At 73.4% G+C, this 57,671-nt stretch carries 45 protein-coding genes (1 of these 45 cut by a window edge); 20 read left to right on the top strand and 25 right to left on the bottom strand.

All coding sequences use genetic code 11. The annotated features are described in order from the left end of the window. The 3 genes in view from AB0881_RS10160 to AB0881_RS10150 are tightly spaced (at most 53 nt apart) and all read left to right on the top strand, a layout consistent with a single transcriptional unit that may run on beyond the window. Positions 1–1,296: the 3' portion of a long-chain-fatty-acid--CoA ligase gene (locus AB0881_RS10160; RefSeq protein ID WP_366615878.1), read on the top strand. The gene continues 240 nt to the left of window position 1, outside the view; only the last 1,296 of its 1,536 coding nucleotides appear in the window; its start codon lies beyond the left edge, outside the window; its stop codon occupies positions 1,294–1,296. Continuing rightward, entirely contained in the window at positions 1,293–1,868 is a 576-nt protein-coding gene (locus AB0881_RS10155) for a VOC family protein (protein ID WP_366615876.1), read from the top strand. The genes AB0881_RS10160 and AB0881_RS10155 overlap by 4 nt, the downstream gene beginning before the upstream one ends. Before the next feature lie 53 nt (positions 1,869–1,921). Beyond that, a complete protein-coding gene (locus tag AB0881_RS10150) occupies positions 1,922–2,560 on the top strand; it encodes a carboxymuconolactone decarboxylase family protein (RefSeq protein WP_366615874.1) in 639 nt (212 codons plus the stop codon). Between the two features lie 59 nt (positions 2,561–2,619). Here the strand turns inward: AB0881_RS10150 and AB0881_RS10145 are convergent, their stop codons facing one another. The 3 genes from AB0881_RS10145 to AB0881_RS10135 form a co-directional block, all read right to left on the bottom strand. After that, a complete protein-coding gene (locus AB0881_RS10145; RefSeq protein ID WP_366615872.1) occupies positions 2,620–3,738 on the bottom strand; it encodes an SMP-30/gluconolactonase/LRE family protein in 1,119 nt (372 codons plus the stop codon). Positions 3,739–3,900: 162 nt separating this feature from the next. Next, positions 3,901–5,118 carry a CoA transferase gene (locus AB0881_RS10140; protein WP_366615870.1) on the bottom strand — a complete coding sequence of 406 codons (1,218 nt, stop codon included), beginning with the start codon at positions 5,116–5,118 and terminating at the stop codon, positions 3,901–3,903. Then, positions 5,115–5,762 carry a GntR family transcriptional regulator gene (locus AB0881_RS10135; protein WP_366615868.1) on the bottom strand — a complete coding sequence of 216 codons (648 nt, stop codon included), beginning with the start codon at positions 5,760–5,762 and terminating at the stop codon, positions 5,115–5,117. Before AB0881_RS10135 ends, AB0881_RS10140 begins: the two co-directional genes overlap by 4 nt. A 22-nt stretch (positions 5,763–5,784) precedes the next feature. On the opposite strand from AB0881_RS10135, the gene AB0881_RS10130 reads away from it, so the two are divergent. Together AB0881_RS10130 and polA are read left to right on the top strand one after the other, a co-directional pair. Further along, the gene (locus AB0881_RS10130; RefSeq protein ID WP_366615866.1) at positions 5,785–6,717 is read left to right on the top strand and encodes a hydroxymethylglutaryl-CoA lyase; all 933 of its coding nucleotides are present in this window, start codon (positions 5,785–5,787) and stop codon (positions 6,715–6,717) included. Between the two features lie 40 nt (positions 6,718–6,757). Next, positions 6,758–9,391 (top strand): DNA polymerase I, encoded by a 2,634-nt coding sequence (gene polA, locus AB0881_RS10125; protein ID WP_366615864.1) that lies wholly within the window; start codon positions 6,758–6,760, stop codon positions 9,389–9,391. Positions 9,392–9,655: 264 nt separating this feature from the next. Here polA and AB0881_RS10120 read toward each other — a convergent pair whose 3' ends face one another. From AB0881_RS10120 to AB0881_RS10105, 4 genes are all read right to left on the bottom strand, one after another. After that, positions 9,656–10,153 (bottom strand): hypothetical protein, encoded by a 498-nt coding sequence (locus tag AB0881_RS10120; RefSeq protein ID WP_366615862.1) that lies wholly within the window; start codon positions 10,151–10,153, stop codon positions 9,656–9,658. Positions 10,154–10,247: 94 nt separating this feature from the next. After that, positions 10,248–10,880, bottom strand: coding sequence for a TIGR04222 domain-containing membrane protein (locus AB0881_RS10115; RefSeq protein ID WP_366615907.1), 633 nt, complete (start codon positions 10,878–10,880; stop codon positions 10,248–10,250). A gap of 28 nt (positions 10,881–10,908) precedes the next feature. Continuing rightward, positions 10,909–11,628: an ABC transporter ATP-binding protein gene (locus tag AB0881_RS10110; RefSeq protein WP_366615861.1), complete on the bottom strand. Its 720-nt coding sequence runs from the start codon at positions 11,626–11,628 to the stop codon at positions 10,909–10,911. After that, positions 11,625–12,713 (bottom strand): ABC transporter permease, encoded by a 1,089-nt coding sequence (locus AB0881_RS10105; protein WP_366615859.1) that lies wholly within the window; start codon positions 12,711–12,713, stop codon positions 11,625–11,627. The genes AB0881_RS10110 and AB0881_RS10105 overlap by 4 nt, the downstream gene beginning before the upstream one ends. Positions 12,714–12,874: 161 nt before the next feature. Here AB0881_RS10105 and AB0881_RS10100 point away from each other — a divergent pair, with 161 nt between their 5' ends. Genes AB0881_RS10100 through AB0881_RS10090 form a run of 3 tightly spaced genes read left to right on the top strand, consistent with a single transcriptional unit; the run spans position 12,875 to position 16,851 of the window. Continuing rightward, positions 12,875–14,551, top strand: coding sequence for a histidine kinase (locus AB0881_RS10100; RefSeq protein WP_366615857.1), 1,677 nt, complete (start codon positions 12,875–12,877; stop codon positions 14,549–14,551). Further along, complete coding sequence (locus tag AB0881_RS10095; protein ID WP_366615906.1) at positions 14,551–15,192, top strand: response regulator transcription factor; 642 nt, start codon at positions 14,551–14,553, stop codon at positions 15,190–15,192. Before AB0881_RS10100 ends, AB0881_RS10095 begins: the two co-directional genes overlap by 1 nt. Positions 15,193–15,234: 42 nt before the next feature. After that, positions 15,235–16,851, top strand: a complete 1,617-nt coding sequence (locus AB0881_RS10090; RefSeq protein ID WP_366615905.1) for a family 20 glycosylhydrolase — start codon at positions 15,235–15,237, stop codon at positions 16,849–16,851. Between the two features lie 12 nt (positions 16,852–16,863). Here the strand turns inward: AB0881_RS10090 and AB0881_RS10085 are convergent, their stop codons facing one another. Genes AB0881_RS10085 through AB0881_RS10070 form a run of 4 tightly spaced genes read right to left on the bottom strand, consistent with a single transcriptional unit; the run spans position 16,864 to position 21,952 of the window. Continuing rightward, positions 16,864–17,715 carry an ATP-binding cassette domain-containing protein gene (locus tag AB0881_RS10085; RefSeq protein ID WP_366615856.1) on the bottom strand — a complete coding sequence of 284 codons (852 nt, stop codon included), beginning with the start codon at positions 17,713–17,715 and terminating at the stop codon, positions 16,864–16,866. Next, positions 17,712–19,466 carry a dipeptide/oligopeptide/nickel ABC transporter permease/ATP-binding protein gene (locus AB0881_RS10080; RefSeq protein ID WP_366615855.1) on the bottom strand — a complete coding sequence of 585 codons (1,755 nt, stop codon included), beginning with the start codon at positions 19,464–19,466 and terminating at the stop codon, positions 17,712–17,714. Before AB0881_RS10080 ends, AB0881_RS10085 begins: the two co-directional genes overlap by 4 nt. After that, positions 19,463–20,404 carry an ABC transporter permease gene (locus tag AB0881_RS10075; protein WP_366615853.1) on the bottom strand — a complete coding sequence of 314 codons (942 nt, stop codon included), beginning with the start codon at positions 20,402–20,404 and terminating at the stop codon, positions 19,463–19,465. Before AB0881_RS10075 ends, AB0881_RS10080 begins: the two co-directional genes overlap by 4 nt. A 12-nt stretch (positions 20,405–20,416) precedes the next feature. Further along, positions 20,417–21,952, bottom strand: coding sequence for an ABC transporter substrate-binding protein (locus AB0881_RS10070; RefSeq protein ID WP_366615852.1), 1,536 nt, complete (start codon positions 21,950–21,952; stop codon positions 20,417–20,419). A gap of 185 nt (positions 21,953–22,137) precedes the next feature. On the opposite strand from AB0881_RS10070, the gene AB0881_RS10065 reads away from it, so the two are divergent. Both AB0881_RS10065 and AB0881_RS10060 read left to right on the top strand, forming a co-directional pair. Further along, positions 22,138–22,812, top strand: a complete 675-nt coding sequence (locus tag AB0881_RS10065; protein ID WP_366615850.1) for a helix-turn-helix domain-containing protein — start codon at positions 22,138–22,140, stop codon at positions 22,810–22,812. 3 nt (positions 22,813–22,815) lie between these two features. Beyond that, positions 22,816–25,086, top strand: a complete 2,271-nt coding sequence (locus tag AB0881_RS10060) for a glycoside hydrolase family 3 C-terminal domain-containing protein (RefSeq protein WP_366615848.1) — start codon at positions 22,816–22,818, stop codon at positions 25,084–25,086. Here AB0881_RS10060 and AB0881_RS10055 read toward each other — a convergent pair. Further along, the gene (locus AB0881_RS10055) at positions 25,083–26,252 is read right to left on the bottom strand and encodes a family 1 glycosylhydrolase (protein ID WP_366615846.1); all 1,170 of its coding nucleotides are present in this window, start codon (positions 26,250–26,252) and stop codon (positions 25,083–25,085) included. The two genes, AB0881_RS10060 and AB0881_RS10055, sit on opposite strands and share 4 nt — an antisense overlap. Before the next feature lie 115 nt (positions 26,253–26,367). Between AB0881_RS10055 and AB0881_RS10050 the strand changes: the two genes are divergently transcribed. The 3 genes from AB0881_RS10050 (at position 26,368) to AB0881_RS10040 (ending at position 29,564) form a co-directional block, all read left to right on the top strand. Then, on the top strand, positions 26,368–28,119 hold the full coding sequence (locus tag AB0881_RS10050; RefSeq protein ID WP_366615844.1) for an alpha/beta fold hydrolase: 1,752 nt from the start codon (positions 26,368–26,370) through the stop codon (positions 28,117–28,119). Positions 28,120–28,194: 75 nt separating this feature from the next. Beyond that, a complete protein-coding gene (locus tag AB0881_RS10045; RefSeq protein ID WP_366615843.1) occupies positions 28,195–29,262 on the top strand; it encodes a trypsin-like peptidase domain-containing protein in 1,068 nt (355 codons plus the stop codon). A 74-nt stretch (positions 29,263–29,336) separates the two neighbouring features. Further along, positions 29,337–29,564: a hypothetical protein gene (locus AB0881_RS10040; RefSeq protein WP_366615842.1), complete on the top strand. Its 228-nt coding sequence runs from the start codon at positions 29,337–29,339 to the stop codon at positions 29,562–29,564. Between the two features lie 21 nt (positions 29,565–29,585). Here AB0881_RS10040 and AB0881_RS10035 read toward each other — a convergent pair whose 3' ends face one another. Continuing rightward, positions 29,586–31,013, bottom strand: coding sequence for an aldehyde dehydrogenase family protein (locus tag AB0881_RS10035; RefSeq protein WP_366615903.1), 1,428 nt, complete (start codon positions 31,011–31,013; stop codon positions 29,586–29,588). A gap of 138 nt (positions 31,014–31,151) precedes the next feature. Next, positions 31,152–31,961, bottom strand: a complete 810-nt coding sequence (locus AB0881_RS10030) for an IclR family transcriptional regulator (protein WP_366615840.1) — start codon at positions 31,959–31,961, stop codon at positions 31,152–31,154. A gap of 238 nt (positions 31,962–32,199) precedes the next feature. Here AB0881_RS10030 and AB0881_RS10025 point away from each other — a divergent pair, with 238 nt between their 5' ends. The 3 genes from AB0881_RS10025 (at position 32,200) to AB0881_RS10015 (ending at position 36,834) form a co-directional block, all read left to right on the top strand. Continuing rightward, the gene (locus tag AB0881_RS10025; protein ID WP_366615839.1) at positions 32,200–33,348 is read left to right on the top strand and encodes an NDMA-dependent alcohol dehydrogenase; all 1,149 of its coding nucleotides are present in this window, start codon (positions 32,200–32,202) and stop codon (positions 33,346–33,348) included. A gap of 229 nt (positions 33,349–33,577) precedes the next feature. After that, the gene (locus AB0881_RS10020) at positions 33,578–36,205 is read left to right on the top strand and encodes a M14 family zinc carboxypeptidase (RefSeq protein ID WP_366615837.1); all 2,628 of its coding nucleotides are present in this window, start codon (positions 33,578–33,580) and stop codon (positions 36,203–36,205) included. Between the two features lie 197 nt (positions 36,206–36,402). After that, positions 36,403–36,834 carry a hypothetical protein gene (locus tag AB0881_RS10015; protein ID WP_366615836.1) on the top strand — a complete coding sequence of 144 codons (432 nt, stop codon included), beginning with the start codon at positions 36,403–36,405 and terminating at the stop codon, positions 36,832–36,834. A 43-nt stretch (positions 36,835–36,877) separates the two neighbouring features. On the opposite strand, the gene AB0881_RS10010 is transcribed toward AB0881_RS10015, so the two are convergent. From AB0881_RS10010 to AB0881_RS09980, 7 genes are all read right to left on the bottom strand, one after another. Beyond that, entirely contained in the window at positions 36,878–38,578 is a 1,701-nt protein-coding gene (locus AB0881_RS10010; protein ID WP_366615834.1) for an ABC transporter ATP-binding protein, read from the bottom strand. Then, positions 38,575–40,365 (bottom strand): ABC transporter ATP-binding protein, encoded by a 1,791-nt coding sequence (locus AB0881_RS10005; protein WP_366615832.1) that lies wholly within the window; start codon positions 40,363–40,365, stop codon positions 38,575–38,577. The genes AB0881_RS10010 and AB0881_RS10005 overlap by 4 nt, the downstream gene beginning before the upstream one ends. A gap of 31 nt (positions 40,366–40,396) precedes the next feature. Beyond that, on the bottom strand, positions 40,397–41,446 hold the full coding sequence (locus tag AB0881_RS10000) for an iron-siderophore ABC transporter substrate-binding protein (protein WP_366615830.1): 1,050 nt from the start codon (positions 41,444–41,446) through the stop codon (positions 40,397–40,399). 175 nt (positions 41,447–41,621) lie between these two features. Next, the gene (locus AB0881_RS09995) at positions 41,622–42,368 is read right to left on the bottom strand and encodes an ABC transporter ATP-binding protein (protein ID WP_366615901.1); all 747 of its coding nucleotides are present in this window, start codon (positions 42,366–42,368) and stop codon (positions 41,622–41,624) included. A 124-nt stretch (positions 42,369–42,492) separates the two neighbouring features. Beyond that, positions 42,493–43,563, bottom strand: coding sequence for an iron ABC transporter permease (locus AB0881_RS09990; protein ID WP_366615828.1), 1,071 nt, complete (start codon positions 43,561–43,563; stop codon positions 42,493–42,495). Then, the gene (locus AB0881_RS09985; protein WP_366615826.1) at positions 43,560–44,615 is read right to left on the bottom strand and encodes an iron ABC transporter permease; all 1,056 of its coding nucleotides are present in this window, start codon (positions 44,613–44,615) and stop codon (positions 43,560–43,562) included. Before AB0881_RS09985 ends, AB0881_RS09990 begins: the two co-directional genes overlap by 4 nt. Before the next feature lie 106 nt (positions 44,616–44,721). Continuing rightward, entirely contained in the window at positions 44,722–45,618 is an 897-nt protein-coding gene (locus AB0881_RS09980) for a hypothetical protein (RefSeq protein WP_366615825.1), read from the bottom strand. Between the two features lie 280 nt (positions 45,619–45,898). Here AB0881_RS09980 and AB0881_RS09975 point away from each other — a divergent pair, with 280 nt between their 5' ends. Together AB0881_RS09975 and AB0881_RS09970 are read left to right on the top strand one after the other, a co-directional pair. Continuing rightward, positions 45,899–46,447, top strand: a complete 549-nt coding sequence (locus AB0881_RS09975; RefSeq protein ID WP_366615823.1) for a G5 domain-containing protein — start codon at positions 45,899–45,901, stop codon at positions 46,445–46,447. 145 nt (positions 46,448–46,592) lie between these two features. After that, positions 46,593–47,381 carry a methyltransferase domain-containing protein gene (locus AB0881_RS09970; protein WP_366615822.1) on the top strand — a complete coding sequence of 263 codons (789 nt, stop codon included), beginning with the start codon at positions 46,593–46,595 and terminating at the stop codon, positions 47,379–47,381. A 12-nt stretch (positions 47,382–47,393) separates the two neighbouring features. Here the strand turns inward: AB0881_RS09970 and AB0881_RS09965 are convergent, their stop codons facing one another. From AB0881_RS09965 to AB0881_RS09950, 4 genes are all read right to left on the bottom strand, one after another. Beyond that, positions 47,394–48,017 carry a TetR/AcrR family transcriptional regulator gene (locus AB0881_RS09965; RefSeq protein ID WP_366615820.1) on the bottom strand — a complete coding sequence of 208 codons (624 nt, stop codon included), beginning with the start codon at positions 48,015–48,017 and terminating at the stop codon, positions 47,394–47,396. 35 nt (positions 48,018–48,052) lie between these two features. Then, positions 48,053–49,411, bottom strand: a complete 1,359-nt coding sequence (locus AB0881_RS09960; protein ID WP_366615818.1) for an MFS transporter — start codon at positions 49,409–49,411, stop codon at positions 48,053–48,055. Positions 49,412–49,490: 79 nt separating this feature from the next. Further along, positions 49,491–49,889, bottom strand: a complete 399-nt coding sequence (locus tag AB0881_RS09955) for a Dabb family protein (protein ID WP_366615816.1) — start codon at positions 49,887–49,889, stop codon at positions 49,491–49,493. Positions 49,890–50,312: 423 nt separating this feature from the next. Continuing rightward, positions 50,313–50,768 carry a TerB family tellurite resistance protein gene (locus tag AB0881_RS09950; protein ID WP_366615815.1) on the bottom strand — a complete coding sequence of 152 codons (456 nt, stop codon included), beginning with the start codon at positions 50,766–50,768 and terminating at the stop codon, positions 50,313–50,315. Between the two features lie 434 nt (positions 50,769–51,202). Between AB0881_RS09950 and AB0881_RS09945 the strand changes: the two genes are divergently transcribed. Together AB0881_RS09945 and AB0881_RS09940 are read left to right on the top strand one after the other, a co-directional pair. Beyond that, on the top strand, positions 51,203–55,576 hold the full coding sequence (locus tag AB0881_RS09945; RefSeq protein ID WP_366615814.1) for an amino acid adenylation domain-containing protein: 4,374 nt from the start codon (positions 51,203–51,205) through the stop codon (positions 55,574–55,576). A gap of 202 nt (positions 55,577–55,778) precedes the next feature. Continuing rightward, positions 55,779–57,644, top strand: a complete 1,866-nt coding sequence (locus tag AB0881_RS09940) for an MFS transporter (protein WP_366615812.1) — start codon at positions 55,779–55,781, stop codon at positions 57,642–57,644. Positions 57,645–57,671 lie beyond the last annotated feature (27 nt).

Raw genomic sequence — 57,671 nt, 5'->3', positions numbered from 1 at the left:
AACCACCGGCTGCACCCCGACGAGATCGCCGCGCTGGCCGACCACGCGCAGGCGAGCGTGCTCGTCGTGAGCGCGGAGTACCTGGAGGCGATGCAGGCGCGGCGCGACGCCATGCCCTGGGTGAAGACCGTCGTCGGACTGGACGGCGGCGGCGACCGCCCGTACGCCGACCTGGTCGCGGGCGTCCCCGCCGACGAGCCGCCCCGCCCGGACGAGGACGCGGTCGCCTGGCTCGTCTACACCAGCGGGACGACCGGCGCCCCCAAGGGCGTCATGCTGTCCCACCGCAACCTGGTCACCGGCGTGATCAACTCGGCGGCGCACTGGGAGATCCCGGACGGCTCGGTCTTCCTGTTCTGCTTCCCGCTGTGCCATGTCGGCGGCTACGCCGTGCTGGTCAACCACCTGCGCTCCTGCACGGTCGGCCTCGTGCGCTCGTACGACAACGAGACGTTCCTGCGCCGGGTCGCCGAGTGGAAGGTCACCCAGACCGGGCTGGCCCCGACGATGATCGCGTTCCTGCTCCGCCATCCCGGCATCGAGGACCACGACCTCGGCACGCTGGAGGCGATCGGGTACGGCGCGTCCGCGATCCCCGCCGAGGTGCTGCGCCGCGGCATGGACGTGCTCGGCTGCGACTTCTACCAGGGCTTCGGGATGAGCGAGACCGGCGGCAACATCCTGTACTTCGGCACCGCCGACCACCGCCGCGCGGCGGCGGGGGAGACGCACCTGCTCGGCGCCGCCGGCCGCCCCATGGACCTGGCCGACATCCGGATCGTGGACGCCGACCTGAACGACGTCCCGCCGGGCGAGCCCGGCGAGATGCTGGTGCGCTGCGACCAGGTGATGCAGGGCTACTGGCGCGAGCCCGAGCTGACCGCGGCCGCCTTCGCCGGCGGCTGGCTCCGCACCGGCGATGTGGTCCGGCGGGACGCCGAGGGAATGGTCTACATCGTGGACCGGATCAAGGACATGATCGTCACCGGTGGCGAGAACGTCGCCTCCCGCGAGGTCGAGGAGGCGATCCACCACCATCCGGACGTCGCCGAGGCCGCCGTGTTCGGCGTTCCCGACCCGCGCTGGGGCGAGTCCGTGTGCGCCGCCGTCGTCCTGCGCGACGGCGCGTCCGCCACCGAGGCCGACATCGTCGCGGTCTGCCGCGAGCGGCTCGGCGGCTACAAGGTGCCGCGGCGGGTGGAGTTCGTCCCCGAACTGCCCCGCAACGTCGCCGGCAAGATCCTCAAGCGCGAGCTGCGCACCCGTCACACCGCCCCCCAGGAGGAGGTCTCATGACCGCCCGGAACACCGAGTTCGAACTCGGCGGCATCAACCATCTGGCGCTGGTGTCGTCCGACATGCAGCGCACCATCGACTTCTACTCCGGCGTGCTCGGCATGCCGCTGATCAAGACGCTGGACCTGCCCGGCGGCATGGGCCAGCACTTCTTCTTCGACTGCGGCGGCGGCGACTGCGTCGCGTTCTTCTGGTTCCCGGACGCGCCCGACGGCGTCCCCGGGATCTCGGCGCCCCGGACCCGCCCCGACGGCGGCGAGCTGCTCAGCGCCGTCGGTTCGATGAACCACGTCGCGTTCCACGTCCCGGTCGAGAGGTTCGAGGAGTACCGGCACCGGCTGCGGGACAAGGGCGTGGAGGTCAGCCCGATCCTCAACCACGACGACAGCCCGCTGGGCATCGCGCGCGACTTCGACGAGGGCGTGTTCGTCCGGTCGTTCTACTTCCAGGACCCGGACGGCATCCTCCTGGAGTTCGCCTGCTGGACGCGGGAGTTCACGGACGCGGACGTCTCGCACGTGCCGAAGACCGCCGCCGACCGGACCGTCCCCGCCCCCGCGCCCTCCCACTGAGCCGTCTTACCGAGCCGTCTTACCGAGCCGCGCCCCATCGAGTAAGGAGCACGATGCCCCGCCTGCGTGAGGTCCCCCGCGCCGAGGTCACCGACGAGCGGATCCTCTTCTTCTACGACCACCTGTTCGCCCCCGACCGGGACCCGGCCGTCGACCACGGCACCGCGACCGGGTCGCCCGGCGACTGGTGGACGGTGTTCGCCCAGGACCCGGACGTCTTCAAGCACGCGGTGCGCGGCTTCGCGCTCTACCGCAACGCCTCGCTCGACCCGGCGCTGCGCGAGCTCGGGCAGTGCCGGGCCGGCTGGGCGCGCGGCAGCCAGTTCGTCTTCTCGCAGCACTGCAAGCAGATGCGGGCGCTCGGCATGCCCGAGGAGAAGATCGAGGCGATCCCGCACTGGCAGACCGCCGACTGCTACACGCCCCTGGAACGCGCCCTGCTGGCCTACACCGACGCGCTCGTCCTGGACGGCGGGCGCGTCCCCGACCGGGTCTTCGGCGTGCTGCGCGAGCACCTCTCCGACAAGGAGATCCTCCAGTTCACCTACATCACCTGCATGTACGAGATGCACGCGACGATGTCGAAGGCGCTGCGGCTGGAGTTCGACGACCGGCCCGAGGCGGTCGAGGAGGTCGCCGCGCCGGAGGGCTACGGCGACCGGGACATCTCCGCCGACCTCACCGGCGGATGAGCTGACCGGGCGGGAACGCCCCGCGCGCCCGTCCGGGCGCGCGGGGCGTTCGCGTTCCGTCAGCCCGCGTTGTTGAGCCGGAGCCCCGGCCGCGGCCAGCCCTGGATCTTCAGCAGCCTCCCGGTGCTGGACGCGGTGACGTACGCGGTGCGCATGTCCTTCCCGCCCCAGCAGATGTTGGTGATCCCCGGATCGTCGTCGACGTCGATCTCGACGAAGTCCACCAGGCGGCCCTTCGGGCTCACCACCGAGATGCCGGCGTGGATCATGGACGCCACGTTGACGTTGCCGTGCGCGTCCACGCCGAGCGAGTCGAAGTTGGTGTAGTCGGGGGCGGTGTAGAGGAAGTTGCCGTTCCCCGAGCCGCCCAGCGACCGGCCGCCCTCGATCTTCCCGGGGCCGGTGACGTCCCACCACCACACCCGGGCGGTGTAGGTCTCGCTGACGTACAGCCGCTTGCCGTCGGGGGACAGGCCGATGCCGTTCGGCCCCTCCATGCCGCCGGCCAGCATCGTGATGCCGGACCCGTCGGCCTTGGCGTAGAAGAGGCGGCCCTTGTCGCCGGTGACGCCGTCGCTCTTGCCGTAGTCGGTGAAGTAGATCCCGCCCTGGTCGTCGAACACCAGGTCGTTCGGGCCGCGCAGCTGCTGGTCGCCGGCCTTTGTATACAACGTCTCGACCGAGCCGTCCGACAGGTCCACGGCCTGGATGCTGCCGGTGGTGTAGTCGTCCGGGATGCCGCCGGCGAACACGAAACCGCCGACCTCGAAGCGGCGCAGGCCGCCGCAGTTGGCGATGTAGACGCGGCCGTCCGGGCCGAGCGCGGCGCCGTTCGGGCCGCCGCCCACCTCCGCGGCCACGGACGCGGTGCCGTCCGGCCGCACCCTGGTCAGCGTGCCGCGGTGGATCTCCACCACCAGCACGTCGCCGCCCGGCAGCGCGACCGGGCCCTCGGGGAACAGCAGCCCCTCCGCCAGTGTCGTGATCTTCATTCTCGTCCTCCCCTTCCGCGGACGCTCGTCCCGCCCGTGCTCGTCGCGCCCGTGCTCGCCCGGGCGGGCGAACGCGGCGGTGGACAGGCCCGCCGCCGCGATCCCCAGCCCCGAGAGCAGCGCCCGGCGCGACGGCCGGCCGCGCGGCCCGTCGCCGGGCGCTGCCGTGTTCTCAGGCGTGCTCAAAGTCCGCCCCTTCGCGTGCGTGAATCCCCGAGGGCATGCCGCGGCACGGCTCGCGCGCCGTGGGGCGGCGGGGACCAAGATCTCCCTCTGGGGTCTAGATTGCACGCAATCTGGGGTTAAATCCAGGGGTTTCGGGCACGAGATCCGAGGATTGTATGCAAGTCAGATCGTTCCGGTGCCCGCCAGCCCGTCCAGCTCCGCCGCGCCGAGCCCGAGCAGCCCGCCGTACACCTCGGCGTTGTGCTCGCCCAGGGACGGGCCGAGGCTGCGGACCTCGCCGGGGGTGTCCGACAGCTTCGGGAAGACGTTGTGCATCGGGAAGTCGCCGAACTCCGGATGCGCCATCCGGATGATCGCCTCGCGCGCCTTGTAGTGCGGATCGGCCAGCATGTCCTTGGCGCGGTACGTGAGCCCCGCCGGGATGCCGTTCTCGTGCAGCAGCTCCAGCAGCGGCCCCGACTCCTGGCCGGCCGTCCAGGCGCCGATCAGGTCGTCCAGCTCCCCGGCGTTGGCGCCGCGCGCGCCGTGCGTGGCGAAGCGCTCGTCGTCCGCCAGTTCGGGACGGCCCATGAGGTCCGACAGCCGCCGCCAGATCGTGTCGCGGTTGGCGGCGATGAGGACGGGGCCGTCCTTGGTCGGGTAGACGTTGCTCGGCGCGACGTTGGGCAGCACCGAGCCGGTCCGCTCGCGCTGGTAGCCGGCGATCTCCCACTCGGGGATCAGCGACTCCATCATCGCCAGCACCGCCTCGTACAGCGCCGAGTCGACGATCTGCCCGCGCCCCGTGCGGTGGCGCGCGTGCAGCGCCACCAGCGTGCCGAGCGCGGCGAACGTGCCGGCCAGCTCGTCGCCCAGCGAGATCCCGGCCCGCGACGGCGGCTGGCCCGGGTCGCCGGTCACGTACCGGATGCCGCCCATCGCCTCGCCGATCGACCCGAAGCCCGCGCGGGGCGCGTACGGGCCGTCCTGGCCGTACCCGGTGACCCGGGTGATGATCAGCTTGGGGTTCGCGGCCTGGAGCGTCCCGGGGGACAGGCCCCAGCGCTCCAGGGTGCCGGGGCGGAAGTTCTCCACCAGCACGTCCGCCTCGGAGATCAGCCGCCGGGCCAGCTCCTGGCCCTCGGGGGTGCGCAGGTTCAGCGTGACCGACTTCTTGTTGCGGGCGAGGATCGGCCACCACAGCGACTTGCCGTGCGGCTTCTCCCGGCCCCACTCGCGCATCGGGTCGCCGGCGCCCGGCGGCTCGATCTTGATGACCTCGGCGCCGAAGTCGCCGAGCAGCTGGCCGCAGAACGGCCCGGCCAGCAGCTGGCCCATCTCCACGACCCGCAGGTCGCCGAGAGCACCGGGGGCACCGGTGGCGCTGGGGGAATCGCTCATCGTTCCTGGTCCTCTTCCTCTTCGGTGAGATGTGCCGCCGCCGCGCGGATGTGCGCGCGCATCACCGACTCGGCCCACGCGGGGTCGCCGGCGGCGATGGCGGCGACGAGCTCCCGGTGGTGGTTCATGCTGCGGGCCATGGCGCCCGCGTCGTAGCGGTGGAAGGTGCCGAGGATCAGCGGCGCGTGCATCACCGAGGTCAGCATCCCGGGGAGCCGCCCGTTGCCGGACGCCTCGATGACCGCCGCGTGGAAGCGCCCGTTCAGCCGGGCGACCAGGTCCAGGTCGCCCTCGGCCGCCGCGCGCTCCATGGCGGCGCACCGCTCGCGCAGATCGTCCAGGACGGTCGCGTCCTGGCCCAGCCGGGCCGCGCGCGCCGCCGCGTACGGCTCCAGCAGCGCGCGCAGCTCGAAGATCTCCGCGAGGTCCTGCCGGGTCCAGCGGGCGACCCGGGCGCCCCGGTGCGGCAGCACCTCCACCAGCCCGTCCGCGCCGAGCCGCTGCAGCGCCTCGCGCACGGGCGTGCGCGACAGGCCCAGCGTCTCGGCCAGCTCCGCCTCGCCGAGGCGGCTGCCCGCTCCGGCCTCGCCGGAGAGGATCATCTGGCGCACCGCCTCGTAGGCGATGTCGGTAGCGCGGGGCATGGTTCCTCCTGCCGGTGATTGCATGCAATATAGTCCAGTGGTGACCAATAACGGGCGAGAGGGGTCTGAGTTGCATACAACGGTGCTCGAAGTTGGTCCGCGCGACGGCCTCCAGAACGAGCCCCGCGCGCTCTCGCCCGAGGACAGGATCGCGTTCATCACCCGCTGCGTCGACGCGGGGCTGAAGCGCATCGAGGCCGTGTCGTTCGTCAACCCCAAGCGCGTCCCGCAGATGGCGGGCGCCGAGGAGGTCATGGCGGGCGTCCCGCGCCGCGCCGGCGTCTCCTACAGCGGCCTGGTCCTCAACCGGCGCGGCCTCGACCGGGCCCTGGCGGCCGGGGTGGACGAGGTCAACGTCGTCGTGGTCGCGTCCGACACGTTCTGCGTGCGGAACCAGGGCTGCACCACCGCCGAGGCCCTGGACGCCTGGGACGAGATCGCCGCCGAGGCGGCCGCCGCGGGCGTCCCCGCCGGGATGACGATCGCCGTCGCGTTCGGCTGCCCGTTCGAGGGGGAGACGCCGCCGGAGCGCGTCGCCGAGATCGCCCGCCGCGCGCACGCGGCCGGCGCGTTCGAGATCGCCCTCGCCGACACCATCGGCGTCGGCATCCCCGCGCAGGTCCGCGACCTGACCCGGCGCGCCCGCGCGGCCGCGCCCGGCACGCCCCTGCGCTTCCACTTCCACAACACCCGCAACACCGGTTACGCCAACGCCCTGACCGCCGTCGACGAGGGCGTCACCGTCCTGGACGCCAGCACGGGCGGCTTCGGCGGCTGCCCCTTCGCCCCCGCCGCCACCGGCAACATCGCGACCGAGGACCTCCTGTACGCCCTGCACCGCGGCGGCGTCGAGACCGGCGTGGACATGGAGTCCGTGGCCGCCACCGGAACCTGGCTCGGCGGACTCCTCGGCACCCCGCCCCCGGCGCTCCTCGGCCGCGCCGGTCCGTTCTGACCTCGGCCATGTTGTCGGAGGCGGGTGCCAGGATGGGGGAATGACGGAACGGCCCTGCCTGCTCCTCCTGGACGGCCACTCGCTGGCCTACCGGGCCTTCTACGCGCTGCCCGTGGAGAACTTCAGCACGAGCACGGGCCAGCCGACCAACGTCGTGTACGGCTTCGCGAACATGCTGGCCAACGCCCTGCGCGACGAGCGGCCGACGCACGTGGCGGTGGCGTTCGACGTCTCGCGGCAGACGTTCCGCACCGAGGCGTTCCCGGATTACAAGGCCAACCGGGCGCGGTCGCCGGAGGAGTTCCACAGCCAGCTCGGCGTCCTCGACCGGCTGCTCGCGGCGATGAGCGTGCCCGCCGTGCGGGTGCCCGGGTACGAGGCCGACGACGTGATCGCCACGCTCGCGACGCGCGCTGCGGCGGCCGGCCACCGGGTGCTGATCATCACAGGCGACCGGGACGTCCTCCAGCTGGTCGGGCCCGACGTCACCGCGCTGTACTTCTACCGGACGGCGGCGGAGATGATCCGCTACACGCCCGAGCTCGTCCAGGAGAAGTACGGGCTCACGCCGGGCCAGTACCCCGACTTCGCCGCGCTGCGCGGCGACCCGTCCGACAACCTGCCCGGCATCCCCGGCATCGGGGAGAAGACGGCCGCCAAATGGATCCGCGAGTACGGTACCCTCGCCGCGCTGCTGGAGCGCATGGACGAGGTGAAGGGCAAGGCCGGGGAGAAGCTGCGGGCCGCGGCCGACACGGTGCGGACCAACCGGCGGCTGACCGAGCTGGTCCGCGACCTCGACCTCCCCGTCGACCTGGACGGGCTGCGGCGCCGGCCGTACGACCTGCCCGCGTTCACCGCGCTGCTGGACGAGCTGGAGTTCCGCAACGCCAGCATCCGGCAGCGGCTGTTCGCGGCCGATCCCGGCGGCGGTGAGGAGCCCGCCGAGCGGGCCGAGCCGCTGAAGGGCCGCGAGCTGGCGCCGGGGGAGCTGCCGGAGTGGTTCCGCACGCGGGCGGGCGGCGGGCCGATCGGGCTGGCCGCCGAGCAGACGTGGATCCGGGGCGAGGGCGGGATCACCGGGATCGCGCTGGCCACCGGCGACGGCTACGCGGCCTGGTTCGACCCCGCCCGGATGACCGCCGCGGACGAGCGCGCCTTCGCCGGCTGGCTCGCCGACCCCGCCCGTCCCAAGGCGATGCACGACGTCAAGTCGCTGCTGCGGGTCTTCGGCCCGCGCGGCTGGGCCCCGGCGGGCGTCACCGCCGACACGGCCGTCGCCGCCTACCTGCTGCTGCCGGGCCTGGCCGCGTACGGCATCGCCGACCTGGCGGCCCGCCACCTGGGCCGCCGGCCGGCCGCCGAGGGCCCCGCCGGGCTGATGCTCCAGGCGCGCGCCGTGCTGGAGCTGGCCGGCCGGTTCACCGCCGAGCTCCGCGACACCGGCATGGACCGCGTCATGACCGAGGTCGAGCTGCCGCTGGCCGGCCTGCTCGCCCGGATGGAACGCGCCGGGATCTTCGCGGACGCGGCGGCGCTGCGCGCCCTGGAGGACCGGTTCGCCACCGCGATGGAACGCGCGGCCGGCGAGGCCGCCCGCATCGCGGGCCGCCCGTTCAACCCGGGCTCGACCAAGCAGCTCCAGGAGGTCCTGTTCGGCGAGCTGGGGCTGCCCAGGACCAAGAAGATCAAGTCGGGCCACTCGACCGACGTGGACGCGCTGACCTGGCTGGCCACCCAGACCGACAACGGGATGCCGCAGGTCCTGCTGCACCACCGCGACCAGTCCCGGCTGCGGATGACGGTGGCCGGGCTGATCCGCGAGATCGGCGCGGACGCCCGGATCCACACCACCTTCCAGCAGACCGTCGCCGCCACCGGCCGGCTGACCTCGACCGAGCCCAACCTGCAGGTCATCCCGATCCGCACGGAGGAGGGCCGCGACATCCGCCGGGCCTTCCTGCCGGGCGAGGGCTACGAGGCCCTCATGACCGCCGACTACCGCCAGCTCGAACTGCGCGTCATGGCGCATCTGTCCCGGGACCCGTTCCTCCTGGAGGCGTTCGCGTCCGGCGAGGACCTGCACACCACGATGGCCGCGCGCGTCTTCGGCGTCGACCCCGGCGGCGTCACCGCCGGGATGCGGCGCCGGATCAAGGCGATGTCGTACGGCCTCGCGTACGGCCTGTCGGCGTTCGGCCTGGCGAAACAGCTCGGCATCGCGGTGGCCGAGGCCCGCCCGCTGATGGACGCCTACTTCGAGCGCTTCGGCGGCGTCCGCGACTTCCTGGAGCGCGCCGTCGAGGAGGCCCGCCGCACCGGCTACACCCGGACGATCCTCGGCCGCCGCCGCTACCTGCCGCACCTTTCCAGCGACAACCGGCAGCGCCGCGAGACCGCCGAGCGGATGGCGCTCAACGCCCCGATCCAGGGCTCGGCCGCCGACATCGTCAAGATCGCCATGCTGCGGGTGGACGAGGCCATCGCGGCGGCCGGCCTCCGCAGCAGGCTCCTGCTCCAGGTCCACGACGAGTTCGTCCTGGAAGTGGCCCCCGGCGAACGGCCCGCCCTGGAGGACGCCGTCCGCACCGGCATGACCGGCGCCTACCCACTGAGCGTCCCCCTGGAAATCGCCCTAGGCACCGGCACCAACTGGAACACCGCCACCCACTGACCCCCACCGCCCAAGAGCACACCAACTCTCTGAGGGTCCCCGACGGCGCCCCGATTGGATGCGGGGCGGTTGACGGTGTGCCCCCGGTGGTGTGCGGACGCGATGCCTCGGCCGACGCTGCGCCGATCGGCGGTGCGGCCACTTGGCTGTGGGCCGATCGGCGGTGCGTCTGCCGATGGGGTGCGGGTCAGGGCGTGGTGCCACAGGCTTTTGGGCGATCGCTCGGGTGGGCGGTGGTGCTGGTGCCGCTTTCCGTGGACCAGGTCAGCGGCTGTCGCGTTTTCCTTGGCGGCGGGCGCCGACGGCTCGGGTCGATGCGTGCTGTTTGGCGAGGACCGGCTGTTTCGGTGTGCGGTCGAGGCGCTGCGACTGCATCGGGACGACGGCCTCCTCGGGTGCTTCCTCGGGGCCGGCGCTCCGGCCGGCGCGCGCCGCCTGGATCCGCTCGGCCTTGAGGGCGGCGGCGCTGCGCCGGGCGGCGGCGGCCAGGTAGCGGCTGACCCGTGCGAGGGCGTCCTCGAAGACCTCCGCCTTCTGGGCGTTCCGGCGGTTCTTGGGCCGTGCGGTGCCGCGCCCGCCGTACTCCGCGACCCGCTCGGAGGCCTCCCGCCGGTAGAGCTTGATGTGCTTGTTGCGGGCCCGCCGGATCCGGGCGTGCAGCTCCAGCAGATCGTCCTCCTCCATGCCCTCGAGCCGGTCCCGCTCCGTCTCCCGGACCAGGTCCTTCTCGCCCTCGGTCATCGAGTTGAGCAGCGCCTTCACGCCGGTCCCCTTTCTGATGGCGGACGCGTGGCGGGGGGCATCGTTGATCCTTTGGTCCTGCCCGGGGGCCGTCCGGATTACACCCGCCGGGGACCTAGTCGCTCCCTCCGCCGCCGCCGCTGTCGTAGCCGCCTCCGCCGTACCGGTGCGAGGGGGCGCCGTGCGTCGGGTCGCTTCCGGTCCACCTGCCCCGGGGGAGGTCGACGGGCTTCGGGTCGGGGATCTCGAAGGTCCGGCGGATCGTGGTGTCCTCGATCCCCGCCGTGCCGGTGGCCGCCACCCGGCGCAGGAGGTCGGACGCCGAACGCTCGCGCTCGGCGAGCCGCTCCCGCGCCGCGCGGGCCGTCCGGACCCGCCGGCGCTGCCACAGGGAGGCGAGCCGTGAGCCGGGCAGGAGCCCCTCGGCGCGCAGCCGCCGCCCGATCTCCCGGACCGCCGCGGACCCCGCGATCTCCTTCAGCGCGGCGCCCAGCAGCGCGCCCTTCCCCGGTACGGCCTCGAACGCGGCCGTCTCCACGGCGTCGCGGGGCTCGCGCCGGACGACGCTGAGCCGGTGCCGGGCCGCCCAGATCCGCAGCCGGCCGTCCCGGTGCAGGGCCAGCAGCGCCACCATGGCCACGCGAGCCGGGCCACCGCACAGGTAGGCGATCTCGTAGTGGTCCAGTTCCCCGTCGTCACGCATCGAGCACCTCCCGGTGGAGCGGCGGACGCCCCTTGATCGTTCAATATGTCAGCGGGCCCCGGGAGGGGAAGGGTCAGCCGACCCGATCCCCGGGCCTGGCAGCATCCGGCCAGGCGGCGGGCGCGCGGCGGGCCAGCCGGCCGTCGTCCATGGAGAAGACGGCGCGGGCGCCGCCCAGATGGCCGAGGTCGTGGGTGACCATGACGGTCGCCAGGCCGTGCTCGGCCGTCAGGTCCGCCAGCAGCGCCACGATCCGCGCGCCGCGCTCGTGGTCCAGGGCGCTGGTGGGCTCGTCGACCAGCAGGATCTCCGGCCCGTTCATGAGGGCGCGGGCGATGTTCACCCGCTGCCGCTCGCCGCCCGACAGCCGGTGGGGGCGCCTGTGCTCCTTGCCGGACAGGCCGACCGCGTCCAGCAGTTCCCGCGCCCGCGGTACGGCCTTGCGCGGCGACCGGCCCGACAGGTGCGCCATGACGAGGAGCTGGTCGAGCGCGGTGAGGGAGGCGGGGAGGTTGGGCTGCTGGAAGACGATGCCGAGATGGTCGCGGCGCAGCCGGGAGCGTTCGGCGGGCGACAGCCCGGTGACCTCGCGGCCGGCGATCCGCACCTCGCCGGAGTCCGGCGCGATGAGGGTGGCGGCCACCGCGAGCAGGCTGGACTTGCCCGACCCGGACGGGCCGGTCACGGCGGCCAGCTCCCCGGCGCCGACGGCCAGGGACACGCGGTCGAGCGCGGTCAGCGTCCGCTCGCCGTCGGGGTAGGTCAGCACGATGTCGGTGAGGGACAGGCTCATCGCGAGGCTCCCAGCGCGGTCAGCGGATCGACGGAGGTGATCTTGCGCACGGCCAGCGCGGCGCCCGCCGCGCCCAGCGCGATCATGATCAGGACGGGCACGGCGGTGGTCCCCGCCGACAGCACGAACGGGACGGCGTCCCCGGCGAGCAGGCCCGCCGCCGCGCCCAGCGCGCCGCCGAGCCCGGCTCCGGCCAGCAGCACGATCACGGCCTGCGCCAGCGCGTCCCGCAGCAGGTAGCCGGTGCCGGCGCCGAGCGCCTTGAGCACGGCGACGTCGGCGCGGCGCTGGATCGTCCAGACGGTGAAGAACGCGCCGATGACCAGCGCCGAGATCGCGAACAGGAAGCCGCGCATCAGCTGCAGCGAGCCGTTCTCCGAGGAGTACGAGGGGACCGCCGCGGGCGCGTCGCCGCGGTCCACCGTGGCCGTGCCGAGCCGGGCGTCCGCCGCGGCGACCGCGCCGTCCCCGGCGCCGCCGGTCAGCGCCAGGACGGTGGCCGCGGTGTCCGGCCGCGCCTGCGCGCCCACCGCCCGCCAGTCGGCGATGGAGATCCAGGCCACGGGCGCGTGGCTGTACGAGGCGTCCGCGCCGGTCCCGGCCACGGTGAAGGCCCGCCCGGCGATCCGTACCTGCTCTCCGGCCCGTAGTCCCGTCTCCGCCGCCAGCCCGGCGGACAGCACGATCCGCCCGTCGGCGACCGCACTCCCCGTCCCTTCCGCGCCGCGGGCCAGCGCGCCGCCGGGCTGGACGCCGAACATCGCGGCCGCCGCGCCCGGATCGTCCCCGCCGCGGTCCAGCCGGCCCATCGTGATCCCGAGCGGCTCGGCGCCCGCGCCGGGGACCGCCTCCCAGCCCCGCAGCGCCGCGCCGGTGATCCGGCTGTCGGCGAACGACGGCTCGGCGCCGCCGGCGAAGACGATCCGGCCGGCCGGCAGCCCGGTGACCGCCGAGACGTTGTCCCCGGCGAGTCCGGCGGTCAGCCCGGACAGCATGGTCACCAGCAGCGTGATGAGCATGACGACCGAGCCCATCAGGGCGAACCGCCCCCGGGCGAAGCGCAGGTCCCTCAGCGCCACGAACATCGTGCCCCCTTGAACGAAGATGCGGACCGTCCCAGCGTGCGGCCGGGGCGGCGCAGCGCGCATCGTGCGGGAGATCCCCCGGGGCCCCTTCTTTGGAAGGGGCGGAATCAAACTTTCGATCGATGCCGGCCGGGGAACCCGGTCGCTTACGCTGTGTGACGATGAGTGATGATCCGTTCTCGCCGGCGGTGCGCCTGCTCGGCTGGGCCGTGCACGGCTCGTTCGCCGTGCTGCTGGCGATCGCGGTGGCCCAGGTCGCCGGGCAGGGCCGGGCGGCCGTGGCCGCGGGCGGCGCCGTCCTCGGCGTGCTCTACCTCCTCGGCGTCGGGTACGAGCGGCGCGACCCGCGCCTGCGCGGTACGGGCACCCCGGCCCGGCACGCGCTGGAGTGGTCCTGGCTGGGCGGGCTGGCGGTGCTGTGGGGCGCGCTGGCGTTCGCCGCGCCGGAGATGGTGTGGATCGCCTTCCCGCTCTTCTTCGTCTGCCACTACCTGCTGCCGCTGCGCGCGGCCGTCCCGGCCGTCGCGGTGCTGACCCTCACGGCGATCGCGGCCTCGGCCCGGCACACCGATCCGTTCACGCCCGCGCAGGTGATCGGCCCCAGCATCGGCGCCGCGGTGGCCACCCTGATGGCGCTGGCGTACCGGGCGCTGCACCGCGAGAGCGAGCGGCGCCGGATGCTCATCGACGACCTGGTCGGCACCCGGGAGAAGCTCGTCCGGGCCGAGCGCGAGGCCGCGGCGCTCGCCGAGCGGGAACGGCTCGCCCGGGAGATCCACGACACCCTCGCGCAGGGCATGTCGAGCATCATCCTGCTGCTCCGCGCCGCCCGCCGCGACCTGCGCACGGACGGCGACGCCGCGGCGGCGCGGCTGGTCGAGGCCGAGCGGGCGGCCGCGGAGAACCTGGAGGAGGCGCGCCACTTCGTCCGCGCGCTCACCGCGCCCGCGCTCCAGGACGCGCCACTGACCGAGGCGCTGCGCCGTATCGTCCGGGCGGCCTCGGCCCGCACATCCACGCGGGTGCGCTTCGAGGTCTCCGGCACCCCGTCCCCGCTGCCCGCCGAGCACGAGCTGGCGCTCCTCCGCATCGCGCAGGGCGCCCTGGGCAACACCGCCCGGCACGCCGCCGCCGAGAACGCCGGGGTCACGCTGACCTACCTGGACGGCGCCGTCATCCTCGACGTCGTGGACGACGGCACGGGCTTCGACCCGTCCCGCACGCAGGGGACCGGCGACGGCACCGGCTACGGCCTGCGCGCCATGCGCGACCGTGCGGAGGCCCTGGGCGGCACCCTCACCGTGGAGTCGGCCCCCGGCGACGGCACCGCCATCGCCGCGACCCTCCCCCTACCCACCCGCACAGAGCCCCCGCAGACCACCCCCCAACCGAACACAGCACAAGCGAACGCCGCCCAACCGGACGCGACCCCACCGGAGGCCGCGCAGCCGGAGGCGGCTCAACCAGGCGCGGCCCAGCCGGACGCGGCCCAGCCGGGCGCGGCGCAACCGGGCGCGGCCCAGCCGGAGGCGGCGCAACCGGACGCGACCCACCCGGACGCGACCCACCCGGAGGCTGCGCAGCCGGAGGTGGCTCAATCGGGCGCGGCTCAACCAGGCGCGGCCCAGCCGGGCACGGCCCCACCGGAGGTCGCGCAACCGGGCGCGGCTCAGCCGGACGCGACCCAACCGGAGGCTGCGCAACCGGGGGCGGCCCAGCCGGGCGTGGTGCAGCCGGGCGTGGTGCAGCCGGAGGCGGCGCGAGCGGGCGCTGTGGAGCCGGACTCCGGGCGGCCTGGCGCGGGGGTGCGGGGTGGGCGTGGAAGGGCCGGGCGGTGATGGGGGACGGTGGGGTGATCCGGATTCTGCTGGTCGACGACCATCCGGTGGTGCGGTCGGGGCTGCGGGCGATGCTGCTGGACCAGCCGGACTTCGAGCTGGTGGGGGAGGCCGCCACCGGGGAGGAGGGGGTGGAGCGGGCCCGCGGGCTGCGGCCGGACGTGGTGCTGATGGACCTCCAGCTCGGGGCCGGGATCCACGGCGCCGAGGCGACCCGGCGGATCCTGGCGGAGCCGGGCCCGCCGCGCGTCCTGGTGCTGACGACGTTCGACACCGACGCCGACATCGTCGCGGCGATCGACGCGGGCGCCACCGGCTACCTGCTCAAGGACGCGCCGCCGAACGAGCTGCACGCCGCGATCCGGGCGGCGGACGCCGGCGCCAGCGCGCTCGCGCCGAGCGTGGCGTCCCGGCTGCTCGGGCGGATGCGGCCGCGGGCGGCGACGCTGACCGCCCGGGAGCTGGAGGTGCTGCGGCTGGTGGCCGAGGGCATGTCGAACCGGCAGATCAGCAAGCGGCTGTTCCTGAGCGAGACCACGGTGAAGACGCATCTGGTGCACATCTACGCCAAGCTGGAGGTGGACTCCCGGACGGCCGCCGTCGCGGCGGCGGGGCGCCGCGGGCTGATCCGCCCGCCGTGAGCCACGTTACTTACCATGTGGTAGAAAATGGTGGTGAACGAGATGATCGCGCCCGCCCTCGTGCCCCTGCCCCAGCTGGTCACGGCGGACGGAGACCCCGGATCCCCGCTCGGACTGCCGTCCGCCCTCCGCGTCGCGGTGCCGTCCGAAGAGCTGCGCGGGCTGGGCACGGCCGTCGCCGACCTGCTCGCGAAGCTGCACGGGATCGAGCCCGCCGTCCAGATCGGCGGCGCGGGCGACCTGACGCTGGTCCGGTCGGCCGGGCCGGTGGACGGCGTCGAGAGCGTCCAGGGGATCGACCCCCTTGCCCGCTCCGACGGCGACGCCCGCGAACGCTACGAGCTTTCGGTGGGGGACCGCGGCGCGGTCGTGACCGCGTGCGCGCCGGAGGGCCTCTTCCGCGGCGCGACCACGTTCGCGCAGCTCCTCCAGGCGGACGCGGCGGGCGGGATCACCGTCCCCCGCGTACGGATCGCGGACGGGCCGGCGCTGGCCTGGCGCGGCCTGTCGCTGGATGTCGTCCGCCGCTTCTTCACGGTCGCGCAGGTGAAGAAGGTCATCGACCTGCTGGCGCTGTACAAGTTCAACGTCCTGCACCTGCACCTGTCCGACAGCCAGGCGTGGCGCCTGCGGATCGACGCCTGGCCGCGCCTCACCGACCCTGCGCACTGGCCCGCCGGCGAGCTGACGGCCGGGGAGGACGGCCTCCCGTACTACACGCAGGACGACTACCGAGAGATCGTCGCCTACGCGGCGGCCCGATACGTCACGGTCGTCCCGGAGCTCGACATGCCGGGGCACGTCCTCGCGGCCGTGCGCGCCTACCCCGAGCTGCAAGGCGGCAAGGAGACTCCGCACAGGTTGCTGGCCTACCTCGACCCCGAGGCCGAGGCCGCCCAGCGGTTCGTCCGCGAGGTGCTCGCCGAGGTCGCCGCCCTCACGCCCGGCCCGTACCTGCACATCGGCGGCGACGAGGCGTTCGGCATGCCGGACGAGCTGTACGCGGCGTTCACGGCCCGCGCGCTGGAGATCGCGCGCGGCACCGGCAAGAAGGTGGTGGGCTGGCAGGAGACCGCCCGGTCCGGGGCGCTGGCCCCGGCGGACGTGGCGCAGGCGTGGATCGGGGCGGGGGACGAGTTCGACCTGGCGGCCGCCCGCGAGCGCACGCCCGCGGAGTACCACGGGCTGCTGGAGAGCATGGCGGCGGCGTTCGCCCAGGCGGAGCGGGACGTCCCGGCGGCGGTCGCGGCGGGCGTCCCGGTGCTTGCCTCGCCCAGCAGCTTCCTGTACCTGGACCGCCGCTACGCCGAGGACTCGCTGCACCCCGGCCAGAACGAGCGGCGCACCACGGTCGGGCACGACTCGTACCCGGTGCGCACCTGCCGCGAGCTGTTCGCCTGGCGGCCGGGCGAGCTGCCGGAGATCCCCGCGGGCGCGCGGATCGCCGGGGTCGAGGCCGCGCTCTGGTGCGAGTCGGTCGGGGACTTCGACGATCTGGCGTTCCTGCTGCTGCCCCGGCTTGCGGGCATCGCCGAGAAGGCGTGGACGCCGCCCGCGACGGAGTGGGACGACCACCGCGCCCGGGTGGCGCGCCACCCGGGCTGGTGGGAGCGGCTCGGCCTGGACGGCTACTACCGTTCCGCCGAGGTCTTCGGCTAGGGGCCGCGGCGGTCAGCGGGCGCGCTCGAACGCCTCCCGGCGCGCCCGCTGCCCGGCGACGTCGGCCACGGGCGCGGCCAGCAGCAGGCTCCGCGTGTACGGGTGGCGCGGGTCCGCCGTGACCTCGGCCGCCTCGCCCGTCTCCACGATCTCGCCGCGGTCGATCACCGCCACCCGGTGGCTGACGAACCGGACCACGGCCAGGTCGTGCGAGACGAACAGGTACGCGACGCCGGTCTGCTCCTGGAGTTCCAGCAGCAGGTCGAGGACGGCCTGCTGGGTGGTCAGGTCGAGGGCCGAGACGGGCTCGTCGCACACGATCAGCCTCGGCCCGATCGCGAGCGCGCGGGCGATGGCCACCCGCTGCCGCTGGCCGCCGGAGAACTCCCGCGGCAGCCGGCCGGCGGCGTCGGCCGGCAGCCGCACCCGGTCGAGCAGGTCCGCGACCCGGCGGCGCGCGTCCGCCTTGCCGCGGCCCTGGGCCAGCAGCGGTTCGGCGAGCGTGTCGCCGATGGTCCGGGACGGGTTCAGCGAGGTGTACGGGTCCTGGAACACGACCTGCACGTCGCGGCTCAGCTCCCGGCGCCGGCGGCGGGTCGCACGCTCGACGCGCTCGCCCGCGAACGTGATGGTGCCGGACCGGACCGGCACCAGCCCGAGGACGGCCCGCCCGATCGTCGTCTTGCCCGACCCGGACGCGCCGACCAAGCCGAGCGTCTCGCCCGGGCGGACGCCCAGCGACACGCCGCGCAGCACGTCGACGCGCGGCGCGCGCCACCCCTTGCCGGGGAAGGAGACCCGCAGGTCCTCGACGGTCAGCAGCTCCTCGTTCACGCCTTCCTGGTTCACGCCTTCCTCGTTCACGCCTTCTCCTTCGTCCCGGCCCGCTCCCCGGACCGGTCGCGGTCGCCGGCCGCGGGCCGCCAGGCCGCGCGGGCGGGCGCGCCGTCCAGCACGGCGTCGAGCAGGCGCCGCGTGTACGGTTCGCGTGGTTCGCTCAGGATCCGCTCGGCCGGGCCGGTCTCGACGATGCGGCCGTCGTGCATCACGGCCACGCTGTCGCACAGGTCCGCGACGACGCCCAAGTTGTGGGTGACCAGCAGGACGCCCAGGCCGCGCTCCTTCTGCAGGCGGCGCAGCAGCCCGAGCACCTCGGCCTGCACCATGACGTCCAGCGCCGTCGTCGGCTCGTCGGCGATCAGCAGCTCGGGATCGCAGGACATCGCCCCCGCGATCAGCACCCGCTGCGCCATGCCGCCGGAGATCTCGTGCGGATACGACCGGAACGTCCGCTCCGGGTCGGCGATCTCCACCATCCGCAGCAGGTCGAGCGCGCGCCGCTTCGCCTCGGCCCTGGAGATCCCGAGCTTGTGCCGCATCGGCTCCACCAGCTGGCTCCCGACGGTGAACGACGGGTCCAGGTTCGTCATCGGCTCCTGCGGGACGTACGCGACGACGTTCCCGCGCAGCGCCCGGTGCTCGCGCTCCGGCAGCCCGACGACCTCCCGGCCGCCGATCGTGACGCTGCCGCCGCCGACGTACCCGCCCTCGGGCAGGATCCCGAGGATCGAGAACGCGGTCTGCGTCTTGCCGGAGCCGGACTCGCCGACCAGCCCGACGATCTCCCCTTCGCGCACGTCGAGGTCCACGCCGCGCACGACCTCCTTGGTCCCGCCCGGCACGGTGTACGAGACCGACAGCCCGCGCACCGACAGCAGCCCCGCGCGCCCTTCCGCGCCGGCGGCTCCGGCCGGGGCGGCGGCGGGCGCCTTCGGGCGGGTGCGGCGGGACGGCTCGCGCCCGCGGTCCTCCAGCGCGTCGCGCAGCGCACCGGCCAGCAGGACCAGCGACGCGTTGGTGAGCCCGAGCGCGAGCCCCGGCCACAGGATCGTCAGCGGGGCGCGCTGCATGTTCTGGAACGCCTCGTTCAGCATCGCGCCCCAGGTCGGGGTGTCGCCGCTGCCGATGCCGAGGAACTCCAGCCCGGCCTGCAGCCCGATGGCCAGGCCCGCGATCAGCGCGGTCTGGATGATGATCGGCGCGCGCACCACGACCAGCACGTGCCGCGCCACGATCCGGGCGTCGGTCAGGCCGGACACCCGCGCGGCGTCCACGTACAGCTCGTTGCGGACGCCGGACACGATCCCGCGCACCAGCCGGAAGAAGCCGGGCGCGATCAGGACGCCGAGGACGACCATCAGCACCCACACGGTGGGGCCGAGGATGGCGCGGGAGGCGAGCAGCACCACCATCGCCGGCAGCGCCATGACGAGGTTGACGACCCAGCTCGCCGCGGCGTCCAGCCGGCCGCCGCGGTAGCCGGCCAGCAGCCCGGCCGGGACGCCGATCGACAGCGCGACCAGCAGCGCGATGGCCGCGCCGCCGAGGGTGTTGCGGCCGCCGTGCAGCAGCCGCGCCAGCACGTCCCGGCCGGCGGAGTCGAACCCGAGCGGGTGGCCGCCGCTCGGCCCGCCGAACGAGTCGGCCAGGTCGCCGGCGCCGGGATCGTGCGGGCTGATCAGCGGGGCCAGCACGACGGCGGTGACGATGACCGCCAGGACGGCCGCGGAGACCAGGCCGAGCGGGTTGCGCAGGATCCGCCGCAGGGCGTTCACGAGACCCTCGCCTTCGGGTTGAGCCAGCCGATGAGCAGGTCCACCACCAGGTTGATCAGGATCACGCCGAGCACGGTGAACATGACCAGTCCCATGATCACGGGGATGTCGCCGCGGGTGGTGTAGGTGACGGTCATGCTGCCGACGCCGGGCAGCCCGAAGATCTGCTCGACCAGGACGGCGCCGCCGAGCAGCGCGACGAACTGCAGGCCGAGCACGGTCAGCGCGGGCGCGGCCGCGTTCCGCAGCACGTGCCGGAACAGGATCCGGTGCGGCGGCAGCCCGCGCGCCCGCAGCGTGCGGACGTAGTCCTGGCGCAGCACGTCGATCACCGCGCCGCGCACCTGCTGGGACAGGCCCGCGACGGAGACGATCGACAGCGACGCGACCGGCAGCGTGATCGTGGACAGCCAGCCGGGCACCGACTCGGTCAGGCCGATGTAGCCGATGGCCGGGAACCAGCCCAGCCGCACCGCGAACACCAGCACGATGATCAGCGTGACCAGGAAGCCCGGCAGGGCGTACCCGATCACGCCGAGGACCTGCACGAACCGGTCGACCGCGCCGCGCCGCACGCCGGCCCAGACGCCGAGCAGCAGCGACAGCGCGGCGGTGACCAGGGTGACGCCGGCCATCAGGCTGGCCGTGACCGGCAGCCGGGTGGCGATGGCCTGCAGCACGTTCTCGCCGGTGAACCAGGAGGTGCCGAAGTCGCCGCGGACCGCGTGCGCCAGCCAGTCGCCGTACTGGGCGAGGACGGCGCGGTCCAGGCCCAGCTCGGCGTTCTTGGCGTCGACGAGGTCCTGCGGGGCCGACGAGCCGAGGAGCTGGCGGCCCACGTCGGCGTCCGGGATCGACAGCAGCAGGTACGCGAGGAAGGAGATCACGAAGAGCAGCACCGCTCCCGCCGCGATCCTCCGCGTGGCGAAGCCCAGCATCGTCGCGTCCGGCTACTTGGCGGGGGAGTAGTTGTAGATCGACGGCAGGGCCATGCCCTCCTGCGGCGTGATCTTCACCGAGCCGTCCGAGACGTGCAGGTACGACATCCGGTAGAAGGGCACGAACCACGCCTCCTTGACCAGGTGCTCGTTGAGCGCCCGCAGGTCGCCGCGCGCCTGCTCGGCCTCGGCCGCCTGGATCTTCGGCAGCAGGCCCTTGATCCGGTCGTCCATGGTGCCGAACATGTTGAACGTGCCGGGCAGCACCATCTCGCCGATGGTGATCCAGTCCGTGGCGGACTGCCCGTTGTTCATCACCATGCCGGGGTACTGCCGGTCGGTGAAGATCTTCCGGATCGCCGACTGGTCGACGGTTTCCCAGGTGAGCTTGACGCCGATGGCGCCCAGGTCGGCCTGGAGCGAGGAGGCGAGCGCGTCGGGCACGATCGCCGGGATGCGCGGCAGCTTCAGCGTGAAGCCCTTCTCGTGGCCGGCCTGCTTGAGCAGGTCCTTCGCCTTGGCCGGGTCGTGCGCGTAGTAGGTGTCGAGCCGCGGGTCGTACGCCTTGGTCCCGGTGCCGAAGATCTGGTTGGTGGCCTTGCCGCGGCCCTGCCGGATCTTGCTGAGCATGGTGTCGCGGTCGATCGCGTGGTTGAGCGCCTGCCGGACGCGGGCGTCCTTGAGCGCCGGGACGAGCGCGCCGCCGCGGTCGAAGAGCAGGAGGCTCTGCACGTCGAACTCCTGCTTGACCGTCTTCACCCCGGTGGCCTTCTCGATGCTGATCTGCTTGTCGGCGTCCTGCAGCACGGCGGCGTTGATCTGCTTGGTCCGGATGCCGTTGACGATCGCGGTCTCGTTGTTGAAGTAGCTGAACGTGAGCGTCTTGTACGGCAGCTTCGCGCCCCAGTACCCGGGGGCGCTCGTGAACACCCAGCGGGTCCCGATCGCGGTCTGCTTCGCGTCCAGGTCGTACGGGCCGGTGCCGTCCGGCCTGGTCTTCAGCGGGTCGCCCGGCTTGGCGAAGCTCGCGGGGTTGGCCATGAGGCCGGCCGCGTCGCTGAGGTAGAAGAGCATCGCGGGGTTGGGCTTGGACAGCTTCAGCGTCACGTGCGTCGCGTCGGCGACCTCGATCGACTTCACGTCCTGCAGCGTCCTGGCCTGGGAGCCCTTCTTCTTGGCGAAGCGCTCCATGTTGGCCTTGACCGCCTTGGCGTCGAAGGCGGAGCCGTCGTCGAACTTCACGTCGCCGCGCAGCGTGAGCTTCAGTTCGGTGCGGTCGGCGCTGTACTCCCACTTGGTGGCGAGCATCGGGCTGAACGATCCGTCCGGCTCCCGCTTGATGAGCGTGTCGTAGGCGGCCTGGAAGAACGGCATGGCGCTGCCGCCGGCGTCGGCCGGGTCGAGGCTCTGCGGCAGGGTCAGCGTGGCGATCTTGAGCGTGTCCGAGCCGCCGCCCGCGCCGCCGCCGGCGTCCGCGCATCCGGTGAGGGCGGCGGCCGCGGTGGCGCAGGCGGCCGCGAGGGCGGCGCCCTTGGTGATCTTTCGCATGGAGTGGCTCCCTCTGGCACGGCGGGACGGCCGTTTCGACGGAATTCGACGAAGGTGCGGTGAGCATACATGCGAAACTAACCACGTGGTAGGTTTTGCTCGCGGTCGAGGGAAGCCGCAGGCCGTACGGTTGGCGCAGCACCGTCCCGCCCGCCGCAGCCGCCCGTCGCAGAGAGGCCCCGCCCATGACCGAGCAGAACCCGCGCCGCCCGTCCCGCCGCCCTTCCAAGGGCGAGCGGACCCGCGCGAGCATCCTCGACTCGGCGACCGAGCTGTTCTCCAAGTCGGGCTTCCACGCGGTGTCGCTGCGCGACATCGCCGCGCACGCGGGACTGACGCACGCGGGGCTGCTGCACCACTTCCCGGGCAAGGAGGACCTGCTCATCAGGGTGCTCGGGCGCCGCGACCGGGCCGACGCGCGGTACATGTTCGCCCCGGGCATCGAGGACCGCCCCGCGGAGCTGATCGACATCGTCGTCGGGATCGTCTCGCGCAACATGCGCACCCCCGGCCTGGTCGGCCTGTACGTGAAGATCTCCGGCGAGGCGGCCGATCCCGAGCACCCCGCGCACGCGTACTTCGTCGACCGCTACCGGGTGCTGCGCGCCCGGCTCACCGACGCCTTCGCCGCGCTCTTCGCCGCGGCCGACCCGCCGCCCGGCCACGACCCGGCGGTCGTCGCCCGGCAGTTCCTGGCGCTGATGGACGGCCTGCAGACCCAGTGGCTCCTCGACCCGGACGCGATCGACATGCACGCCGACGTGGTGGCCTTCCTCCGCCAGCTCGGCCTCACCATCGAGATCTCGCCGACCCCCCTCGTCCTCTCCGAGACCGACCCCGACCCCGACTCCCCGAGGTGACGCATGACCCCTGAGCCCGCCGACACGCCAGCCGACCCTGCCGCGGACACGTTCGCGGAGAAGCTCACCCTGGAAGAGAAGGCGTCGCTGACCTCCGGCAGGGACACCTGGCACACGACCGGCCTGCCCGGCGCGCTCCGCCCGCTCACCCTCGCCGACGGGCCGCACGGGATCCGCCGGCAGGTCAAGGGCTCGGGCGACGCGCTCGGCCTCACCAACAGCGTCCCCGCCACCTGCTTCCCGCCCGCCGTCACGCTCGGCTCGTCCTGGGACGCCGGGCTCGCCCGCCGGGTGGGGGAGGCGCTCGCGCGCGAGGCGTCGGCGCTCGGCGTCGACGTCGTCCTCGGGCCCGGCGTCAACATCAAGCGCTCCCCGCTGTGCGGCCGCAACTTCGAGTACTTCTCCGAGGACCCGCACCTGACCGCCGTCATGGCCGGCGCCGTCGTCGACGGCGTCCAGTCGCTCGGGATCGGCGCCTGCGTCAAGCACTTCGCGGTCAACAACCAGGAGACCGACCGCATGCGGGTCAGCGCCGACGTGGACGAGGCGACGCTGCGCGAGATCTACCTCGCGGCGTTCGAGCGGATCGTCCGCGAGAGCGCGCCCGCCATGGTCATGTGCTCGTACAACAAGATCAACGGCGTGTACGCGAGCGAGAACCACTGGCTGCTCACCGAGGTGCTGCGCGAGGAGTGGGGCTTCGACGGGGTCGTGGTCTCCGACTGGGGCGCCGTGAACGACCGGGTCGCCGCGCTGGCGGCCGGGCTCGACCTGGAGATGCCGCCGACCCGTACCGACCAGGAGATCGTCGACGCCGTCCGGTCCGGCCGGCTCGCCGAAGGGGCCGTCGACCGCGCCGCCGGGCGCCTGCACGCGCTCGCCGGGCGGCTGGACGGCGCCGGGCGCTTCGAGGACTGGGACGCCGCTGCGCACCACGAGCTCGCCCGCGAGGCGGCGCGCGCCTCGGCCGTCCTGCTGAAGAACGACGGCGGCGTCCTCCCGCTCGACCCGCGGGCGCGGCAGCGGGTCGCCGTCATCGGGGAGCTCGCCGCCACGCCCCGCTACCAGGGGCACGGCAGCTCCCACGTCGTCCCGACCCGGCTCGACTCCGCGTGGGACGCCCTGAACGCCGCGGCCGGCCCCGAGGTGACGCTGACCTTCGCCGCCGGCTACCGGCTGGACGGCGCGGCGGACGCCGGGCTCGCGGGCCGGGCGGCCGAGGTCGCCGGGGCGGCCGACGTCGCGCTGGTGTTCCTCGGCCTGCCCGACGAGGCCGAGTCCGAGGGCTTCGACCGGACCACGCTGGACCTGCCGGCCGTCCAGACCGAGCTGCTGCGCGAGGTCGCGGCGGCCTGCCCTCGGGTGGTGGTCGTGCTGGCCAACGGCGGTGTCGTGGCGGTCTCCGAGTGGCAGGACTCGGCCGCCGCGATCCTGGAGGCGTGGCTGCCCGGCCAGGCCGGCGGCACGGCGATCGCCGACCTGCTGCTGGGCGCGCACAGCCCGTCCGGCCGGCTCACCGAGACGATCCCGGAACGCCTCGCCGACGTCCCCTCGTACCTGCACTTCCCGGGCGCGGACGGTCGCGTCGTGTACGGCGAGGGCCGCTACGTCGGCTACCGCCACCACGACACCCTGGAGACCTCCGTCGCCTACCCGTTCGGGCACGGCCTCACCTACACCCGGTTCGAGTACACCGACCTGGACGTACGGGAGACGGGCCCCAACGCGTGGACGGTCGAGTGCACCGTCACCAACACCGGCGGGCGCGCCGCGGCGGAGGTCGTCCAGCTGTACGTGGCGTTCGACGAGGAGCGGCCCACCCGCCCCCGGCACGAGCTGCGCGGCTTCGCCAAGGCGGAGCTGGAGCCGGGCGCCGGCACGCGCGTGTCGTTCACGCTCACCGGCCGCGACATCGCCCGCTGGTCGGCGGCGAGCGGCGGCTGGCGGATCGACCCGGGCCGCTTCACGGTCGAGGTGGGCGCCTCGTCCCGCGACATCCGGCTGCGCGCCGAGCTGGAGACGCCCGGCGACGGGTACGCCGCGCCACTCGGCCGCATGTCCACCCTCGGCGAGTGGCTCGACCACCCGGTCGGCGGCCGGGTGCTGCTGGAACGGCTCGGGAACGCGCCGGGACTGACGGGCGCCGCCCAGGGTTCGCCGGCGCTGTTCGAGCTGGCCCGCGGCATCCCGCTGGCCAAGTTCAGCACCTTCGGCATCGGCCTGAGCGGCGACGTCGTGGACGAGCTGGTCGCCGAGGTGGCGGGCGGCGCCTAGGACAGCCCGCCGGCCCGGGCGACGCCGCCCAGCCAGCGGGCGCTCGGCTTCACCGTGCGCGCGAACGTCCGGCGGTCCACCGCGACCAGCCCGAAGGTGGGCCGCCAGGACCCCCACTCGTAGTTGTCGAGCAGGGACCAGTGCAGGTAGCCGCGCACGTCGGCGCCGTCGGCCATCGCCGCGTGCAGGCTCTCCAGCGCCCCGGTCGTGTACTCGACGCGCTCGCCGTCGTCCGCGGTCGCGATCCCGTTCTCGGTCACCAGGATCGGCACGCCCGGCACCCGCTCGGCCGTGTGCCGGACGGCGCCGCCGAGCGCCCAGGGGTAGAACTCCCAGCCGGTGAGCGTGCGGCGGGTGCCGTCCGGGACCGGCAGCGCGCCGTCCCGGCCGATCAGGACCCGGGTGTACGCCTGCACGCCGATGAAGTCGTCCTCCGCGGCGATGTCCAGGAACCGGTCCTCGCGCGACCACGCCCACTCGTCGCGCTCGGCCGTCGCGCCGCCGGCGGCCTGGAAGTTCTGGTTGGCGACCGTCCAGCCGGACTTGAGCCCGGCGGCGGCCAGCTCCTCGCGCGCGGCCTGGTGGGCGGCGACCAGAGCGTCCGCCACCTCGCGGTCGGGCGGCGGCATGGCGCCGGCGACGTTCTCCTTGCGCTCGGTGCCCTTGAGCATGTTGGCCATCATCGCGAGCATGTTGGGCTCGTTGATGGTGCAGACCCATTCGACGCCGCCGAGGATGGGCAGGACGGCGCGCACGTAGCGGCGGAACCGGTCGGTCGCCTCCAGCGCGCGCCACCCGCCGGCCTTCTGGAACCACAGCGGGCTGGTGAAGTGGTGCAGCGTCACCACCGGGGTGAGGCCGCGGTCGAGGCAGCCCTCGATCAGCCGGCGGTAGTGCGCCAGCGCGGCCAGCGAGAACTCGCCCTCGACCGGCTCCACCCGGGCCCACTCGATGCTGAAGCGGTACGCGCCGAGCCCGAGGTCGCGCACGATGTCGAGGTCCTCGCGCCAGCGGTGGTAGCCGTCGCAGGCGTCGCCGCTGCGCTCGGGCAGCAGGCCGGGCCGGTTCTCCAGTGCCCAGAAGTCGCTGGCGACGTTGTTGCCCTCGGTCTGGTGGGCGCTGCCCGCCGCCCCCCACAGGAACCCCTCCGGGAACGAGATTCGCACGCTGACTCTCCTTGGCCCTCGCCGTTTTCGATCTGGCGGCCAAAACCTACCACTTGGTAAGATTTGGCTCCCCCGTCGCCCCGTGCGTCCACCCCCCCGGCTCCTGGAGCGCCCCATGCCCGCACGCCCCAAGTCCCGCGCCGCCGCCGCGCTGTCCGTTCCGCTGCTGGCCACGGCCCTGGTCGCGGTCCCCGCCCCGGCGTCCGCCGCGGCCTACTCGGTACGGGAGCTCAGCTTCGGCGTCCGCGTCGGCCCCGGCGGCGACCGGCCCTGCACCGTCGTCGCCGACCTCTACCGGCCCGACACCGCCACCGGCGGGAAGCGGGCGCCGGCCGTGCTCACGACCAACGGGTTCGGAGGCTCCAAGGACGACCTCGCGGGAACGGCCAAGGCGTTCGCCGAGCGCGGGTACGTCGTCCTGGCGTACTCCGGCCTCGGCGCCGGCGGCAGTGGCTGCCGCATCACCCTCGACCATCCGGACCACGACGGCGCCGCCGCCCGCCAGCTCGTCGACTTCCTCGCCGGGACCAGGGCGGCCGCCGACGGGACGCGCCTGGACGCGGTCCGGCTGGACGCGGCCGGCGACCCCCGCGTCGGGATGATCGGCGGCTCGTACGGCGGCGGCGCCCAGTTCGCCGCGGCCGGCGTGGACCCGCGCATCGACGCGCTCGTGCCGATCGACACCTGGAACGACCTGCGCTACTCCCTGGCCCCCAACAACGAGCTGACCGCCGCGGGCGAGCGCACCGCCGAGCCCGGCGCCACCAAGCTGCTGTGGGGGCTCGGCTTCTTCGCCCTCGGCGCCGTCCGCGGCGTGGAGGGCGCCGGGACCGACCCGTCCCGGCTGGCCGGCTGCCCCAACTTCCCGACCGCGCTGTGCGCGGCCGTCGCCGAGAGCCTGGTCCACGGCGTGCCGCGCCCCGCCAGCCTGGACTACCTGCGGGCGGCCTCGGTGGCGTCGTACATGCCGCGGATCAAGGCCCCCGTCCTGCTCGTCCAGGGGCAGAACGACACCCTGTTCAACCTCCAGGAGGCCGCCGCGACGTACCGGGCGCTGGACGCGCAGGGCACCCCGGTCAAGATGATCTGGCACTCGGGCGGGCACAGCGGCGAGAACGCGCCCGGCGACATCGACCTGGAGAAGCCCGCGGCCAACTACGTCGGGAGGCGGGCGCTGGCCTGGTTCGACCGCCACCTCAAGGGCCTGCCCGCCGACACCGGGCCGAGGTTCGCGTACTTCCGCCCCTGGGCGCGGTACGAGGGGAACGCCGCACCCGCGTACAGCAGCGCCGCACCCGAGCCCGTGCGGTTCTACCTGTCCGGGCGGGACCGCCTGGTCTCCGCCAAGTCCAAGGTGACCGCGGGCCGCGCGTCGTACCGCAACCCGCTGGGCTTCTGGCCGACGTCGTTCTCCGAGCTGTCCCTGCTCCAGGGCGCCCTGGACGGCGTGCCGCCCGGCGACGCGCCCGGCACGTTCGCCGGCTGGACGAGCCCGCCGCTGGCCAGGAGCACCGACGTGGTCGGGTCGCCCACCCTGTCGGTCCGGCTCTCCTCGCCCGCCGCCGAGCGCGGCCAGCGCCGCGGCGTGGACGGGCGGCTCGTGCTGTTCGCGAAGCTGTACGACGTCGCGCCGGACGGCTCCGCGACCCTCGCCCACCGGCTGGTGTCCCCGGTCCGCGTCCGCGACGTCCGCGAGCCGCTGAAGGTCCGGCTGCCCGGGATCGTCCACCGCTTCGCCGCCGGCCACCGGCTGCGCGTCGTGATCGCGTCCAGCGACCTGTCGTACCTCGGGAACCGCACCGTCATGCCGGTGACCGTCCACACCGACCCGGACCGGCCCGGCGTCCTGACCGTGCCCGTGGCCTGACCCGGGACGCCCTTTACCGGACCCGGGGCGCCTGTTCCGAGAAGATCGGGAAGGACCCGTTCCGGAGGTGCTCTCGTGGACAGGAACGCGAAGGTCAGGACGGGCGCGGTGGCGCTGGCGGGCACGCTGCTGCTCGCCGGCTGCGCCGGGGACGGCGAGGACGCGGCGCCGGCCGCGCGGCGGGCGGCCACGGTGCCGGCCGGCGGATCGGCGGCCGAGCTGGAGCAGCAGTACGAGAAGATCGTCGACGCCGTGCTGCCGTCCGTGGTCAAGATCGACACGGGCCAGGAGGAGGGCTCGGGCGTCGTCTACGACGGCGGCGGCCACATCGTCACCAACGCGCACGTCGTCGCCGGGGCCGAGGAGATCGAGGTGACCTCCGCCAGCGGCGGCGCGCCCCTGAAGGCGGACCTCGTCGGCGCCTTCGCCGCCGACGACCTGGCCGTGGTCAAGGTCCCGGGCGGCAAGCTGCGCCCCGCCGCGTTCGACGACTCCAGCAAGGCGCGCGTCGGGCAGATCGTGCTGGCGATGGGCAACCCGCTGGGCCTGTCCGGCAGCGTCACCAGCGGGATCGTGTCCGCGCTCAACCGCACCGTGTCGACGCGCGAGCAGGGCGCGTTCCCGGGCTCGACGATCGCCGAGGCCATCCAGACCAGCGCCCCCATCAACCCCGGCAACAGCGGCGGCGCCCTGGTCACCCTGTCCGGCAAGGTGATCGGCGTCCCCACCGCCGCCGCCTCCGACCCGGGCATGGGCGGCGCCGCCGTCGGCATCGGCTTCGCGACGCCGAGCAACACGGTCAGGCGCATCGTCCCGCAGCTCATCGAGAACGGGAAGGTCACCCAGTCCGGCCGGGCCGCGCTCGGCGTGGTGGTACGGACGATCATCGACCCGCAGAGCGGCCGGGAGTCCGCCGTCGCCGTGGCCGAGGTCACCCGCGGCGGCGGCGCCGCCAAGGCCGGGATCCGGGAGGGCGACCTGATCCTGTCGGTGAACGGCACGGCCACGCCCAGCCAGACCGTCCTGTCCACGGTGCTCGCGGGACTCAAGCCCGGCGACACCGTGAAGGTCCAGGTCCAGCGCCCGGACGGCGCCAAGAAGCAGGTGGACGTGACCCTGGGGGAGCTTCCGGACGCCGGCTGAGGTCCCGCGGATTCATCCGGGAATCCAGGGGTAGGCGGCCCGGAGACTCCGTACCCGAATCACGAGGAGGACCCGTGGGCACGCAGGAGACCGGTCAGGTGACCGGAACCAAGGACAAGGACTACAACATCATCTGGTTCGTGGAGGCCTGCCTGAGCAACACGCTCCGGCTGGAGACCTACATCAAGGACGCCGAGCGCGAGGGCGACACCGAGCTGGCCGAGTTCTTCCGCAAGGCGCAGGGCGAGAGCCACAAGGGCGCCGAGCAGGGCAAGCAGCTCCTGAGGAAGCGCCTCGGCTGACCGCTCCGCACGGACGGGCGGTCAGAACGGATAGGTGGGGGCCTGGCCGCGCATGGTGATCCAGCGGGTCTCGGTGAACGCCTCGACGTTCGCCGCGGCACCGCCGAACCGGGAGCCCGTCCCGGACGCGCCGACGCCGCCGAACGGCGAGTTGGCCTCGTCGTTGACGGTCTGGTCGTTGATGTGGACGATCCCGGTCGGGATCCGCCGCGCCAGCGCCAGGCCCTTCATCGCGTCGCGGGTGACGATGCCCAGCGACAGCCCGTACTCGCTGGCCAGCGCCAGCTCCGCGGCCTCGTCGGCGTCGCCGAACCGGGCCACCGGCGCGACCGGCCCGAAGATCTCCTGGGCGAACGCCGGGGTCCGCGGCGTCACCTCCGCCAGCACGGTCGGGGAGTAGAAGAGGCCCTCGAAGCCGCCGCCGGCCGCGAGCGTCGCGCCCTGGCGGGTGCTGTCCTGGACGATCGCGTGGATCTTGTCGCGCTGGCCGGCGTCGATCACCGGGCCGAGCGCGACCTCCGCGGTGGCCGGGTCGCCGACCGGCAGCTTGCCCGCCTTCGCCGCCAGCCGTTCCACGAACTCGTCGTACAGCCGCCGGTGGACGAGATGGCGCCCGGTCGTCATGCAGATCTGCCCCTGGTGGAAGAAGCTGCCCCAGGCGGCGAGGTTGACCGCGGCGTCCAGGTCGGCGTCGTCCAGCACGATCAGCGCCGAGTTGCCGCCCAGCTCCAGGTGCGCCCGCTTGAGGTGGCGCCCGGCCAGCTCGCCCACCTTGCGGCCGGCCTCGGTCGACCCGGTGAACGAGATCACCCGGACCAGCGGGTGCGTCACCAGCGCCGCGCCGGCGTCGGCCCCGCCGGGTAGCACCTGCAGCACGCCCGGCGGCAGTCCCGCCTCCTCGAAGACGCGGGCGAGCACCGCGCCGCCGGTGACGGCGGTGCGCGGGTCCGGCTTGAGGATCACCGCGTTGCCCAGCGCCAGCGCGGGCGCCACCGACCGGATCGCCAGGATGATCGGGACGTTGAACGGCGCGATCACCCCCACCACCCCGGCCGGGACCCGGGTGGCCATCGACAGCCGCGGCTCCTCGCTGGGCAGCAGCTCCCCGTACGGGCGGCCGGGCAGCGCCGCGGCCTCGTGGCACTCCTGCTCGGCGACGTGCAGCGCGAACCCCGCCATGCCGGGGACGGCCCCGACCTCGCGGACGTTCCACCAGGAGATCTCCTCGGCGTGCTCGCTCCACAGCCGGGCGGCGCGGCGCAGCACCGCGGCCCGCTCCGGATGCGGCCGGGCCGCCCAGTCGCGCTGCGCGGCGGCGGCGCTCTCGGCCGCCCGCGCCACGTCGCCCGCGTCGGCGGCGCCGATCCGGCCGAGCGAGCCGCCGGTCGCGGGCTCGACCACCTCGATGCCGCCACCGGAACCCGGCCGCCACGTGCCGCCGATGAAGATCCGGTCCGTCCACTGCGTCGCGTCGAGGAACACCTCTGAGTCCTTTCCCTCGCCGGGGTGCGCCGAATGTAGAGTGCCCCCGGGCGGCGGATCAACGCGGCGTTCGAGCCACTCGAACACTATTTCCGCCGGTCGGGGTCAGGCCGGGTCCCGCCGGTGGCCGAGCCGGGCGGAGATCTCCCCGGCGGTACGCCGCAGCGGCCCCTCGATCCGGCCCGTCAGCGTGTCGGCCGAGGTCGTCCAGGTGGTCAGATGCACCGCCACGTTGATCGCCGCGACCACCGTCCCGGACCGGTCGCGCACCGGCGCGGCGATCGACCGCAGCCCCGGCGCGAGCTCCTCGTCGTTGACCGCGATCCCGGCCGCCCGCACCCCGGCCAGGGCGCTGATCAGCCGCTCCCGGCCGGTGATGGTGTTCGGCCCGCGCCGCGCAAGGGTGGTGCGGTCCAGCAGGCGGCGCAGCGCGGCGGGCTCCCGGTGGGCCAGCAGCATCTTGCCCATCGAGGTGCAGTACGCCGGCAGCCGCGATCCGACGTGCAGGTTCAGGTCCACCCCGAGCCCGCCTGGCCGGCGGCTGCGGCGCCGCTCGACGTACACGATGTCGGGCCCGTCCAGCACGGCCATGCTCGCCGCGTACCCGGTCTCGTCCGCCAGCGCCTGCAGGGGCTCGGCCGCCACCCGCGTCATCTCCATCGAGCTCAGCGCCGCGAAGCCGAGATCGATCACCCGCGGGCCCAGCGAGTACTTGCGGGTGCCGGGATCCTGCCGGACGAACCCGAGCCTGGCCAGCGTCGACACGTACCGGTGGGTGGTGCTGCGGGTGAGGCCGACCGCGCGGGAGATGTCGGCGATGCCCAGCACCGGCCCGGTCTCGCTGAACGCCGACAGCACCGCGAGCCCACGTTCCAGCGACTGGGAGTAGGCCGGGGGTGTAGGGGGACTGCTCATGGCCCACCGTAACAACGCCGTCCCGGATACTCGAACCCTGGACGGACCGGGTGTGGTGGCTCCCACCGCTTCCCTCGGCACGGGCCCCGCTTCGCCGCGAACACGCAGGCGATGGGCGGGGCCGGGCTATGGAATCCCGAATGAAGTTCTAGTAAGAAAGGGGAAAATCGATAATGTCCGTCGTGAGCCGCGCCGCATCGGTGCGCAGTGAACGGCGGCCAAGCCCGAGGGGGCGCCAGTGCAGATTCGAGCGGGGATCCTGTGGGAACCTCACAGCGACTGGAGCATCGAGGACATCGAGCTCGACGATCCCAAGGCGGGCGAGGTCAAGATCAAGCTTGCGGCGTCCGGCCTGTGCCACTCCGACGAGCACATGGTCACCGGGGACATGGTCCTCGATCCCGAGACCGCCGCGCTGCTGGGACTGGAGCAGTTCCCGGTCATCGGCGGGCACGAGGGCGCCGGGGAGGTGGTCGAGGTCGGCCCCGGCGTCACGACCCTGCAGGAGGGCGACCATGTCGTCCTGTCGTTCATCCCGGCCTGCGGGCGCTGCCCGTCCTGCGCCCGGGGCCGCCAGCACATCTGCGACCTGGGCGCGGTGCTGCTGGCCGGCCGCCAGATCGGCGACTTCACCTCGCGGCACCATTCCAAGAGCGGCAAGGATCTCGGGATCATGTGCTGCACCGGGACGTTCGAGCCGTACACGGTCGTCAACGAGGCGACCTGCGTGAAGATCGACGACTGGATCCCGCTCGACAAGGCCGCCCTCGTCGGCTGCGGCGTGACGACCGGCTGGGGCTCGGCCGTCAACGTCGCCGACGTCCAGCCCGGCGAGACCGTCGTGGTGATCGGCATCGGCGGCATCGGCATGAACGCCGTCCAGGGCGCGGCGATGGCCGGCGCGCGGCACGTGATCGCGGTCGACCCGGTCGAGTGGAAGCGGCAGAAGGCCGAGGAGACCTTCGGCGCCACCCACACCGCCGCGTCGATCGAGGAGGCGGCGGCCAAGGTCGGCGAGCTCACCTGGGGCGCCAACGCCGACAAGGCCATCCTCACCACCGGCGTCGCCACCGGCGACCTGATCGGCCCGATGATGGGGATGGTCGCCAAGGGCGGCCGCGCCGTCGTCACCGCGGTCGCGCCGATGCTCCAAGAGGACGTCAAGCTCAACCTGTTCGACCTGGCGATGCAGCGCAAGGAACTGGTCGGCTGCATCTTCGGCAACGCCAACCCGCGCCGCGACATCCCGCGCCTGCTGCGCCTCTACGAGGAGGGCAGGCTCAAGCTGGACGAGCTGGTGACCAACACCTACACCCTGGAGGAGCTGAACAAGGGCTACCAGGACATGCGCGACGGCAAGAACATCCGCGGCATGATCAAGTACTGACGCGGTGCCGGAGGCCGGGGCGGGCGGACCCGCCCCGGCCTTCGCATGGGCGCGGGCGGAGATCCTTTAGCAGCAGAACCGTTAACGATCAAGGCATTGACCTTTCGGTCACCACGATTCACTCTGGGCTCAGCCGACCGGCCGGCGGTTCCCGTCCCTCTCTCCCCATCTCTCTTCATCCCCTCCTTCCCGTGTTCCCGTGCCACCCCCCGCACCCACTGGAGACCGGATGCTGCCGCGGCGCACCGCCCGCGTGCTGGCCGCCGTACTGACCTCCGCCGCCCTCGTCGCCGCGCCCATGCGCTCCGACGCGCTCGGCGCCGGCGGTACGGTCACGCGCACAGCCCAGGGCAAGACGATCCCCGCCCCCACGAACTACTTCGGCTTCGCGATGGGAACGACCGGCCGGCTGGCCGGGTTCGACAAGATCAAGCAGTACTTCCGGCTGGTCGCCGACCGGTCCGACCGGGTCGAGTACCAGGTCGTGGACAAGACGACGCTCGGCAACGACTACCCGGCGATGTTCATCAGCGACCCGCGGAACCTGCGCGATCTCCGGCAGATCGTCCGCGACAACCAGCGGCTCGCCGAGCCGGGCGTCTCCGAGCAGGAGGCGCGGCGGCTGTCGGAGCGCAGCAAACCCGTCTACCTCATCGAAGGCACTCTGCACTCGACCGAGGTCGGCAACACGCAGGCGCTCGTGGACATCGTGCACCGGCTCGCGACCGAGCGGTCGGAGTACACCGACACCGTCCTGAAGAACGCGGTGCTGCTGGTGCTCCCGTCGGGCAACCCGGACGGCCAGCACCTCGTGGTCGACCACTTCAACAAGACCGCCGGGACCCCGTACAACCGGGTCTATCCGGACCTGTACCACAAGTACGTCGGGCACGATAACAACCGCGACTGGTTCATGTTCACGCAGCGCGAGACGCGGACGCGGGTGCGGCTGGAGCAGACGTACCGGCCGGTCGCCGGGCACTACATGCACCAGGCCGGCACCGGCGGGCCGCGGCTGTGGACGCCCCCGTACGACGAGCCGCTCGGCAACGGCGTCGACCCGATCACCATCCAGTCGGCCAACACCCAGGGCCAGGTCGCCGCCCGCGCCCTCACCGCCGAGAACAAGAAGGGCGTCGGCTCCGACGACGCCTACGGCATCTTCTGGAACGCCGACGTCATGGGCTTCTCGACGTTCCTGGGCACCTCGCTGTTCCTCACCGAGATCGCCTCCGCGAAGGACCTGGCGTACCCGTACACCAGCGCCGACGGCAAACCGCTCGGCTCGCAGAACAAGACGATCCGGATGCTCCAGCCGTACGACAAGAACACGTGGACGCTGGAGCAGATCGTCGCCTACGCCAAGACGGCCGCGTACGCGGGCATCGAGAACATCGCCAAGAACCCCGAGTCGTGGCTGTACAACAACCTCTACCAGGTGACACGCAACGGCAGCCGGCTGCCTGACGTGGAACCGGGGACGCCCGAGGCGTACGTGATCCCGGCCGGGCAGCGTGACCCCTACGCTGTGTACGAGCTGCTCAAGATCTTCGAGTTCGGCCGGGTGGAGATCGACCAGGCGCGGACGGCGTTCACGGCGAACGGCAAGAGCTACCCCGCCGGGTCGTACGTGCTCCGCACCCGCCAGCCGCTGGGCCGCTGGATCCACCAGCTCCTGCAGAAGGACGTCTACCCGGAGAAGGCGGCGCGCAAGTGCGCGGACTGCCCGCTGATCATGCCGTACAGCGAGACGACCGACAACGCGGCGCTGCTGCTGGGCGTCACCGCGGTACCGGTCGAGAAGGCCGTCACCGCGTCCCTCCAGCGCGTGCGGCGGGTCGCGCCGCAGCCGGTGCGGATGCCGGCCGAGCCGCGCGGGGCGTACCTGGTCGCGCCCGAGTCGTACGGTGTCGCGCACGTGCTGGCGGGGCTGCAGAAGGCCGGCGTGCCGGTCTTCCGCTCCGATGAGGAGTTCGAGGCCGCGGGCCGGACGTTCGCGCCCGGCACGGTGGTCGTCCCGCCGTCGCCCGCCGCGCGGCAGGAGCTCCAGCGGGTCTCGGCCGCGACCGGCATCCCGGTGTACGGCTCGGACGAGCTGCCCGAGGTGGGCGCGTTCCGTCTGAAGCCGGGCACCCGCGTCGGCCTGATCCGGGGCGCGAACAACATGCCCGGCGGCTGGATGACCTGGATGCTCGACCAGTACGGCGTGAACTACAAGGTCGTCGGCGCCGACGACTACGCCGACCTGGCCGGCCGCTACGACACGATCGTCCTCGCCGACGGCGTCTCCAGGAACACCATCGTCAACGGCCTGGACCCGGCCAAGAACCCGCCCGAGTTCGCCTGGGCGCGCGGCGTCGGGGAGAAGGGCTGGGACGCGCTGGGCGACTTCGTCTCCGGCGGCGGCAACCTCGTCGCCGTCGGCAGCGGCTCGGAGACCGCGCGGCAGCTGCTCGACCTGCCGGTGGAGAACGCGGTGCCGTCCGACACGTCGAAGTTCAACGCCCCCGGAGCCCTGCTGCGCGCGAACTACAAGCCGGACGTCCCGGCGGCGTGGGGCATGCCCGGGGAGTGGCCGGTCTGGTTCAACCGGGACGCCGCGTACCGGATCACGGGCGAGGCCACCGCGGCTTCCACGTACCCCGGTGATGGCGATCTGCTGGCCAGCGGGTACGCGCACGGTACCGGCGCGCTGCACGGGCTGGCCAACGTGGTGTCCTTCGAGGTCGGCAAGGGCAGCGCCACCATCGCGGGCAGCGAGATCACGTTCCGGTCCTGGCCCCGGGCGACCTGGCCCATCGTGATCAACTCCATCTACCACGGCCCGTCCGAGAAGGCCCGCCCCGCCGCCCGCTGACCTCCACCGGGCTCGACCCGCGGACCCCGGTCACCGCGCGCGGTGACCGGGGTCTTCCACCGGCGCGTCCAATGCCGGTGGCAAGGGGCGGCGTACGTTCCCCCAAGGCACCCCCAAAACGCGTCCCGTACCTGTTTGTGGCCCATATCCGGATGGGGAGCATCCGGTCGATCGCACCACAGCGGAAGGTACGCCCTATGACGTCGAAGATGGCCCACGAACCCGGCCCCGCCACCTCGGCGCACCGGCAGGCGCGCACATCGAGCTGGCTGACGTTCGCCGGCACGCTGGCCCTGGTGATCGGCGCGTTCAACTTCATCGACGGCCTGGTGGCGCTGTTCAACGACGACTACTACCTGGTGGGTTCGAACGAGATCCTGGTCTTCGACTTCACCGCCTGGGGCTGGATCTGGCTGATCGTCGGGCTGGTGCAGCTCGCCGTCGGCGCCGGCATCCTGGCCGGCCAGACCTGGGCCCGCGCGACCGGCGTCGTGCTCGCCGTGCTGGCCGCGATCGGGCACCTGGCGTTCCTGCAGGCCTTCCCGGTCTGGTCGGTGCTGACCATCGCCATGTGCGTGCTGCTCATCTACGCGCTCACCGCCCCGCCGGCCGGCACGACCGCCCGCTGAGGCCCAGCCCGCTGAAGCCCGGCCCGCTGACCGCCGCGCCCGGTCAGCGGGCCACGGCCGCCCGGTAGTCCTCGTCGCTGCCGAGCAGGTTGCGGTGCGTGTCCTCGGTGGTGATGACGCCGCCGTCCAGGACGAGGACCCGGTCGGCGGCGTCCAGCAGCGCCGGGCTGCTCGTGATCACGATGGTGGTGCGGCCGCGCCGGAGTCCGGCGATGTTGCGCGCGATGAGCTGCTCGGTCACCGCGTCGACGGCGGTCGTCGGGTCGTGCAGGACGAGGATCTCGGCGTCGGCGGCGAGGGCGCGGGCCAGCGACAGCCGCTGGCGCTGGCCGCCGGAGAGGTTCGCGCCGCGGTCGCGGACGCCGTGGTCGAGCCCCTCGGGATGGAGGGCGACGACGTCGGTGAGCATGGACGCCTCGACGGCCGCGGCGATGTCCCGGCCGGTGCCCGCCGGGTCGATGTTCGCGCGCAGCGTGCCCGCGAAGATCTCCCCGTCGTACGGGTTCACCAGTATGTGCTCGCGGAGCGCCTCGACCGACAGGTCCGCGATCTCCTGCCCGCCGACCCGCACCGTCCCCCCGTACGCGCCGGGCGGGACGCCGCCGGCCAGGACCGACGCGAGATCGGCCGCCGCGCGCGGCTGGTACGCGGTGATCGCCGTGAACTCGCCGGCGGGCACCTCGAAGCTCAGCCCGCGCAGGGACCCGTACCGGACGCGGTCGACCTCGACGCCGCCGCCCGCGTCCGGGCGCCGCGTCCCCGGCGCCAGCACGGGCGGCGCGGCCAGCACCAGCGCCATCCGCTCGGCCGACGCGCGCGCGGTCATCACGTACTTCGGCATCTCCGAGAACAGCTTGAGCGGCTCCATGATGAACTGCGCCAGGCCCACGGCCATGACGAGCTCGCCGATGGTGATCCGCCCCTGGAACGCGAGCCGGCCGGCCGCCAGCGTCACGGCGGCGGCGAGGACCGCGTTGAGGGCGAGCGCCGTGCCGGCGTACGTCCCGTTCACCCGGGCGACGGTGACCGCCTGGCGCCTGGCCTCCGTGCTGACCTCCCGGTACGACCGGAACGCGGCGTGGTTGCCGCCGAACCCGTGCAGCGGGCGCAGCCCGATGATCAGATCGGCGACCTTGGCGCCCGCCCGCGCCACCCGTGACTGCTGCTCGCGGGTGCTGGCGCCGATCCGCCGCGACATCACGCTGAGGACCGTCAGGATCGCGGCCGTCCCCACGATCACCAGCAGGCCGAGCCGGACGTCGGCCAGGCCCAGCGCGACCGCCGCGACCACCACCGCGACCAGCGAGCTGACCAGCAGCGGCACCACCTCGATGATGTCGGCGGTCTGGTCGGCGTCCTCGGTGGCGATGGTCAGCACCTCGCCGGACTTCAGGTCGACGTCCCTGGCCACCGGCTGGAGCCCGCACGCCGCGACCCGCACCCGCCAGCGGTGGGCCTCGGTCGTGTTCGCCTTCTGCAGGATGCGCATCCCGAACCGCCACGAGAACGACACGGTCGTGATGATGACGGCGAGCGCGGCGATCGACAGGCCGAGCGCGCCGAGCCCGCGGTCCCGCATCGTGTGCTCGACGATCAGGCCGAGCGCGATGGGGAAGGCGGTCTCGCCCGCCTGGTACATGCCCATGAGGACCGTGCCCCAGGTCATGGCGCCGAGGTTGCGCCGCAGCGCGGTCCGGAGGATCTCGGACCCCGTGCGGGGCCCCTGCACGTCGGGAGTCGTCATCGGCTTCCCTCGCGCCAGGCGTGCCAGAGCCGGGCGTACCGGCCGCCCAGCGCGACCAGTTCCTCGTGGGTCCCGTGCTCCACCACGCGTCCCGCGTCCAGCACGGCGATCCGGTCGGCCGCCATCGCCTGGCTGAGCCGGTGCGCCACGAGCAGCGTGGTACGGCCCCGGCACGCCTCCAGCACGGCCCGGTCCAGCTCGGCGGCGCCCTGGCTGCCGGCCTCGGCGGTCGCCTCGTCCAGCACCACCACGGGCGACCTGGCCAGGATGAGCCGGGCCAGCGCGATCTGGGCGATCTTGGTGCCGTCCAGGCGCTCGCCGCCCTCGCCGACCGGGGTGTCCAGCCCGCCGGGCAGCGCGCCGGCCCACCGGTCGGCACCCGCCGTGCGCAGGGCGTCCATCAGCTCGGCGCCGGTCGCCTCCGGCGCGGCCAGCCGCAGGTCGTCGGCGAGCGTGCCGGAGAACACGTGCGTCTCCTGCGTCAGGATGCTCACCAGGGTCCGCGTCGCGGCCTCGTCCAAGTCGGCGAGGTCTATCGTCCCGACGCGCACCGAGCCGGCCTGCGGTGTTCCGATGCCCGCGACCAGGGCGGCCAGGGTCGTCTTGCCCGCGCCCGTCGCCCCCACCAGCGCGAGCGAACCGCCGGCCGGGATCGACAGGTTCACGTCCCGCAGGACCGGCGCGCCGGTGCCCGGATAGGCGAACGTCAGCCCCTCGACCGTCACCGGGTACGCCGCCGCCTCCGCCGGCGCGGCGGCCGGGTCGCCCACCAGCCGGTCCTCGGCGTCCTCTCCCAGCACCCCGACCAGCCGGGTGAGGCTCGCGCCCGACTTCTGCGCCTCGTCGAAGGTGAACATGATGGAGCCGAGCGGGTTGAACAGCCGGTGGAACAGCAGCGGCGCCGCCGACACCTCGCCGAGGCTGGCGGCGTCCGCCTCCAGCAGGGCGTACCCCACCACGATGATGAGGACCAGCCCGATGAACTCGGCGCGGTTCTCCCTGCCGACGAACCGGCCGAAGAAGCGGAACACCTCGATGCCGAGGTCGCGCACCCGCCACGACTCGCGGGTGACCTGCTCGCGGAAGGCGCCCTCCAGCCGGTACGCGCGGACCGTGTCGATCCCGTTCAGGCCGCTGATCAGCGCCTGCGCGCGGTCCGCCTGGGCCGCCCGCTGCCGCCGGTAGAGCGGTGCGGACCGGGGGAGGTACCAGCGCAGGGCCAGCGCGTACGCGGGCAGCGCGCCGGCGCCCGCCAGGCCGAGCCGCCAGTCCAGGCCGAACATGCCGGCGGTGGCGATGGCGACGAGCACGCCCGCCGAGAAGACCGTCGGGACGGCCGTCCGGATGCCCTTGGACAGCACCGCCACGTCGTCGCCGACCCTGGAGAGCACGTCCCCGCGGCCGACCTGCTCGACGCGCGCGCTCGGCATGCCCAGCACCGCCCGGACGGCCCCTTCCCGCAGCCGCGCGAGCAGGTCCGCGCCCAGCCGCCCGATCAGGTACGTCGACGCGGCGGTGGCCGCCGCGCCGAGGAGTGCGGCGGCCACCAGCAGGGCGCCGATCGTGACCAGGATCGACGGGGACTCGTCCGCGACGACCCCGTCGACCACCCGGCCGAGCAGCAGTACCGGGAGTACCTGGAGCGCCGCCCCGGCCACCGTGGTGAGTACGGCGGCGGCCGCGGGCCACGGCGTCCGGCGGCAGTGCGCCGCCACCCACCGGGCGGCCTCGCGGCCGGTTGCCGTGCGCAGTGCCGCCGGAGCGGCGCTCGTGTCGGTACCGCTCACTTCCAACCGTTCACATCCAGCCGTTCGACATTCAGCCGACCGACTTGACCATCTCGTCGATCGCGTACGGCAGGGACAGCAGGGTGCCCTGGGACATGGCCGCACCGACCGCCGGGCCCTCGCTGTCGAGCAGGTACGACACCTTCCCGTCCTTGACCGCGGGCAGGTTGGCGAACAGTTCGAACTTCTTCAGCGCCGCCTGGTCCGCCTGGTCGTTGATGACGAAGATGCGGTCGACGTCGATGAGGTCGATGCGCTCGGGGGACAGCACGGTGAAGAACTTACCGCCCGCGATCTTGTCGATCTCGGTGGCCCCCTTGAAGCCGAGGCCCGTGATCAGCCGGCCGCGCACGTCGGTGGTGGTGAACGGCGCGACCGAGTCCTTGTACCAGGACAGCGCGACGGCGGTCTGGTTCGCGAACTCCGGGTGCTCCTTGCGGGCGGCGTCGAGCTTGCCCTGGATGTCCTGCACCATCTTCTTGCCCTCGGCCTCCTTGCCGAGCGCCTTGGCGATGTGCACCGCGTTGTCCTGCCAGGCCGCGCTGAACGGCTCCTTCTCGGCCTTGGTGCGGCCCACCGTCGGCGCGATCTTGGAGAGCTTGTCGTAGGCGGCCTTGTCGATCTCGGAGTAGACCGCGATGATCAGGTCCGGCCGGAGCGCGGCGATCTTCTCGAAGTTGGGGCCGGTGTCGCCGTTGCTCATGACGACCTCGGGGCGGGCGTCGCCCCACTTGTCCTTCACCCAGGGCCACTGGGTGTTGATGTCGGGGGTCTTGCCCGGCGGGTTCGGGTACTGGTCGACCATGCCGACCGGCTTGGTGCCGAGCGCCAGGATGGCCTGGTCGTCGGTGTAGCCGACGGAGACGACCCGCTGGGGGGCCTTGGTGATCTCCGTGGAGCCGAACGCGTGCTCCACGGTGACCGGGAAGGTGCCCCCGGCGGCCGCCGGGGCGCCGCCGCCCGGCTCGTCCGCCGAGTCGGAACCGCATCCCGTCAGGAGGGCGATACCGAGGGTCGCGGCGGACAGCAGCGCCGCCATTCGCCGCCAGGACTTCGCCTGTGTCGTTCGTTCGAGGGGCATTCGAAATCCCTTGCTTCCGCGCTGTATCCGCTGCAACCCGTGTCAGTGCAGGCAAACCTGTGACAGTGATAATAAGGTTAGCCTTGCCTAAGTTTGATCACATTTCGGCGGCTTTTCCGCCGGTCGGCGGGCCGGGCGGGTGCAGTCGGGCCTGGCGGCCTGGCGGCTTGGCGGGCTACTCGGGCTGGACGTGGGCGCGGCCGATCGGCACGATGAGCGGCCGGTCGCCCACCGGGTCGTCGATCACCTGGGCGCGCAGCCCGAACGCCTCCCGCAGCAGCTCGGCGGTGACCACGTCGCGCGGGTGCCCCTGCGCCAGGATCGCCCCCTCCCGCATCACGATCAGGTTGTCGCTGTAGCGGATGGCCAGGTTGAGGTCGTGCAGCACCATGACGATGGTGCGTCCCGCCTCGTGCAGATCGTCCACCAGGTCGAGCACGTCGATGGCGTGCGCGAGGTCGAGGTAGGTGGTCGGCTCGTCCAGCAGCAGGAGGTCGGTGCCCTGGGCGAGGGTCATCGAGATCCAGACGCGCTGGCGCTGCCCGCCCGACAGCGCGTCGACCGGGCGGGTGGCCAGGTCGGACACGCCCGTCATGGCCAGCGCGCGTTCCACGACGCCGGCGTCGTCGGACGACCACTGCCGCAGCCAGCTCTGGTGCGGGTGGCGGCCCCTGGCGACCAGGTCGGCCACCGTCAGCCCGTCCGGCGCGACCGGTGCCTGCGGCAGCAGCCCGAGCTTCTTCGCCACGTCCCGGGTCTTGAGCCGGCCGATGTCCTCGCCGTCCAGGACGACCGTCCCGCTCGCCGGCCTGAGCAGCCGCGACAGGGTCCGCAGCAGGGTCGACTTCCCGCAGCCGTTGGGGCCGATGATCGTGGTGATCACCCCCGGCGGGATCGCCACGTCCAGGTCGTCGATGACCATCCGGCCGCCGTACCCGACGGTGACGCCCCTGGCCGCCAGCCGTACGGCGGAATCGGCTCCGGACTCGGTCCCGGTGATGTGCTGAGCGGCCACAAGATCCACTGTACTTAGCCTCGCCTAACTTTCACATCGCTCGCCGGAGGTTCGCCCGCACCAGCAGGTAGACGAGGAACGGCCCGCCGATCGCCGCGGTGACCACGCCGACCGGGAGCGCGACCGGCAGCGCCGTGCGCGCCACCAGGTCCGCGCCGTTCAGCAGCAGCGCGCCCACCAGCCCGGAGACCACCAGCGGCGGCGTCGGGTGCCTCGCCAGCCGCATCGCCACCTGCGGCGCCACCAGCGCGACGAACGGGACCGGCCCCGCCGCGCTCACCGCCACCCCGGCCAGCAGCACCGCGCACAGCAGCATCACCGCCCGCACCGACGAGTAGCGGACGCCCAGCCCGGCGGCGATGTCGTCACCGAAGTGCAGCGGCCTGAACTGGAACGCGGCGGCGGCCACGACGACCAGGAGGACGAGCGCGCACCAGACCGCCATCCGGACCTCGGCCCACGAGCGGCCGTCCAGCGACCCGACCAGCCACGCCTGGGCGCGGGCCACGTCCTTGATGTCGGCGGTGACGAGCAGCCAGGTCGTGACGGCCTCCATCAGCGCGCTCACCGAGACGCCGATGAGGATCAGCCGGAAGCCGTCGACCCCGCGCCGCCACGCCAGGAAGTACACCAGCATCCCGGTGCCGAGGCCGCCCGCGAACGCCGCCACGGACAGGCCCACGGTGCCGGCGACGGCCGCGGCGGCCCCGCCCGACACCGTCACCAGGAACACCGCGACCGCGCCCGAGCCCGCGGTGATCCCCAGGACGTCCGGGCTGGCCAGCGGATTGCGCGCGATGGACTGCGTGATCGCCCCGGACACGCCCAGCGCGATCCCCACGACCAGCCCGGCCAGCGCGCGCGGCATCCGCAGGTCCATGATCACGAACTGGTCGACGCGCTCGCCCCGGCCGGCGATCGTGGCGATCACGCGGGGCAGCGCGATGGAGAAGTCGCCGACGCCGATGGACAGGCAGAACACCAGGAACGCCGCCGCCGCCAGCAGCACCGTCACGGCGACGAGCCAGGGCCGCCACACGAACGACATCCCGCCGAGCCGCACGCCCGGCGCCACCGGCCGCTTCACGTCCGTCCCGTTCATGCGTTCCTGAACTTCCCGCGCCACACCAGGACCGCGAAGAACGGGGCGCCGAGGAGCGCGACGACGACCCCCGTGTCCAGCTCGCCGGGCCGCACGACCACGCGCCCCACGATGTCGCAGACCAGCAGTACGGCCGCGCCGAGCAGGCCCGCGTACGGCACCAGCCAGCGGTAGTCCGGCCCGGTCAGGTACCGGGCGACGTGGGCCACCATGAGCCCGAGGAACGCGATCGGGCCGCACGCGGCCGTCGCCGCGCCCGCCAGCAGCGTGATGGCGACGATGCCGACCGTCCGGCTCCGCGCGGTGTTCACGCCCAGGCCGCGCGCCACGTCGTCCCCCAGGTTGAGCAGGTTGAGGGCGGGCAGCGTGGCCAGCGCCAGGACCAGCCCGGCCGCGATGAACGCGGACACCGGCCAGATGACACCGAACCCGACGCCCGCCACGGAGCCCGCGTTCCAGAACCGCAGCGCGTTCAGCGACGTCTGGTCCGTGAGCGCGACGGCCGTCGTCATCGCCGCCAGGAACACCGCGATGCCCTGCCCCGCCAGCGCGAGCGTCAGCGGGTTGCCCGCGCCCCGCCCGATGCTCGACAGCCCGAACACCACGGCCCCGGCCGCCGCCGCCCCCAGGAACGCGAACCAGACGTACTGGAACGGGTCGGTGAGCCCGAACACCGAGATCGTCGTCACCACCGCGAACGAGGCCCCGGCGTTCACTCCCAGCAGTCCCGTGTCGGCGATCGGGTTGCGCGTGCAGCCCTGGATCAGCGCGCCGCCGACCCCGAGGGCGATGCCTGCCACGATCGCGAGCACGGTACGGGGCAGCCGCACGGTCCGCACGATGAGCCTGATCTCGGTGAGCCGCTGGTCGGAGTCCGCCGCCGCGAACAGCCCGCGCCAGACCTCACCCGGGCTCAACGCCCGCGCGCCGACGGCCAGCGACGCCGCTCCCGCGACGAGCAGGACCGCCACCAGCACGCCCACTCCCATGACGAGCCGCCGGCGGGCCGCCGCGACCCCGGCCGGGGGCCGCTCCGCCACGATCGCGCTCATCCACGCCCGACAAGTCCGGCCGGCACCGTTTCCTCCAAGATCGCCCGCGAATGAGGGGAGCCTAACCTAATTCGCCACCGGCGATCCGCGCGGGCCGTACCGGGGTTCAGCCGGTCAGCTTGTCCAGGCGTTCCAGCGGCGTGTCGCGGAGCTTCTGCAGGCACATGACCGGCAGCAGCGCCTCCTTGGCCTCGATGACGTGCGTCGAGGTGGACGGGCATTCCCGCCGTGTCTGGACACGTGCGGCGATCTTGGCGATCGCGGCCTCGGTGCCGCAGTCCGCCTTCTTCAGGCCGGCGAACGCGAACGAGGGATCCTGGATGCAGTCGCCCGCGCCGAGGACGCCGCCGCCCCGGCCGAGGCACAGCACCGGCTTGGAGATCGAGCCGCCGCCGAACGACCGCAGCCGCATGGTCTCCAGCGTCTGCGGGGACGGGCACTCGTTCTCCGCGGCGACGCGGGCGATCACCTTGCCGTACCAGTCGGACGCGGAGCAGGGCTTCTCGCCGCCGAACCCGAAGCGCGCGCTGCTCACGCAGTCGCCCTTGGCGATCCACGCACCGCCGGCGCCGGGGTCGCCGGGGTGCGGGCCCTTGAGGTTCCGCACGCAGGCCTCCCAGTAGCGCTCGTCATCGGAGCCGATGCTGACCCGCGCGGCCCCGTCGGTCCCCTCGGGGCAGTCGGGCTCGGAGACGCGGCCCTGGTAGGCGGTCCGCTTGCCCTCGCGGGTCACCTTGACGACCTTGCCCTTGGCCTCGGGGGCGTCGCAGTCCACCCGCACGGTGTTCGGAACGGTGCTCTGCTTGGTACCGGACTCGAAGCGCGTCCCCACGCACTGCTCGGCCGCGACGGGACCGCTGGGCGAGGACGAGCGCTGGACCACCACGAACGCCACCAGCCCGAGCAGCAGCAGTGCGCCCCCACCGGCGGCGATCAGCGCGATCAGCGCCGGCCGCTTGCCGCGCGGGGGCGGCCCCTGGGGCGGCATGGTCGGCGCCCCCATCGGGGACCCGCCCGGCGGAACGGTCGGAGGCCCGTACGGCTGTCCCGGCTGCCCGTGCTGCCCCTGTTGTCCAGGCGGACCCGGAACCTGGCCGTGCATGGCGGTACCCCCGAAATGTTGACGACCTTGGAATCGATCACGAAAGATACCGTTCGCGGTTCCCCGCCGTCCCGGGATCCGCCGCAGCCGCACCCAGGGCACCGCCCGTCGCCATTCGGGACTCCTGTCCCTGTCGTCCTGAGAGCGCGCGGTCGCATGCTTCCCCCGGTTAGGGGGAGCGATGAGACGTACTTTCACAGCCATCGCGGTAGGGGCCGTCCTGCTCATTTCCGGCGCCGGATGCGGGCCGGCGGCAACGCCCACGGCGGCGGGATCGGGGAGTGCGGAGCCTTCGGCATCGAGCACGCCGTCACCCACACCGGCGAACGAGGAACGTACCGTCACCGAGACCGAGGTGATCCCGTACAAGACCAGGAGAGTGAACGACCCCACCCTGGCCAGGGGCGAGACCAAGGTGAGGATTCGCGGCGTCAAGGGTGTCAGGACCCTCACCTACAAGGTCACCGTCACCGACGGTGTGGAGACCGGCAGGAAGCTGGTGCGGAAGGCGGTCACCAGGGCGCCGGTCACCCGGATCATCGCCGTCGGTACGAAGCGGACGCGGCAATGCGACCCCAACTACAGCGGCGCCTGCGTGCCGATCACCAGCGACGTCGACTGCGCGGGCGGCAGCGGTGACGGGCCGGGTTACGTCCAGGGGCCCGTCCGCGTCGTCGGTTCGGACATCCACGACCTGGACCGCGACGGCGACGGCATCGCCTGCGACTGACCCCGTCCGGAAGCCACGATCCACACGCGGGCGGCGCCCGCCAGGGACTCAAAATGGAAACGGTTATCAATTCTATGATTGGATAGGCGTCGCCGAGCCCGGCGCACGCGGCTACGGGCGCCGGCCAATGAACCGGAGGAACGCGATGCCGCCGCTGACGGAAGAGGACGCCGCCGCCTTGCACCGCGCGTCGTCACTGCTGTGGAACCCGCTGGGCGAGGCGTACGTCGCTCTGGTCGCGCCGGCCCCGGGTGACCGGGTGCTGGACGCCTGCTGCGGCGCGGGCGCCTCGGCGATCCCGGCCGCCCGCGCGGTCGGTGCTAGCGGCGCCGTGGACGCGGTCGACCTGGCTCCCGGCCCGGCCGAGCTGGGACGGCGGCGCGCCGCGGCCGAACGGCTCGGGCGGTTGCGGTTCCACGTCGCCGACGTGACCGCGTGGCCGGACCCCGAGCCCTACGACGTGCTCCTGTGCGGATACGGGATCTTCTTCATGCCCGACATGGACGCCTCGGCCCGGCGCCTGGCCGGCCGCCTGCGCCCGGGAGGCCGGTTCTCCGTCGCGACCTGGGCCGAGGGCGCGCTGGAGAGCTTCGGGGCCCGGCTGGCCCGCGCCGTCGAGACCGAACGCCCGCTGGAGTCGGCCGACCCGCCCGCGCGGCGGGCCGCCCGCAGGATCGGCACGGAGGACGCGCTCGGCGCGTGGGCGCGCGGCCTGCGGCTGCGGGACGTCCGCACGCATCGGATCGTCCGGCATGTGCCCCTGTCGCCCGGCGACGCCTGGGACCTGGTGCTCGGCAGCGGCTTTCGCGGGATGCTGCACAGCCTCGACGCCCCGGCCGCCGACCGCGTCCGCGCTCGCTTCCTGGACATGCTGGACGCCGATGGGATCGACGACCTGGACGCCACGTCCCTCGTCGCCGTCGGCACGGCCTGATCCCGTCGCCGGTCAGGGGCGCTGCGCGCCCGCGATGACCAGGGCGGCGGTATGCCGCAGGAAGTCGTCGGTGAGGGTGTGGCCGAGCATGAGCCAGCGGAAGTACAGCGGTCCTGCGGCGGCCTGCACCAGGAAGTCGGGATCCGCACTGGCGGGGAGGTCGCCGCGCTCGATCGCCCGCACGAAGATCTCCCGCGACAGGTTGAAGCGCGCGGGCCAGATCTCGTCCAGGGCACGGCGCAGCCCGTCGTCCTCACCCGTACGGGGACCGGTCTCCTTGATCAGGGCGGTGATCCAGGGGCTGTCGAAGCCGCGGCGGACCTCGCGCAGGAAGGTGAGCAGGTCCTCGAACAGGTCGCCGGTGTCCGCGGGAGGCGACACCTCGGCCTGCCGCGCCGTGAACGCGGCGGCGACGAGACTCGGCTTGTCGCCCCACCGCCGGTAGATCGTCGCCCGGTTGACCCCCGCCCGCTCGGCGACGGTCTCGATCCTCAGCGCCGCGTAGCCGACCTCGCCGAGCTCGGTGATCGTGGCGTCCAGGACCGCCTTCGCGGTACGGGCCGTGCGCCCTCCGGGCCGCCTGGTGGCCGCATCGGCCTGCAGCTGTCCGGCTTGGTCCGCGGGCTTGTCGTGCATCTCCTAACGCTACCGATCAGGCCATCCTGTCGCAATTAGCGTGCCGGCGGGATGGCCAGCGCCGCCGCGGCCGCGGCGGCGGACACGACGGCCAGCAGCAGGAACCCGGCGGTGTAGCCGGCTTCGAGCGGCGCCCCGTCGGAACGGAGGCCGGCGGTGACGACACTGCCCGTCAAGGCGGCGCCGATCGCCCCGCCGATGGTGCGGATGTTGGCGTTCATGCCGCCGGCGGCACCGGTCTGGGCGGCGGGGACGCCGCCGACGACGAGGTTGGTCATCGCCGACAGGCCCAGGCCGAGGCCGGCGCCGAAGACGGTCGCGGCGGCGATGACCGTCCACCGCTGATCGTGGGCCAGGGCCAGGCCGGCGAAGGCCAGGGTGCCGAGTACGGAGCCGGTGACCAGCTGGGCCTTGGAACGGAACCGCCGTTCGACGGGCCCGCTGACCGCGCCGCCCAGGAACATGGCGACGAGCATCGGGAGCAGCAGGACGCCCGACTCGGACACGGTGGAGCCGAAGCCGTACCCGGCGGCGGGCGCCGTCTGCACGAACTGCGGCAGGAAGGTGAACATGGCGAACTGCCCGGCCCCGAAGAACAGCGCGGCCAGGTTCGTGGTCCACACCTGCGGCAGCCGCATCATGCGCATGTCGATCAGTGGACGGGACGAGCCGAGTTCGGTGGCGACCCAGGCCGCGGCGGTCGCGACAGCAGCGGTGAGCAGGCCGAGCACGGCGGGGGAGAGCCAGCCCCACTGGGGCCCCTTGCTGACCGCCAGCAGCAGGGCGGTGAGCCAGGCCGACAGCGGGAGCGCGGCCGGCCAGGCGATCCGGTCGTCCCGGCGAGGCGACTCCGGAACCAGCCGGTACGCGGCCAGCGCCGAGGCGGCGGCGAGGACCAGCGGGATCCAGAACAGCCACCGGTAATCCAGTGCATCGACGATCGGGCCGGCGGCCACCAGCCCCAGCCCGCCGCCCGCGGCGATCACGGCCGAGATCGCGCCCACGCCGGAGGCGACGCGGCCGGCCGGAAACCGATCGCGGATGATCCCGTACGACAGCGGGAACACCGCGCCCGCCACGCCCTGGATCACGCGGGCGAGGATGAGGACGCCAATGCCGGACGCCAGCGCGGCGACCGCACAGCCGACCGCGAGCGCCAGCAGCACGGCGACCAGGGCGCGCTTCTTGCCGACCGCGTCCCCCACGCGTCCCGCGATCGGAGTGCAGATCGCGGCCGACAGCAGATGGGCGGTCATCACCCAGGTGACGGTGCTCTGGGAGGTGTGCATCCGGGCCTGGATCGTCGGCAGGATCGGCAGGACGAGCGACTGCAGCATCGCGAAGGTCCCGCACCCGGCCATGAGGACCGGCAACGTCGCACGGCTGGATCCCATGAGCGGCCCTCCCTGACCGTCGTGCGCCACGGGAGACGGCCCCCTGCGTCTCCCGTGGCCTGCTCGCACGGACGCCGCCTCAGGTGCCGCTGCCCTCGTAGGAGTCGAGGCCCTCGACCAGGCCGAGCAGCTCGGGGTGGTCCTTGAACCGGTCGCTGTGCACCTTGGCGATCTTGTCCCCGATCCCGGGGTCCGCGTCGTCGGTGAGGTCCCCGGAGACCATGTTCGTGACCAGCGGCAGGCCGGCCGCGTCGATCTCGCGGTGCAGCGGGTCGTACATGTACGTGCGGTAGGCGTCGATGTCCTTGAGCGCGTACAGGGCGCCGTACTGGAACTCGCCGCCGAAGTCGCGGCCGACCGTGAAGAACTCGACGACGTCGAGCTTGTCGCCCAGCTTGCGCATCAGGTCGAGCGCATGCTGGACCTGGTCCTCGGGAGCATCCGGCTTAACGGCGATCCGGATCTGGTGGTAGATCACGACGGTTCTCCTCTACGACGCACCTTGATGCAACGATCTGTTGCATTAGCAATGGTAGGCCATCGAGGCGACTTAATGCAACAGTCTGATGCATTAATGTCGTTGACCTGCACTGGTGAAGCGAGATGGCACTGGTGCCCACCGCAGCGCCTGGGGCCAATGGCGGAACCTTGTGGCCAAGGCGTCGGCCATGTCTCCCGGTTCACCGGCCCATCGGCGCCCTGGCCGAGCGGCTGCCGTGCCGGCCGTCGGCGACCAGCCGGAAGCCCTTGCGGGCGGCGCGCGCCGCCACGTCGCGCCGCGTAGCGCTAGGTGCAACGGGAGTTGCGCCTCTGAGCCCGGTCGCATCGGCGAGCCGGTCGCTCTCCGCGCTGCGGCGATCGCTCTCCTGAGGGCGGAGGCTGCCGCGGCGGCGGTGGGGGATCAGAGGTCGAACTCGGTGGGGGATAGGCCGACGGCGTGGCAGGCCTCGCGTACGACTGCCTTCTCGTCGTCGTCGAAGTGGCCGTCGGCGCCGCCGATGACGATGCCGATCTGGATGACCGCGCGGGCCTCGGCAGGCTTCTTGGCCGCCTTGCCGATGTCCTGGAGCAGGGAGACCCTGCCGAAGGCGAAGTCGGCGGTGAGTTTGGCGACGTACTCCTCGAACCGGCGCTGCAGATCGTTGGCGTGGAAGTTCGCCAGCGCCTCGTTGGTGGTGATGAGGGACGCGGTCCGCTGGCGTTCCGAGGGGGAGACGGTGCCGTCGGCCGCTGCCACGAGGGCGCACATCGCCATGGCGGCGTCCCTGAAGGCCCCGCTCTTCAGTTCGTTCTTCCTGGCCAGAAGCTGGGTCTGCATGGTCTGGGTGGACTCGCGCAGCCTGTTCCACAGGGCCATCGGGGGTGCCTCCTGTCGGTGTTCTGTGCTCGCGCCCCGGGGGAGGGCTGCTACAAGTGTAGTAGTTGATGGAATGGGCCGAGGGGCGCTGCTTGTCGGGGCGTGGGGGCTTTGGGGCATGGCTTCCACGCGGGTGCGGGCGCTCTTCGCTGGCCGGAATGTCCTGATGTCGATCACGGTATGCGCCGGGGGCGTAGTGTGGGCAAGAATTACGTAGCGCTCATGGACAGTTACTAAGAGTGTTCGTGCGTGTAGGGTTCGAGTCGCCGGGCGGCCATCCCCTCCGTTTCCTACCGCGACCTCCACTCCTTTCGCCCGCGACTCCAGGCCAGCCCGTCGAGGGCTGCCAGTGCCGTGCATGCGTGTTGTCTGCGCGAGTCCGGCGCCTGGTGGCCCCTGCCCTCAGCGGAACACCCTCACCCGTGGGAGAGAACGTGAGCCAGCTCAACGCGGCGACGAGTGCGCGTTCGGGTCCAGCGGTGCCGTTCGCGGCCCTGTCACTGCCGGTGCTGCTGCGCCGGCGCGCCGAACAGTGCCCCGACGCCCTCGCCGTGCGGGACGCGACCGGGCGGCTCACCTACGCCGAACTCACCGGGGAGGTCCACCGCCTCGCCCGCTACCTCACCGCGATCGGCATCGGGCAGGGCGACCGGGTGGCCTGCGCGCTGCCCCGCGGGGTCCCCGCCGTGGTCGCGCAGGCGGCGATCTTCGCCGCCGGTGCGGTGTACGTCCCGGTGAACGCGAGCTATCCGGAGCGCCTGCTGTCGCGCATGCTGGCCGCGCTGGACGTGCGGTGCGTCCTCGGCCTGCGGGCGCGGAGGCCGGTGGATCTAGGGCCGGTGCGGATCGACCTCGACGACCCGGCGGTGGCGGCGGACATCGCGGCCCAGCCGGCCTCGCCGCCCGGCCAGGACCCGCCCCTGGACTCGGTGGCCTACATCATGCACACCTCGGGTACGTCCGGACGGCCCAAGGCGGTGGCCATCTCGCACCGCGCCGCGTCCAACGCGATGCAGGCCTACGGGCAGCGCTACCCGGACCCGATCGAGGTGTACGCCCTCATCTCCTCGCTGACGTTCGACGGTGCCATCGGTGGCGTGTGGTGGACGCTGCTGTCGGGAGGCACGGTCTCGATGCTGTCGCCCGACACCGCGACGGCGATCGACGAGCTGGTGTCGCTCCTGTCGGCGGGCGATGTCAGCCACACCATGGTGACCCCGTCGCTGTACCGCAGCATCCTGCCGGGGATCGGCGGCCCTGCGGCGCCGCTGCGCCAGATCATGGTCGCCGGTGAGCCGTGCGACCGGCAGCTGGTCGTCGACCACCACCGGCGCATGCCCGGCGTGGAGCTGCTCAACATCTACGGTCCCACCGAGACGACGGTGTGGTGCTCCTCGGCGACGCTGCGCCCGGACGAGGACGTGACCGTGGGCACCGCCCTGGCCAACACCGAGCTCCTGATCGTCGGCGGCGACGGCGGCGTCGTTCCCGACGGTGAGCTGGGCGAGGTGTGGGTGGCCGGCCCGAACGTGGGCGAGGGGTATATCGGTGCCGGCGCCGCCGACCTGGCCCGGTTCACCGCCCACCCCGCCGCTGCCGAGCGGCGCTGCTACCGGACCGGTGACCTGGGCCGGTGGCGCGATGACGGGCGGCTGGAGCTGCACGGAAGGATCGACGAGCAGGTCAAGGTCCGCGGCTTCCGGGTCGAACCGGAGGGCGTCGCGGCCGAGCTGCGCGGCGTTCCCGGCGTCCGGGACGCCGCGGTCGCCATGCGTTCGGAACAGCTGGTCGCGTACGTGGTGCCGGAGTGGGACGAACGGTCGGTGGCGGCGGAGATGCAGGGCGCCTGGAACACGCTGTACGGCGAGCTCGACCACAGCGACGAGCTGGTGGGCTGGACCAGCAGCTACACCGGCGAGCGCCTGCCCGAAGAGGAGATGGACGAGTGGCGGGCGGCGACGCTGGAGCTGGCCCGGGAGGGCGGCGCCCCGCGTTCGCTGCTCGATCTGGGGTTCGGCACCGGCATGATGCTCACCCGCCTGGCACCCGGGTGCGATCGCGTCGTCGGCATCGACCCCTCGCCGGTGGCCGCCCGGACGCTGCGGCCCAAGCTCGCGGAGCTGGGCCTGGACCGGATCGTCGACCTGCGCACCGCCGACGCGCGCGAGACCGCCGGGCTGGCGGGCTTCGACCTGGTGCTGTGCAACTCGGTGGCGTTCTACTTCCACGGGGCCGAGCACCTGGCCGAGGTCATCGCCGGCGCCCGCGCGGCCGCCGCGCCGCACGGCCGGGTGATCATGGGGGACCTGAAGGACCTGGGCCTGCAGGACGCCCTGCACGCCGCGGTCGTGCTCGCCCGCGCCGACGACGACGAGCCGGTGGCGGCGCTGCGGCAGCGGTGGCGGCGCCGCGTCGACCTCGACCCGTACCTGCTGATGGACCCCCGGTGGTTCACCCGCACGCTGCCCGGCTGCCATGTCGAGGTCCGTCCCCGGCGCGGCGCCGCCCGCAACGAGATGAACGATTTCCGCTTCGACGTCGTCATCGCGCCGGAGCCGCGGAGCCATCTCGACATTCCGCGGTGGCGGCCATGGCCCGGCGGGCTGGACGCGATGGCGGACCTGCTCACCGGTGACGACCCGGTCGCGGTGACGCGGGTCCCCAACCGGCGCACCGCGGGGGCGTGCGCGGTACGGGCGCGCCTGACCGGGCACGGCGGACGGGACACCGCGGCGTCGCTGCGGCGGCTGGCCACCGCGGCCGAGGACGCCGCCGTGCATCCCGAGGAGCTCGCCGCACTGGCCGAGGAACGCGGCTGGGAGGTGCGGTTCTCGCGGGCCGCCGGCTGGCCCGACGGCGAGTTCGACGTGGTGTTCACGCGCCCCGGCGGCGGCGCCGAGCCCGCGGTCCGCTGGCCCGGCGGCCCGTCCGACGGCGAACTGATCAACGCGCCGATCCACCGCCAGGTGATCGCGACCGCCACCGACCGGCTGCTGCCCGCAGTGCGCGAGCGCGCCGACGACAGGCTGCCCGCCCACGAGCGTCCGGCCGCCTACGTCGCGCTCACCGAACTGCCGATCGGCGCGCACGGCAAACTCGACCATGCCGCCCTCCCCGACCCCCCGGGCACCCGCTCCGGCCTCACGACCGACTACGCGCGCCCGGTCCTGCCGATCGAGCAGCGGATCGCGCGGGCCATGTCGGAGATCATGGGAATCGACCGGGTCGGGCTGCACGACGACTTCCTCGAACTCGGCGGGGACTCCCTGCTGGCCGTGCGCCTGACGAGCCGGCTGAGCGAATGGTTCGACCTGGACCTGCCGACCCGGGCGGTCTTCGACGCGCCGACGGTCGCGCAGCTGGCCACGCTGATCGCCGACCACGGCACCGGCGACGGCCGCCGTCAGGGAGGCGCGGCGGCGCTCGGCGCGGACCTGCCCCGGCAGTCGGGCAGGCTGCCGCTCACACCGCCGCAGGCGTTCTACCGGGAATGGATCACCAAGACCGGCTCGGGCCGGGGGATCGGCCCGCTCATCCTCCTCCCGGTCCGGTACCGCATCCGAGGACCGATCGACCGCGCGGTACTGGCGGCGGCCGTGGACCAGACGGCCGCCTGGCATCCGGCGCTGCGCACCGCCGTCCGGCTCCACGGCCGGCCGCGGGAGGCCCACCAGTTCGTCCACCCGCCGGCCACCGGGACGCTGCGCATGCTCGACGCGGACGGAACCGACCCCGACGCGGTCCTCCAGGAATTCCACGCGGGCCGGCCGCTGGATCTGGCGGCCGGCAACGTCTTCAGCGCCGAGCTGGTCCGCGTGTCCGAGCACGACCATCTCCTGTCCCTGCGCCTGCACAACCTCGTCGGCGACGCCTCGTCCCTGGGCATCCTGGAGGAGGAGATCGGTCACCGCTACCGCGCGCTCCGGGCCGGCCGGGAGCCCGCCTGCATACCGCGGTCGGACTACGCCCGGCTGTCGACTCCGCTCTCCGCCGCTCCCCGCACGCAGGACGTGCACTACTGGGATCAGAAGCTCACCGGCTGCGGGCCGATCGAACTGATCCCCGGCGGCGGCATCCACCACACGGCCGGCCACCACACGCGCGTGCAGAGCCTGATGGTGCCGGCCGGGCCGTCGCGCTCGTTCCAGCGGCTGGCCCGGGCCCGGAGCGTGACGTTCGCCGGCGCCGTCTACGCCGTGTTCTGCGCGATCATGGCCGCCGACACCGGCGACCCGGACACCCGCATGCTGGCCGTCAACTCGGTCCGGCCCGATTCCCTCGCCCACACGGTGGGCGGCGTCGCCGACACGGTGCTGCTGCGCCACCGGCTCCGGCCGGACGCGTCGGTCGCGGAATCGCTGACGGCGGCGCACCGGGAGCTGCACCAGGCACTGGGGCACGACAGCGTGTCGCTGCTCTCCTCCCGCACCTGCCCGCCGGCGCTGGAACGGCTGCTCGCCCGATCGCAGATCATCTACCTCGACGTGCTGCCGCCCACGCCCGGACTACGGCTGGAGGGGTGCTCGGTCGAGCGCTTCGACCAGCTGGACGAGGACTTCCCCGGCCCCTTCGACATCGCCGCACATCTGGGCTTCCTGGTCAGGCCCGAAGGGGAGCAGATCCGGCTGGCGGTGGCGTACGACACCTCGTTCGCGCCCGCCTCCTACGTACGCGGCCTGCTGGAACGGACCCGGGACATCATCACGGCGTGTGCCCGGCCGGGCTCCCCGCCGCTGGCCGTGCTCGCCGAACCCGACGGCTGGCTGGCCGGACTGCGGGAGAAGAGCGGCACCCGTCCACGCCGCTGACCCAGCCGGTGGAACGCATCGCACCCGCCGTCGTTCCGGCGACGGCCCGCCGCCTCCAGCGGTGGCGGCGCCCCTGCCGCCACGACCACCGCCGGCGGTGCCGGCGACCTCGCCGGCACCGCCATCGACCGCCCACGGGTCCGGGTGAGGCCTGATCGACACCAACCGCCATTCGACCAACCGCCACTCGACCAACCGCCACTTGACCGACCGCCACTCCAGCGACCGCCGGCCCTCCAAGCGCGCCCCGGCGAGGGCGGGGCGGCCCGCCGGCCGTGCCTCGGCCGCCGCCGGGGCCGGATCCGCCCGCCGCTGGGCCGCCACCGTCGCGGTGTGCCTGGGCGTGCTCCTGATCGGCGTCGACGGCACCGTCCTCACCGTCGCCATCCCCGATCTGCAGCGCGACCTCGCGCCGTCGACGGCTCAGGTGCAGTGGATCGTCGACGGTTTCGCGGTGGTGATGGCCGGCACCGTGCTGGCCGCCGGCGCGCTCGGCGACAAGGCCGGACGGCGCGCCGCCTTCCTGATCGGCCTGCTGGTGTGCGCGCTGGGCTCCGCGGCCGGCGCGCTGGCAGACGAACCCGCGTACGTGATCGCCGCCCGCGTGGTCATGGGCGCCGGCTCCGCGCTGGTGATGCCGGCCACCCTGTCGATCATCATCGACCTGTTCCCGGAGCCGGGGCCGCGGCGCCGCGCCATCGCCGTGTGGACCGCCATCGCGGGGATCGGCGGGCTCCTCGGCCCGGTCGTCGGCGGCTGGCTGGTGGAGCACTTCTCCTGGCGCTCGGGCTTCTGGATGAACGTTCCCGTCGCCGCGGTCGCCATCGTGCTGACCGTCTGGCTCGTGCCCGAATCGCGCGACGACGCGGCCGCCCCGCTGGACCACCTCGGCACGGTACTGTCCACCGCCGGCCTGAGCCTGCTGGTGTGGGCGACCGTGGAAGGGCCCGGTCACGGATGGGGCAGCGCGCGGGTCATCGCGGCGTTCGCGGGCGCCGCCGTGCTGCTGGTCCTCTTCGTCGCCTGGCAGGCCCGCTGCCGGGCACCGGTGCTGCCGCTGGGGCTGCTGCGCCCGCCGCGGGTCGCGTTCGGCCTGGCGGCGATGGCGCTGGTCTCGTTCCTCGTCTTCGGCCTGATGCTCGTCTTCACCCTCTACATGCAGAGCGTCCTCGGCTACGGCGCCCTGGAGGCCGGCGTCCGGTGCCTGCCCGCCTCGGCCGGGATGATCGCGGGTTCGGCGCTCGCGCTGCCGTTCATGGGGAGGATCGACGACCGCCTCCTCATCATCGCCGGCAACGCCCTCCTCGCCGCCGCGCTGACCGTGGTCGCCACCTTCACCCCGCGGACCGGGTACCAGGCCCTGGCGGTGTTCATGGTCCTGCTCGGTGTCGGCGCCGGCATCGTCCTGGCCGCCAGCACCGAGATGGTCATGAGCGCCTTCCCCGGCCGGCACGCCGGACTCGGATCGGCCCTCAACGACGTGACCCGCCAGGTCGGCCTGGCCCTGGGCATCGCCGTCCAGGGATCGATCCTGACCACCGCCTCGACCCGCCGGCTCCGCCGGCTCATCGGCCCCGTCCCCGGTGACGCCGACGCCAACGAGATCCTCGCGGCCGCGGCGCACCGGCCGGCCGCGTTCCCGGCGGCCACCGTGACCGCGGCCGAGGACGCCTTCGTCACCGGGATGGCCCGCTGCGCGACCGGCGGGGCCGTCGCCCTGGCGGCGATCACCGCCGTGGCGGCCGTCCTCCTGCTCCGTGCCCGGTTCTCCACCGGCGCCGCGACCGCCGTACCGGCCCGGAAGGCGGGGCTGTGGGACCTCGCACGTGTCCGCGCTCCGATGAGCGTGCGGTCGACGCGACGCCCCGACGGTTGGCACGTCGATCTCACCCTCGCGCTGCGCGTTCGCAGGCCCGCGCTGTGGGCACTGACATCTCTGTCCCTGCTGGCCGTGCCCTGGCTGCTCAAGCGGCGATCGGCCCGCTCCTCACCGGCACCGCCGCAGCGCGCCCTCGCCTGCCTCCGCACGCTGCGGCGCCGGCTGAACGACCGCCTGACCGGCGCCTGACCGGCGCCTGACCGGTCAGGCGCTCAC

Origin of the sequence: Spirillospora sp. NPDC029432 (genome assembly GCF_040703975.1) — a bacterium.
In the GTDB taxonomy this organism is placed as follows: domain Bacteria; phylum Actinomycetota; class Actinomycetes; order Streptosporangiales; family Streptosporangiaceae; genus Spirillospora.
The sequence above is the reverse complement of the archived record's forward strand: the minus strand, read 5'-3'. Positions and strand labels throughout refer to the sequence as shown.

What these genes read in the sequence shown, in the direction of transcription:
- AB0881_RS10155 (WP_366615876.1), top strand. Translation starts at nt 1,293, where the DNA reads ATGACCGCCCGGAACACCGAGTTCGAACTCGGCGGCATCAACCATCTG.
- AB0881_RS10150 (WP_366615874.1), top strand. Translation starts at nt 1,922, where the DNA reads ATGCCCCGCCTGCGTGAGGTCCCCCGCGCCGAGGTCACCGACGAGCGG.
- AB0881_RS10140 (WP_366615870.1), bottom strand. Translation starts at nt 5,118, where the DNA reads ATGAGCGATTCCCCCAGCGCCACCGGTGCCCCCGGTGCTCTCGGCGAC.
- AB0881_RS10135 (WP_366615868.1), bottom strand. Translation starts at nt 5,762, where the DNA reads ATGCCCCGCGCTACCGACATCGCCTACGAGGCGGTGCGCCAGATGATC.
- AB0881_RS10130 (WP_366615866.1), top strand. Translation starts at nt 5,785, where the DNA reads ATGCAATATAGTCCAGTGGTGACCAATAACGGGCGAGAGGGGTCTGAG.
- polA (WP_366615864.1), top strand. Translation starts at nt 6,758, where the DNA reads ATGACGGAACGGCCCTGCCTGCTCCTCCTGGACGGCCACTCGCTGGCC.
- AB0881_RS10110 (WP_366615861.1), bottom strand. Translation starts at nt 11,628, where the DNA reads ATGAGCCTGTCCCTCACCGACATCGTGCTGACCTACCCCGACGGCGAG.
- AB0881_RS10105 (WP_366615859.1), bottom strand. Translation starts at nt 12,713, where the DNA reads ATGTTCGTGGCGCTGAGGGACCTGCGCTTCGCCCGGGGGCGGTTCGCC.
- AB0881_RS10100 (WP_366615857.1), top strand. Translation starts at nt 12,875, where the DNA reads ATGAGTGATGATCCGTTCTCGCCGGCGGTGCGCCTGCTCGGCTGGGCC.
- AB0881_RS10095 (WP_366615906.1), top strand. Translation starts at nt 14,551, where the DNA reads ATGGGGGACGGTGGGGTGATCCGGATTCTGCTGGTCGACGACCATCCG.
- AB0881_RS10090 (WP_366615905.1), top strand. Translation starts at nt 15,235, where the DNA reads ATGATCGCGCCCGCCCTCGTGCCCCTGCCCCAGCTGGTCACGGCGGAC.
- AB0881_RS10075 (WP_366615853.1), bottom strand. Translation starts at nt 20,404, where the DNA reads ATGCTGGGCTTCGCCACGCGGAGGATCGCGGCGGGAGCGGTGCTGCTC.
- AB0881_RS10070 (WP_366615852.1), bottom strand. Translation starts at nt 21,952, where the DNA reads ATGCGAAAGATCACCAAGGGCGCCGCCCTCGCGGCCGCCTGCGCCACC.
- AB0881_RS10065 (WP_366615850.1), top strand. Translation starts at nt 22,138, where the DNA reads ATGACCGAGCAGAACCCGCGCCGCCCGTCCCGCCGCCCTTCCAAGGGC.
- AB0881_RS10060 (WP_366615848.1), top strand. Translation starts at nt 22,816, where the DNA reads ATGACCCCTGAGCCCGCCGACACGCCAGCCGACCCTGCCGCGGACACG.
- AB0881_RS10050 (WP_366615844.1), top strand. Translation starts at nt 26,368, where the DNA reads ATGCCCGCACGCCCCAAGTCCCGCGCCGCCGCCGCGCTGTCCGTTCCG.
- AB0881_RS10030 (WP_366615840.1), bottom strand. Translation starts at nt 31,961, where the DNA reads ATGAGCAGTCCCCCTACACCCCCGGCCTACTCCCAGTCGCTGGAACGT.
- AB0881_RS10020 (WP_366615837.1), top strand. Translation starts at nt 33,578, where the DNA reads ATGCTGCCGCGGCGCACCGCCCGCGTGCTGGCCGCCGTACTGACCTCC.
- AB0881_RS10015 (WP_366615836.1), top strand. Translation starts at nt 36,403, where the DNA reads ATGACGTCGAAGATGGCCCACGAACCCGGCCCCGCCACCTCGGCGCAC.
- AB0881_RS10010 (WP_366615834.1), bottom strand. Translation starts at nt 38,578, where the DNA reads ATGACGACTCCCGACGTGCAGGGGCCCCGCACGGGGTCCGAGATCCTC.
- AB0881_RS10000 (WP_366615830.1), bottom strand. Translation starts at nt 41,446, where the DNA reads ATGCCCCTCGAACGAACGACACAGGCGAAGTCCTGGCGGCGAATGGCG.
- AB0881_RS09995 (WP_366615901.1), bottom strand. Translation starts at nt 42,368, where the DNA reads ATGGTCATCGACGACCTGGACGTGGCGATCCCGCCGGGGGTGATCACC.
- AB0881_RS09990 (WP_366615828.1), bottom strand. Translation starts at nt 43,563, where the DNA reads ATGAACGGGACGGACGTGAAGCGGCCGGTGGCGCCGGGCGTGCGGCTC.
- AB0881_RS09985 (WP_366615826.1), bottom strand. Translation starts at nt 44,615, where the DNA reads ATGAGCGCGATCGTGGCGGAGCGGCCCCCGGCCGGGGTCGCGGCGGCC.
- AB0881_RS09980 (WP_366615825.1), bottom strand. Translation starts at nt 45,618, where the DNA reads ATGGGGGCGCCGACCATGCCGCCCCAGGGGCCGCCCCCGCGCGGCAAG.
- AB0881_RS09975 (WP_366615823.1), top strand. Translation starts at nt 45,899, where the DNA reads ATGAGACGTACTTTCACAGCCATCGCGGTAGGGGCCGTCCTGCTCATT.
- AB0881_RS09970 (WP_366615822.1), top strand. Translation starts at nt 46,593, where the DNA reads ATGCCGCCGCTGACGGAAGAGGACGCCGCCGCCTTGCACCGCGCGTCG.
- AB0881_RS09965 (WP_366615820.1), bottom strand. Translation starts at nt 48,017, where the DNA reads ATGCACGACAAGCCCGCGGACCAAGCCGGACAGCTGCAGGCCGATGCG.
- AB0881_RS09960 (WP_366615818.1), bottom strand. Translation starts at nt 49,411, where the DNA reads ATGGGATCCAGCCGTGCGACGTTGCCGGTCCTCATGGCCGGGTGCGGG.
- AB0881_RS09950 (WP_366615815.1), bottom strand. Translation starts at nt 50,768, where the DNA reads ATGGCCCTGTGGAACAGGCTGCGCGAGTCCACCCAGACCATGCAGACC.